Annotated in this window: 48 protein-coding genes; 32 read left to right on the top strand and 16 right to left on the bottom strand. The window is 42.6% G+C overall.

Annotated elements, in window-relative coordinates; translation table 11 throughout:
- The 7 genes from LEP1GSC194_RS20255 to LEP1GSC194_RS20225 all read left to right on the top strand — a co-directional run.
- On the top strand, nucleotides 1-503 hold a 503-nt coding region (locus LEP1GSC194_RS20255), incomplete at its 5' end, for an ISL3 family transposase (RefSeq protein WP_020774597.1).
- Entirely contained in the window at nucleotides 500-1312 is an 813-nt protein-coding gene (locus LEP1GSC194_RS20250; protein ID WP_051185235.1) for a DNA-methyltransferase, read from the top strand. The genes LEP1GSC194_RS20255 and LEP1GSC194_RS20250, both read left to right, overlap by 4 nt.
- Before the next feature lies 1 nt (nucleotide 1313).
- Nucleotides 1314-1550 (top strand): hypothetical protein, encoded by a 237-nt coding sequence (locus LEP1GSC194_RS20245; protein WP_020775334.1) that lies wholly within the window; start codon nucleotides 1314-1316, stop codon nucleotides 1548-1550.
- A gap of 58 nt (nucleotides 1551-1608) precedes the next feature.
- The gene (locus LEP1GSC194_RS20240) at nucleotides 1609-2013 is read left to right on the top strand and encodes a hypothetical protein (RefSeq protein ID WP_020775306.1); all 405 of its coding nucleotides are present in this window, start codon (nucleotides 1609-1611) and stop codon (nucleotides 2011-2013) included.
- The gene (locus LEP1GSC194_RS20235; protein ID WP_020775314.1) at nucleotides 2010-2690 is read left to right on the top strand and encodes a M23 family metallopeptidase; all 681 of its coding nucleotides are present in this window, start codon (nucleotides 2010-2012) and stop codon (nucleotides 2688-2690) included. The genes LEP1GSC194_RS20240 and LEP1GSC194_RS20235 overlap by 4 nt, the downstream gene beginning before the upstream one ends.
- A gap of 12 nt (nucleotides 2691-2702) precedes the next feature.
- Nucleotides 2703-3125, top strand: coding sequence for a hypothetical protein (locus tag LEP1GSC194_RS20230; protein ID WP_021064320.1), 423 nt, complete (start codon nucleotides 2703-2705; stop codon nucleotides 3123-3125).
- Complete coding sequence (locus LEP1GSC194_RS20225; protein WP_017810219.1) at nucleotides 3122-3559, top strand: hypothetical protein; 438 nt, start codon at nucleotides 3122-3124, stop codon at nucleotides 3557-3559. Before LEP1GSC194_RS20230 ends, LEP1GSC194_RS20225 begins: the two co-directional genes overlap by 4 nt.
- 254 nt (nucleotides 3560-3813) lie before the next feature.
- Here the strand turns inward: LEP1GSC194_RS20225 and LEP1GSC194_RS20220 are convergent, their stop codons facing one another.
- On the bottom strand, nucleotides 3814-5403 hold the full coding sequence (locus tag LEP1GSC194_RS20220) for a methyl-accepting chemotaxis protein (RefSeq protein WP_020775300.1): 1590 nt from the start codon (nucleotides 5401-5403) through the stop codon (nucleotides 3814-3816).
- A gap of 786 nt (nucleotides 5404-6189) precedes the next feature.
- Between LEP1GSC194_RS20220 and LEP1GSC194_RS20215 the strand changes: the two genes are divergently transcribed.
- Genes LEP1GSC194_RS20215 through LEP1GSC194_RS20190 form a run of 6 tightly spaced genes read left to right on the top strand, consistent with a single transcriptional unit; the run spans nucleotide 6190 to nucleotide 12256 of the window.
- Complete coding sequence (locus LEP1GSC194_RS20215) at nucleotides 6190-6927, top strand: phosphoadenylyl-sulfate reductase (protein WP_021064318.1); 738 nt, start codon at nucleotides 6190-6192, stop codon at nucleotides 6925-6927.
- 8 nt (nucleotides 6928-6935) lie between these two features.
- Nucleotides 6936-7841, top strand: a complete 906-nt coding sequence (cysD, locus tag LEP1GSC194_RS20210; protein WP_002746103.1) for a sulfate adenylyltransferase subunit CysD — start codon at nucleotides 6936-6938, stop codon at nucleotides 7839-7841.
- On the top strand, nucleotides 7841-9091 hold the full coding sequence (locus LEP1GSC194_RS20205; protein WP_017810276.1) for a sulfate adenylyltransferase subunit 1: 1251 nt from the start codon (nucleotides 7841-7843) through the stop codon (nucleotides 9089-9091). Before cysD ends, LEP1GSC194_RS20205 begins: the two co-directional genes overlap by 1 nt.
- Nucleotides 9092-9094: 3 nt before the next feature.
- Entirely contained in the window at nucleotides 9095-9928 is an 834-nt protein-coding gene (cobA, locus tag LEP1GSC194_RS20200) for a uroporphyrinogen-III C-methyltransferase (RefSeq protein ID WP_017810275.1), read from the top strand.
- Complete coding sequence (locus tag LEP1GSC194_RS20195; protein WP_020775321.1) at nucleotides 9925-10533, top strand: precorrin-2 dehydrogenase/sirohydrochlorin ferrochelatase family protein; 609 nt, start codon at nucleotides 9925-9927, stop codon at nucleotides 10531-10533. The genes cobA and LEP1GSC194_RS20195 overlap by 4 nt, the downstream gene beginning before the upstream one ends.
- A gap of 7 nt (nucleotides 10534-10540) precedes the next feature.
- The gene (locus tag LEP1GSC194_RS20190; protein ID WP_269083820.1) at nucleotides 10541-12256 is read left to right on the top strand and encodes an NADPH-dependent assimilatory sulfite reductase hemoprotein subunit; all 1716 of its coding nucleotides are present in this window, start codon (nucleotides 10541-10543) and stop codon (nucleotides 12254-12256) included.
- 84 nt (nucleotides 12257-12340) lie between these two features.
- On the opposite strand, the gene LEP1GSC194_RS20185 is transcribed toward LEP1GSC194_RS20190, so the two are convergent.
- Together LEP1GSC194_RS20185 and LEP1GSC194_RS20180 are read right to left on the bottom strand one after the other, a co-directional pair.
- Nucleotides 12341-13420 carry an NHL repeat-containing protein gene (locus tag LEP1GSC194_RS20185; protein ID WP_020775330.1) on the bottom strand — a complete coding sequence of 360 codons (1080 nt, stop codon included), beginning with the start codon at nucleotides 13418-13420 and terminating at the stop codon, nucleotides 12341-12343.
- Nucleotides 13413-14333, bottom strand: a complete 921-nt coding sequence (locus LEP1GSC194_RS20180) for a LysM peptidoglycan-binding domain-containing M23 family metallopeptidase (protein WP_020775313.1) — start codon at nucleotides 14331-14333, stop codon at nucleotides 13413-13415. The genes LEP1GSC194_RS20185 and LEP1GSC194_RS20180 overlap by 8 nt, the downstream gene beginning before the upstream one ends.
- 62 nt (nucleotides 14334-14395) lie before the next feature.
- Between LEP1GSC194_RS20180 and LEP1GSC194_RS20175 the strand changes: the two genes are divergently transcribed.
- The 6 genes from LEP1GSC194_RS20175 (at nucleotide 14396) to LEP1GSC194_RS20145 (ending at nucleotide 24030) form a co-directional block, all read left to right on the top strand.
- Nucleotides 14396-15310: a CPBP family intramembrane glutamic endopeptidase gene (locus tag LEP1GSC194_RS20175; RefSeq protein WP_036043911.1), complete on the top strand. Its 915-nt coding sequence runs from the start codon at nucleotides 14396-14398 to the stop codon at nucleotides 15308-15310.
- A complete protein-coding gene (locus LEP1GSC194_RS20170; protein WP_020775316.1) occupies nucleotides 15307-16083 on the top strand; it encodes a hypothetical protein in 777 nt (258 codons plus the stop codon). The genes LEP1GSC194_RS20175 and LEP1GSC194_RS20170 overlap by 4 nt, the downstream gene beginning before the upstream one ends.
- A gap of 144 nt (nucleotides 16084-16227) precedes the next feature.
- On the top strand, nucleotides 16228-18102 hold the full coding sequence (locus LEP1GSC194_RS20165; RefSeq protein ID WP_020775304.1) for a chloride channel protein: 1875 nt from the start codon (nucleotides 16228-16230) through the stop codon (nucleotides 18100-18102).
- Nucleotides 18103-18398: 296 nt separating this feature from the next.
- Nucleotides 18399-19910 (top strand): OmpP1/FadL family transporter, encoded by a 1512-nt coding sequence (locus tag LEP1GSC194_RS20160; RefSeq protein WP_020775338.1) that lies wholly within the window; start codon nucleotides 18399-18401, stop codon nucleotides 19908-19910.
- Nucleotides 19911-20198: 288 nt separating this feature from the next.
- A complete protein-coding gene (locus LEP1GSC194_RS20150; protein ID WP_020775327.1) occupies nucleotides 20199-22313 on the top strand; it encodes a DUF4139 domain-containing protein in 2115 nt (704 codons plus the stop codon).
- Between the two features lies 1 nt (nucleotide 22314).
- Complete coding sequence (locus LEP1GSC194_RS20145; protein WP_020775301.1) at nucleotides 22315-24030, top strand: mucoidy inhibitor MuiA family protein; 1716 nt, start codon at nucleotides 22315-22317, stop codon at nucleotides 24028-24030.
- A 3-nt stretch (nucleotides 24031-24033) separates the two neighbouring features.
- Here the strand turns inward: LEP1GSC194_RS20145 and LEP1GSC194_RS20140 are convergent, their stop codons facing one another.
- The 6 genes from LEP1GSC194_RS20140 to LEP1GSC194_RS20115 form a co-directional block, all read right to left on the bottom strand.
- Complete coding sequence (locus LEP1GSC194_RS20140) at nucleotides 24034-25125, bottom strand: vWA domain-containing protein (RefSeq protein WP_020775325.1); 1092 nt, start codon at nucleotides 25123-25125, stop codon at nucleotides 24034-24036.
- Nucleotides 25126-25176: 51 nt separating this feature from the next.
- On the bottom strand, nucleotides 25177-25761 hold the full coding sequence (gene cobC / locus LEP1GSC194_RS20135; protein ID WP_017808143.1) for an alpha-ribazole phosphatase: 585 nt from the start codon (nucleotides 25759-25761) through the stop codon (nucleotides 25177-25179).
- On the bottom strand, nucleotides 25746-26537 hold the full coding sequence (locus LEP1GSC194_RS20130) for an adenosylcobinamide-GDP ribazoletransferase (RefSeq protein WP_020775324.1): 792 nt from the start codon (nucleotides 26535-26537) through the stop codon (nucleotides 25746-25748). The genes cobC and LEP1GSC194_RS20130 overlap by 16 nt, the downstream gene beginning before the upstream one ends.
- 8 nt (nucleotides 26538-26545) lie before the next feature.
- Nucleotides 26546-27580: a nicotinate-nucleotide--dimethylbenzimidazole phosphoribosyltransferase gene (gene cobT, locus LEP1GSC194_RS20125; protein ID WP_020775303.1), complete on the bottom strand. Its 1035-nt coding sequence runs from the start codon at nucleotides 27578-27580 to the stop codon at nucleotides 26546-26548.
- 85 nt (nucleotides 27581-27665) lie between these two features.
- Nucleotides 27666-28508 (bottom strand): LIC_13355 family lipoprotein, encoded by an 843-nt coding sequence (locus LEP1GSC194_RS20120; protein ID WP_020775315.1) that lies wholly within the window; start codon nucleotides 28506-28508, stop codon nucleotides 27666-27668.
- A 58-nt stretch (nucleotides 28509-28566) separates the two neighbouring features.
- A complete protein-coding gene (locus LEP1GSC194_RS20115) occupies nucleotides 28567-29136 on the bottom strand; it encodes an LIC13354 family exoprotein (protein ID WP_017810318.1) in 570 nt (189 codons plus the stop codon).
- Between the two features lie 472 nt (nucleotides 29137-29608).
- Here LEP1GSC194_RS20115 and LEP1GSC194_RS20110 point away from each other — a divergent pair, with 472 nt between their 5' ends.
- On the top strand, nucleotides 29609-30955 hold the full coding sequence (locus LEP1GSC194_RS20110; RefSeq protein WP_017810319.1) for a flavin monoamine oxidase family protein: 1347 nt from the start codon (nucleotides 29609-29611) through the stop codon (nucleotides 30953-30955).
- A gap of 123 nt (nucleotides 30956-31078) precedes the next feature.
- Here LEP1GSC194_RS20110 and LEP1GSC194_RS20105 read toward each other — a convergent pair whose 3' ends face one another.
- Nucleotides 31079-33214, bottom strand: coding sequence for a toprim domain-containing protein (locus tag LEP1GSC194_RS20105; RefSeq protein ID WP_020775310.1), 2136 nt, complete (start codon nucleotides 33212-33214; stop codon nucleotides 31079-31081).
- Nucleotides 33211-34599: a DNA gyrase subunit A gene (locus LEP1GSC194_RS20100; protein ID WP_020775332.1), complete on the bottom strand. Its 1389-nt coding sequence runs from the start codon at nucleotides 34597-34599 to the stop codon at nucleotides 33211-33213. Before LEP1GSC194_RS20100 ends, LEP1GSC194_RS20105 begins: the two co-directional genes overlap by 4 nt.
- A 203-nt stretch (nucleotides 34600-34802) precedes the next feature.
- Here LEP1GSC194_RS20100 and LEP1GSC194_RS20090 point away from each other — a divergent pair, with 203 nt between their 5' ends.
- From LEP1GSC194_RS20090 to LEP1GSC194_RS20050, 9 genes are all read left to right on the top strand, one after another.
- On the top strand, nucleotides 34803-35735 hold the full coding sequence (locus LEP1GSC194_RS20090; RefSeq protein WP_036043905.1) for an LIC_13346 family putative lipoprotein: 933 nt from the start codon (nucleotides 34803-34805) through the stop codon (nucleotides 35733-35735).
- Nucleotides 35732-37297, top strand: a complete 1566-nt coding sequence (gltX, locus tag LEP1GSC194_RS20085) for a glutamate--tRNA ligase (RefSeq protein ID WP_020775319.1) — start codon at nucleotides 35732-35734, stop codon at nucleotides 37295-37297. Before LEP1GSC194_RS20090 ends, gltX begins: the two co-directional genes overlap by 4 nt.
- 71 nt (nucleotides 37298-37368) lie before the next feature.
- Nucleotides 37369-37956: an ATP-binding protein gene (locus LEP1GSC194_RS20080; protein ID WP_036043903.1), complete on the top strand. Its 588-nt coding sequence runs from the start codon at nucleotides 37369-37371 to the stop codon at nucleotides 37954-37956.
- Nucleotides 37957-37959: 3 nt separating this feature from the next.
- Complete coding sequence (locus tag LEP1GSC194_RS20075; RefSeq protein ID WP_017809223.1) at nucleotides 37960-38796, top strand: DUF455 family protein; 837 nt, start codon at nucleotides 37960-37962, stop codon at nucleotides 38794-38796.
- 56 nt (nucleotides 38797-38852) lie between these two features.
- Complete coding sequence (locus tag LEP1GSC194_RS20070; RefSeq protein ID WP_020775322.1) at nucleotides 38853-40103, top strand: LIC13341 family surface-exposed protein; 1251 nt, start codon at nucleotides 38853-38855, stop codon at nucleotides 40101-40103.
- Nucleotides 40100-40750 (top strand): FFLEELY motif protein, encoded by a 651-nt coding sequence (locus LEP1GSC194_RS20065; protein WP_020775305.1) that lies wholly within the window; start codon nucleotides 40100-40102, stop codon nucleotides 40748-40750. Before LEP1GSC194_RS20070 ends, LEP1GSC194_RS20065 begins: the two co-directional genes overlap by 4 nt.
- A complete protein-coding gene (locus tag LEP1GSC194_RS20060; protein WP_020775331.1) occupies nucleotides 40747-41475 on the top strand; it encodes an OmpA/MotB family protein in 729 nt (242 codons plus the stop codon). Before LEP1GSC194_RS20065 ends, LEP1GSC194_RS20060 begins: the two co-directional genes overlap by 4 nt.
- 11 nt (nucleotides 41476-41486) lie before the next feature.
- The gene (locus tag LEP1GSC194_RS20055) at nucleotides 41487-41921 is read left to right on the top strand and encodes an LA_2478/LA_2722/LA_4182 family protein (RefSeq protein WP_020775328.1); all 435 of its coding nucleotides are present in this window, start codon (nucleotides 41487-41489) and stop codon (nucleotides 41919-41921) included.
- A gap of 2 nt (nucleotides 41922-41923) precedes the next feature.
- Nucleotides 41924-42931 (top strand): M14 family zinc carboxypeptidase, encoded by a 1008-nt coding sequence (locus LEP1GSC194_RS20050; RefSeq protein ID WP_020775311.1) that lies wholly within the window; start codon nucleotides 41924-41926, stop codon nucleotides 42929-42931.
- 22 nt (nucleotides 42932-42953) lie between these two features.
- On the opposite strand, the gene LEP1GSC194_RS20045 is transcribed toward LEP1GSC194_RS20050, so the two are convergent.
- The 4 genes from LEP1GSC194_RS20045 to LEP1GSC194_RS20030 form a co-directional block, all read right to left on the bottom strand.
- Nucleotides 42954-44144, bottom strand: coding sequence for a pyridoxal phosphate-dependent aminotransferase (locus LEP1GSC194_RS20045; RefSeq protein WP_020775336.1), 1191 nt, complete (start codon nucleotides 44142-44144; stop codon nucleotides 42954-42956).
- Nucleotides 44141-44383: a DUF2905 domain-containing protein gene (locus tag LEP1GSC194_RS20040; protein WP_020775299.1), complete on the bottom strand. Its 243-nt coding sequence runs from the start codon at nucleotides 44381-44383 to the stop codon at nucleotides 44141-44143. The genes LEP1GSC194_RS20045 and LEP1GSC194_RS20040 overlap by 4 nt, the downstream gene beginning before the upstream one ends.
- A 374-nt stretch (nucleotides 44384-44757) precedes the next feature.
- Nucleotides 44758-46314 (bottom strand): FAD-dependent oxidoreductase, encoded by a 1557-nt coding sequence (locus LEP1GSC194_RS20035; protein WP_020775312.1) that lies wholly within the window; start codon nucleotides 46312-46314, stop codon nucleotides 44758-44760.
- Nucleotides 46311-46880 (bottom strand): hypothetical protein, encoded by a 570-nt coding sequence (locus LEP1GSC194_RS20030; protein WP_020775326.1) that lies wholly within the window; start codon nucleotides 46878-46880, stop codon nucleotides 46311-46313. Before LEP1GSC194_RS20030 ends, LEP1GSC194_RS20035 begins: the two co-directional genes overlap by 4 nt.
- Nucleotides 46881-46966: 86 nt before the next feature.
- Between LEP1GSC194_RS20030 and LEP1GSC194_RS20025 the strand changes: the two genes are divergently transcribed.
- The 3 genes from LEP1GSC194_RS20025 to LEP1GSC194_RS20015 all read left to right on the top strand — a co-directional run bounded on the left by LEP1GSC194_RS20025 (nucleotide 46967) and on the right by LEP1GSC194_RS20015 (nucleotide 49563).
- On the top strand, nucleotides 46967-47200 hold the full coding sequence (locus LEP1GSC194_RS20025) for a ferredoxin (RefSeq protein WP_017808849.1): 234 nt from the start codon (nucleotides 46967-46969) through the stop codon (nucleotides 47198-47200).
- 434 nt (nucleotides 47201-47634) lie between these two features.
- A complete protein-coding gene (locus LEP1GSC194_RS20020) occupies nucleotides 47635-49167 on the top strand; it encodes a sensor histidine kinase (protein WP_036043915.1) in 1533 nt (510 codons plus the stop codon).
- 6 nt (nucleotides 49168-49173) lie between these two features.
- On the top strand, nucleotides 49174-49563 hold the full coding sequence (locus tag LEP1GSC194_RS20015; protein WP_036043900.1) for a response regulator: 390 nt from the start codon (nucleotides 49174-49176) through the stop codon (nucleotides 49561-49563).
- A gap of 18 nt (nucleotides 49564-49581) precedes the next feature.
- Here the strand turns inward: LEP1GSC194_RS20015 and LEP1GSC194_RS20010 are convergent, their stop codons facing one another.
- On the bottom strand, nucleotides 49582-51048 hold the full coding sequence (locus tag LEP1GSC194_RS20010; RefSeq protein WP_020775317.1) for an NADP-dependent isocitrate dehydrogenase: 1467 nt from the start codon (nucleotides 51046-51048) through the stop codon (nucleotides 49582-49584).
- Between the last annotated feature and the right edge of the window lie 165 nt (nucleotides 51049-51213).

The raw sequence follows: 51213 nt of genomic DNA, 5'->3' as shown, positions 1-51213 counted from the left end.
ATATTTCAAAATATTTGAATGAAGCGGTGGCTAACATTTGGAAAGATGAGAATCGCAGGCTGCGTAGTGTAAACAATGAAACTCTCTCCGGGACGAAATTCCTATGGTTAACGAACCAAGAAAATTATTCTGATAAGCAAAAGGAAGCTTTCAATTCTCTTAAACTAAATCTGTATAAAGTCGGGAAAGGATGGCAGATAAAAGAAGCCTTTCGTTATTTTTGGTCTTACAGCTATAAAGGTAATGCGGAAAAGTTTTTCAAACGTTGGTATTTTTGGGCTACTCATTCTAAACTTAAACCTATTATTAAAGTCGCTAAGATGCTTTATAAAAACATTAAATATATCCTTACCTACTTCGCTCATCGAATCACAAACGCTGGTTCGGAAAGTATTAATTCAAGTATTCAGAAAATTAAATCGAATGCAAGAGGCTTCAGAAATTTCGATTTCTTCCGCGTCGCTATTCTCTTTCATTTAGGCGGTTTGGACGTTTACCCATGATTTTTCCTGAAGGGCCACTTTTGTTTAGCCTTATGGCAACACATCTTTATCACGGCGACTGTTTAGATAATCTTCCAAAGATCCCTGATGCTTCAGTGGATCTTATCTTTTGCGATCTTCCTTATGGAACGACGGACTGTTCCTGGGACGTAATTATCCCAATGGAAAAACTTTGGCCTGAATACGAACGAATCTCCAAAGAAAGAACTCCGATCATTCTTACAGGAAGTCATCCGTTCACAAATTATCTGATCAACAGCAACCCGAAGAATTTTCGGTATTATGAGTTGATTTGGTATAAGACAAAAGCGAGCGGCTTTTTGAATGCAAAAACGAGACCGAATAAGAGTCATGAAAACATACTCGTTTTCTATAAGAACCAACCTGTTTACAATCCGATCAAATATCAAATCGATGAGCGTTACAAAAGAAAAGGTAAAACGCTTGGTAACGGAAATCAATCGACTGTATTTACGATTCGGGGTGAGAAAAGTGAAAACTATCAATATTTGGATGATGGATTTAGATATCCGGATTCTGTATTGTGTTTTCCCTCCGAATCTGAAATCGGGATGCACCCGACACAAAAACCTTTACGGCTTCTCCGTTACCTCATAAAAACTTATTCGAATGTAGGAGATACGGTTTTGGATAACTGTATGGGACACGGAACAACGGGAATTGCCGCGATCGAACTCGCAAGAGATTTTATCGGAATGGAAATGGATAAGGAATATTTCGAGAAAGCGAAACGCAAAATCCAAATGGCTGAAACAAGAATACAGCTTGAGTTAAATTTCGAGAGTTGAAATGGATCATAAAATCGAATGCCCGCACTGTAAAAGAAAGTTTGATTCACCGGAAAGCGAAGCGATCCGGATGGCACGTTTCGAGGATCAATGGATGAACCATTGTGAAGATATGTTTAAAAAAGGATGGAGACCGGGAAAATTTAAAAACCTTCCCGAATTCTTACAAACGAAGCGCATCGGAATTTATTACGAAAATTTAGAGAAAAGAATCAAAGCAGGAAAAGAAACGACTTAGTAGACATCGATAATTTCTGAAATTGTCCTCAAAGATTAAATCCAGGATACCATCCTGAATGGATGAGTTTCTTAAATATCTTTCTCTCCTTTCTCCGTTGTCACTTCTCCTGTGGTTCATAATCAGAAAAGAAGTGAAGACTCAGATTTTGAAAGCGCGTGAAGAAGAACGAAAATACATGGAATCGAAAGTGAAGGAAGTAAAAGAAGAATCTAAAAATCTTTTATCTCAAGAACGCTCGAAAACAGATCGTCTTTCGGATCGAGTGATGGAATTAGAAAAATCGCATACACTTGAAACAGCGCTACTTCGACAGACGGCTTCAACTACAGACAAACGGTTAGATACGATTGAAGCTCGAATCGAAAAGCTGGATAGCAAGTTCGACGAGAAGTTTGACGAACAAAAGGAACTCCTCCACAAAATTCACGCAAAGTTTCAGAACGGAGGAGCTCCAAAATGATTTTACAAATTCTCAACTTTCTTATTCCACTCATGAGGAATTTCCTAAACCTAAAAGCGATTCAAACAAGCCAAAATTATTGGAACGAATCTTCGTCCGCAGTAGCCAACACGAAGAAAATTTCAAGAGAAGAAGCATTCGATTCGATTTCAAAAATTCCGGTTCAGAGCGATCCTGTTTTCTGTCTGCCGGTGTCGGATCCTCATATCACTTCACCTTATGGATGGCGTCACCTTAACATCGACGGAAAGAAATCCAAGCAGTATCACTTAGGAATCGATCTTGGAGGATATAACGATGTATTCGCCCCGGAAGATTGCGTGATCGAAACTGTTCTTGGGAGAGATCGAAAATATCCGGTGAAATTTCGGTGGGAAAAAAACACCTGGGTCAATTTAGTAAAATCGGGTGAGGTTCCAGCAGATCGCGCTTGGACTCCCTTCGTTCTTGCAATCGGCGTTCATTCAAAAAACCGATATAAATTCAAGCACACAGATCCCAGGGTCAAGAAAGGAGATAAAGTTAGCGCAGGCGATTTGATCGGAAAATCCGGAAACTATGGTTATAGCTTAGGCGCACATCTTCACTTCGAAGTTTGGCCATGGGATGATAAGACTCAGGATTGGAAAAAAGAAACCGATCCCGGAAAGTTTTTAAAAGACAAAGGGCTGTTATAAGGAGGTTTTCACATGATCGAATCTATAACCGTACTTCTTCCAACAGTGCTTCTCAACGGTCTCTACATGGGTCTCGTCCTGACAGTTTCACAAGTTCTGTTTCGAAATTTACCTCACCGAATCTTGTTAAAGAACAAAAGACTCGTTGTGTTTGTAGTCGCTACGATGATTGCCGTTCCCTATAACATTTTTTACTGGCTCACGATGCCGGAAGTTTTTACGTACTGCGTCTCATTCGATTCTGTTAAAGAAGAGATTTGCAAAATTCTTCCGGGATGGGCGATCGCCGCCTATCAGGCAATTCGCCTTTTCGTTTGCTATCTCGCAACGATTCTACTCTACAATAAAATCGTGAAAGGCGTTTTCGAAAGATCCGGACTTGGACATGCAAAACCTGAGAACGAAAGAGAAGAAAGAACGGAGGAATTCCAATGAACCGAATTCAATTTTTCGTTACGTTTCTACTCTATCTCTTTCCATTAAACTCTTGTATTACGATCGTAGCCCAGACTCCGGATTCCGTAGGAATGCCGCAGGTTCTTCGAGAGGAAGCAAAAGAACAATCCAAGAAAGGAGATAAAAGGGTCGGTAATCTCCTGAATGCCGCCGCAGATTCCATCGAAGCGGGTGATAAGAACGCACGAGCGGCAATCAAAGGAGAGAAGAAGACTCAGAAAGAAAACGCGTCTCTTCAACGTGAAGCCGGTTGGGGTGATGGACTTCAAAGCCTTGGCTGGTTCACTATAATTTTAATCGTTGGAACAGTGCTGATTCTCTTGTTGATTCTTATCCTAAAAGGCAAGATTCAAATTCCCTTCATTTCAAAATTCTTATCGATCAGAAGCGGTGGAAACGCTTCAACTTCGTAGAATTATCCGTATAAACGTCCTTGGAAACAAGGGCGTTTCCTAAATTTTGTTTGAACTTTTTCGTTTCTCTTAACTATGTATAATAATAATCTATTATTAGAAATCTCGCTAAACCCACGTATTTTCCGAAATAAACTTAAAAGAACTGAAATTCAGTAACGTTTTTAGCGCACATTCCCGACGGGGGTAACGCTCGCGGACAAATCTGATTCGGAAAAACTATATAATGATTTCAGAATGTTTTCTCGTTACAATCAATTCGCTTCCGTAGCGATCAGGGCATCCGATTGTGTCTCAAGTTCTCTTACGACCACGCTCAAATTCTCGCTCTTTGTTACTAAGGATTCCATAGAATTTTGGAGGAAGAAAATCGCCTCGACGATTCCTTGCAAACCCGTCTTTTGTTCGGAAGAGGCAAGTTCGATTTCCGAAGACAAAGAGCGTAAACGATCCAGAGTGGAAAAAAATTGAGAGTTGATCTTTTTCTGTTCGTCAAACAACTTCGAAAATTCATCGAATCGAACAAACAAATCTTGAAATAGGTTGTCTTGTTCTTTCACGTGTCCCGCCGTTGTCTCCGCCGATTTTTGACCCATCACTACATGATTGGAAGAATCTCGAATGATCTTGGAAATCAGATCCGCGTTTCCGGCGCTACTTTCGGCTAGTTTGGAAACTTCTTGCGCGACGACCGCAAATCCCCTTCCCGCTTCCCCGGCTCTCGCCGCCTCAATGGAGGCGTTCAAAGAGAGAAGATTGGTTCTATCCGCCACTTCGGACATGATACGGTTCACTTCTCCAACGCTTCTAAAAGAATCCCCCAAAGAAACGAGAGAACCGGAAAGTTCTTCCACAAATTCGGTCACCATGGTTCCGGACTTTCTCACTTTATCCATACTTTGATCCAAGGTATAATTGAACTGAGAGATCCTTTCGATAATGGATTTCAGATTGCTGCTGTGTAGGATCAAACTTTCAATATTACTAAACTGATTTTTGACGTTATGCGAAGAATTTTCCGTTTGTGACTGAAACTGCTCCACAGTCGAACTGATCTCTTCAAAAGAAGAGGCGTGCGTCGAAACTAAAACGGAAAAGTCATCCATAAAGCTCTTTAGATTTTTGGATGAATCTTTCAAATATCGAGCGGATTCTTTCATCTTACCGCTTCGTTGAGCGATCACTTTATGAGATTCTTCTAATTCTTCTTGTCTGTATTTTGAGTTCTCTCTCAGACGTATAAATAGTTTCACAAGAATTCTAACGATCAAAGCGCCCGCTAATATGAACAGGATTTTCGTGACTTGTTCGGAAACCGAAGCGTATCCCAATGAGTTGGCGAGTCTCTTATTTTCCGTTAAAATCAAACCGTGTCGTACTGCCGTATAAATCGCCAAAGACTGCGCGCTCCCGGACAATACTCCGACCCAAAGAACAAAATTAGGAACCAGTAAAAGTCCAGAAGATATGATATAAAGATAACTGATGCCGTACAATATGGGACTTTTTACAACTCCGGTAGTGAAATCGGGATGATCCATCGTGGCGCCGATCATGACCAAAAGCTGAACGGAAACGTCCATAAGGATAAACACCTTACTGAGAGTATGTGAAATACTGCCGGTTCTCCAAATCTTGTAAAAACTGTAGGAAAAATAAAACAACATGGCCGTTGTGCCGCTCAGATATAAGATATTCTGAATCGAATTGGTGCGTTTCCAGTTGATCATAATCGAGATGTAAAAAAGCACAATCAATCCGAATCGAATCCAATTGATATAGGAGGGACCGGAGGAGATGATCTCCTCGTCGGTCTTTCTTTTTGATTCTTTCTTCAAGGACATAGACTAATGAGGGCCGCTCACTTTGAAAAATCAATGGTTTTTCTAAAAACGGGAAATTACGGCGTACCCCGAAGATTAGTTTTATTTTATCAAAAAGGTTTAGTCGCTGAATTAGCGTCTTGGGCTTCGATAATTCGCAAATTTGAATTTTAAATCTCGTAAATAACGTGAGCACCAATGCGAAAGCGATTGAAAATGTTTTCATTTTTAAGATTCCATTATATTCGGCTTCTTAATTTTACGAATATTCTCGTTTTCGATTCAAGTTCGTAACCATTTGGATTTAAATCGGGCTTTGTTAAGGAAAAATTACACTTTGCTAAATTGTATGTTTTCAGATTGTTTATTCTCTCACATTCATTATTCTTTTCGGAGTTACATTGATTCCTTACAACCCGTTTCCCAGCCGGGAATTTTTGGGTGGGTAAACTAAAGCGAATTTGTGGAGCAGGATTTGTCTATCCGCTGGCATCTAAAACGTGGGAGTTCCCACTTTTTAGGGATCAGTGGGTAGAGTCAGGGGTCAGGGTTGAAATTTTTCCGTTTTATCCATAATGGCACGGAAGTGATCCGAGTTTTACCGATTCTCGGCTGAATTTCCAGTAAGACTGAGAAAATGCCGGTTATTAAGACCTGATATCAAATATAGTTTACAAAAAATCCAATATATAAAACTTTGGTAAGTAAATATTTCCATTTTTTCTTAAATCTGGACTATTTCTTGATCCATCATAAAATCAAGCTGGATGCGTAAGCTCCCAATTCAAGACTTAGATTATCACGAATATGTTACCACAAGAGTTGGAACAAAAACTTGCGTCTTTGAGTCTGGAAGACGCCTTAGAATGGATCAGCAACGAATACGGAGAAACTGCGGCTTTCTCCACAAGCTTGGGTCTGGAAGATCAAGTTATCACTCACGTAATATTCTCCCGAAATTTAAAGATTAGAATTTTCACGTTGGATACGGGCCGTCTTTTTAACGAGACATACGACCTTCATAAACTTACGAACGCGAGCTACGGGAAGAGGATTGAAACTTATTTCCCGGACACGAATGCCGTTCAAAATTTGATCAACACCAAAGGGCCCGACAGTTTCTACGACTCCGTTGAAAACAGAAAAGAATGTTGTTATATTCGAAAAGTGGAACCTCTAAATCGTGCGTTAGTCGGAACCGAACTTTGGATCACGGGAATTCGTTCCGAACAATCGGATTCCAGAAATTCTTTGACAAAGATCGAACTGGATTCCTCTCGTAATATTTTAAAATACCATCCTCTCTTGGATTGGACTTTGGAACGCACTCAAGACTTTATCGATACGTATCGGATTCCGGTTAACGTGTTACACAAAAAAGGATTTCCTTCCATCGGATGCGCTCCTTGCACAAGAGCGATTCAGCCGGGAGAAGACATTCGCTCCGGAAGATGGTGGTGGGAAGAATCGAATCAAGAATGCGGACTTCACGTTGTCGACGGCAAATTAGTCCGTCAAAAATCCGGTCCTAAAAGAGCGATATGAATTCAACTATGAATAGATCTAGACTTACACACCTCGAACAACTGGAAGCGGAGTCGATTTATATCCTTCGGGAAACCGCTTCTCAGTTTGAAAAACCGGCTCTTCTTTTTTCCGGTGGAAAGGATTCGATCACGCTCGTGCATCTCGCGTTGAAGGCGTTTCGTCCCGGAAAATTTCCCTTTCCTTTGGTTCATATCGACACCGGTCATAACTTTCAAGAAGCCTTGGACTTTAGAGATGAGCTCGCTTCCAAAATCGGAGAGAAGCTGATCGTTCGTTACGTTCAAGATTCCATCGACCAAGGAAAAGCCGTCGAAGAAAAAGGTAAGTTCCCGAGCAGAAACGGAATTCAAACCGTAACTTTATTGGATACGATCGCGGAATTCAAATTCGACGCTTGTATCGGCGGAGCTCGCAGGGACGAAGAAAAGGCACGCGCAAAAGAAAGGGTTTTTTCCGTTCGAGACGAGTTCGGCCAGTGGGACCCGAAACTACAAAGACCGGAACTCTGGAATATTTATAACGGAAAAATCAGTCCCGGCGAAAACGTTCGCGTTTTCCCGATTTCCAATTGGACCGAATTGGACGTTTGGGAATACATCCGTAAGGAAAATATCGCCCTTCCTTCATTATATTTTTCTCATAAACGTCAGGTGATTTATCGCGAGAATCTTCTTTTCCCCGTTTCAAAATTCATCACAATCGATGGAAACGATCGCGTGGAAGACAAGATCGTTCGTTTTCGCACCGTGGGTGATATGACTTGCACGGCGGCGGTCGATTCTCAAGCGGATAACATAGACGATATCATTCTCGAAATCCAGACGACTCGGACTACGGAAAGAGGTTCCAGACTCGACGACAAACGTTCCGAAGCGGCTATGGAAGACAGAAAAAGAGGAGGATATTTCTGATGGATCTATTGCGTTTTATTACTGCGGGAAGCGTGGACGACGGAAAGTCCACTTTGATCGGAAGACTTCTCTACGACAGCAAATCGATCTTCGAGGATCAACTCGAAGCCATCGAAAAAACGGCTCGTGGAAACAACGGTCAGATCAACTTAGCCCTTCTTACCGACGGACTTAAAGCGGAAAGAGAACAAGGGATCACGATCGACGTCGCTTATAAATATTTTTCCACTCCTAAGAGAAAATTCATCATCGCCGACGCCCCGGGTCACGTTCAATACACAAGAAACATGGTTACGGGCGCTTCCAATTCCAATCTCGCTATCATTTTGATCGACGCTCGTAAAGGTGTGATCGAACAAACCTATCGTCATTCTTATATCGCTTCCATGCTTCGGATTCCTCATCTTGTGGTTTGTATCAACAAGATGGACTTGGTCCAATTTTCGCGGGAGCGATACGAAGAAATCAAAGCGGAGTATTTGAACTTCGCATCCAGATTGGACATTAAGGATATTGAATTTATTCCGATCAGCGCTCTCAACGGGGACAACGTGGTCGATAAATCCGAAAATCTTTCCTGGTATGAAGGCCGCACTCTTCTTTCTCACCTCGAAGAAGTTTATATCGAAAGCGACGAGAACATAGAGGACGCTCGTTTCCCGGTTCAATATGTGATTCGTCCCCTTTCGGACGAACACCACGACTACAGGGGTTACGCGGGCCAGGTTCGCAGCGGTATTTTTAGAAAGGGCGATGCGATTACCGTTCTTCCGAGCGGCTTTACAAGTACGATCGAAGCGATCGATACTTTCGCGGGAGAAGTGGAAGAAGCGTTTCCTCCTATGTCCGTTGCGATCCGTTTGAAGGATGAAATCGACATTTCTCGCGGAGACATGATCGTTAAGTCCGATAATCTTCCCGTCGTTTCTCAGGATTTGGAAGCGAGCATTTGTTGGATGGATTCTAAAGTTCTTTTATCCGGAAATAAATATATTCTGCGTCAAACCACAAACTCCGTAAAAGCCGTCGTAAAAGAAGTCGAATTCAAGGTCGCACCCGATACTCACGAAAGGCAAGACGCTTCCAAAGGACTCACGTTAAACGAAATCGGAAAGATCAAAATCCGCACCGCAAAACCGGTGAGTTTCGACGAATATAGAATCAACCGTTCCACCGGAAGTTTTATCCTTGTGGACGAAGGAACCAATTCGACCGTCGGCGCGGGTATGATTACCGGAGTTGGAGTCTAAGCAGTGTTAAACGCCGATACGAACAAAGATCTTCGTCCCGGCAAAGTTTATCTTGTCGGCGCGGGTCCGGGAAATCCGGAAGATCTTACTTTACGCGCGTATCGGATTCTTACCAAAGCCGAAGTCGTTTTGTACGACGCTCTTTTGGATCCTTCCTTTCTGGAAATTTTTCCCAAAGACGCGATCGTAAATTACGTAGGCAAACGTTCCGGCGCGCATTCCGCGACTCAGGAAGAAATCAATCAACTCCTTCTTTCTTACGCGCTTCAAGGGAAGAACGTCGTTCGTCTCAAAGGAGGAGATCCTTTCGTCTTCGGAAGAGGCGGGGAAGAATTAATCACATTAATCAATCATAATATAGAATACGAAATCGTTCCCGGCGTGAGCTCCTTGAACGCGGGATCTTCCTTTGCCGGATTTCCTTTGACTCACAGAGGTTTGTCCCGTCAGGTTTTGATCATGGACGGACATACGGTTTTAAACGAAGAAACCGACTGGGAATGGTTCGCTAAATTCAAAGGAACCATCGCCCTTTTTATGGGAACTTCTTCCCTTCCTAAAATCGCAAACTTACTTTTACAACACGGAAGCGACGCCGATCTACCGGTAGCGCTCGTGGAAAACGCTTCTTTAGAAAATTTTAATATTCAAACTTGTACTTTAAAGGAAGCTGCGGACTCTTATTTGGAAAAAAAGACCAAGGGTCCGGGAATTATTTACATCGGAAAAGTCGTTCGATTTTCGGAAAATACGAAATCGAATTCGACCAACCTCCAAGTTTCGGAAGAACCCCGTTTAGGGAGGATTTCCTCCGAGATTCAAAGGGGGAAAAAATGAGCCGCAAATATCCCGCTTTTCTAAATTTAGAAAATAAGAATATTCTGTTGATTGGAGGAGGAAAGGTCGCTCTTGAAAAACTGCCTCATCTTCTCGAGTCGGGCGCAAAGATCACCCTAATCACTTTGGAGGCTTGCAGGGAAGTGGTCCAAATTTTAGAGAAACACCCCGAAATCAAAGTGGAATATAGATCCGTGGAATTTTCGGATCTGCAAGGTAGAGCCCTCGTTTTTTCCGCGACAAACGATTCCAATTTAAACGCCAGACTTACCGACTACGCTCATTCTTGGAAGATCTGGATCAACTGCGCGGACGATCCGTCCAACTGCGATTTTTATTCCGCTGCCGTTTTGGATAGAGGACCGGTTCGTGTCGCGATTTCCACGGAAGGAAATTTCGCGGGTATTTCCCGAGTCGTTAAGACGACCTTGGAAGAATTGATCCCGGACGAACACGAAGGTGAGTTCAAGGAACTTATGCAATTGAGAAAGGAATTGAAAACGATCCTGCCCGATACGGAACTTAGAAGGAAGGTTCTCAAGGATCTGTTACAAACCCTCAAAGAGGATTATTTCAAGGTCCCGGCGGATTCAAAAAGAATATAAGGAAATCATAAACTCTAAAAAGGAAAAGGTCCAAGCCATGTCAGAAACAAAAGAACTATCACACGTCGAAGAAACCAAATTGAAATCGAAAAATCTGAGAGGTAAAATCGCCGAAGGTTTAGACCAAAACATCGATACCTACGAAGAAGACGAGAAACAACTGCTTAAGTTTCACGGGCTGTATCAACAAAAGGACAGGGATCGTAAAAAAGACGAAAACGGAAACGACATAGAAGCCCCCACCAGTTTTATGATTCGAGGCAGAATTCCGGGGGGAAGACTTACTTCCGAACAATACTTGGTCTGGGACGCTTTAGGAGATAAATTCGGAGGCGGAGCGATTCGTTTAACAACGAGACAATCGGTCCAACTTCATACATTAAGAATCTTTCATCTTCGCGACGTAATGAAGGCGATTCACGAAGTAAATCTTTCCAGTATGGGAGCTTGCGGCGACGTTGTGCGTAACGTAACTCAGGCGGTAAATCCTCTCGGAAAAAAGGAACTTCGATTGCTCGACGGAGTTTCCCAGGTTTTATCCGATCATTTTAAATATAAGACGAACGCTTACGCCGAAGTATGGTTAGGCGATAAACAACTCAATAAGGAAGAAGAGGAACCGATCTACGGAAAAACCTATCTGCCTAGAAAGTTCAAGATCACCGTCACTCTTGCGGGAAATAATACCGTGGATATCTACGCCAACGACATGGGATTTGCTGCGACTCTCAGTGCGGACGGAAACAAAATCGACGGCTACTTTGTGTTTGCGGGCGGCGGTTTCGGAATGACTCACAACAAACCGGAAACTTTCGCACGCGCGGCAAGTCTTTTGGGATGGATTCCCGAAAACGCGTTGATCCCCGTTGCGGAAGCGATAGTAACGGCTCACAGAGATTTTGGAGATAGGACCAATCGTAAACACGCTCGTTTGAAATACGTTCTCGCTGATAAAGGAGTGGAGTGGTTTCGGTCGGAAGTCGAATCCCGTTCCAATGTAAGGTTCGATACGGATAAGGCGCTTCCAAGTTGGGCGACTCCTTCTTATTTGGGTTGGAACGAAAGGGAAGACGGAACTCTTTCCCTCGGGTTTCATACTCTTGCGGGAAGAATCAAGGATTTTCCGGGAAAACCTTTGAAGTCCGCTCTGAGAGAGATTATCGGCGTTTACAAATTACACGTTCAGATCACTGCGGATCAGGATTTGCTTCTCATAGGAATCCAAAAATCCGATCGCGAAAAGATCGAAAAAAGATTAGAGGAATTGAATGTACTTTGGAAAAGTCCTTCTCCTCTTTTTGATCGCGCGCTCGCTTGTCCGGCGCTTCCCACCTGCGCGCTGGCGTTGACCGAATCCGAGCGTACTTTCCCCGAAGTTCTGAACGGAATTCAAAAAGTTTTGGATAAACTCGGACTCAGCGATAGGGCTCCCGTGGTTCGTATGACCGGATGTCCGAACGGATGCGCAAGACCTTATTCCGCGGAAATAGGAATCGTAGGTCAACAAGCCGGAGGAAAATATGCCTTGTTTTTCGGAGCGGATTCCGAAGGAACCAAAGTGGGGGACTACGTCGCTAAAAAGGTCGCTCTCGCCGATATTCCGGCTCAATTGGAAAAGGCTTTTGTGGTTTGGAAGGAAGAAGGGGACTCCGACGAAAAATTCGGGGACTTTGTAAACAGATTTCCTCTCGAAAGATTCAGGGAAATTTTAGGATCGATGTAAGGATTCAAAATATCCTCAAAACTTTTCAGTACAACTGTTTCGAGTTTTAAAGAAACGGCAAGTGTTTTTAAAAAACTTAGAATATTAAAAAAATTGAATTTCTTCGACGATCGGTTTCATCTTTGCGATTTTTCCGATGGTCGAGGAAACTAAATAGATGTTTCCCCCGTGGTTCAAAACGGCCGTAATACCCGCGATCGAAGAACCCGAAAGATCCTGATAATTCGCAGTAATATCCCCGAAATCGTTTAGCGCAAACACCAAACCTCTGGGTGTACTTTTGGCAAAAAGAAAACTCGGTAAACCCGATAATAGATTTTTAATTTCGGGATATTCCTGAATTCGATCCAAAACTTCGTTTCTAAAATACGGAATCCCGATCCAAAAGGAACCGGAGTTTCCGGTAATCAAAGCCGGAAGTCCGGGTATGTTCGTAAGGAAGAATTTTTCGACGCCTTTTTTTAAACCGAATAACGGAACCGAAGAAATCCTGTGATGAAACGGTTCCGATACGAGCAAAAATTGTTCGTTGAAAGATAACGCGATTCCCGTGGGATAGAACAAGCCTTCATTCAAAATTTCTAATGAATTTGAATTCTTATCCGCCGTTAAAATCATCCCGTCCGGCTGCGAGGTTAATTCCTCTAAAAAGGAATCCTTGAAAGAATGCGATCTGCTGGAAACGGTGAAGTAGATTTTCCCGTTTTTGGTTATGTCGATTCCGTGCGGAAATCGTAGCGGAGAACCGTCCGGAAGTTTCGAGATTAAGATCCTCTGAGAACCGTCCTTGCGGATTTCTACGATTCCCACTTCTTCCACACAAACCAAAAGATTTCCGGAAGAATCGAAGACCATTCCCAATGGTCTTCCCGCGAGAGTCGCATACGTTTCCACTTTTTCGTTGGTGCGGATGCGTACGATTTTATGATCGGCGGTTCCGGTATAAACAAAACCGGAAGTATCGATTGCGATTCCGTAAGGCTGATTTAGACTTTCCTTATGAATCCATTCCGATTCCAAGAGATAATTATTTTTTCCAGGATCAAAGGGAGGATCGGGATAATACTCCACGGTATTTTTATGCGCTCGCAAAAATAAGAACGCTAAGAATAACGAAATGACGAGGATGAATACGAAAAGAAAAAGAAAAATCTTTTTAAACATGATCTCTAAAGACCGGTCTTTGCCTTTGATTGAATCTTCTGACTTCAAAGTGTAAATGATTTCCAGTAGCTCTTCCGGTTTGACCTACTTCTCCGATCTTTTGACCCTTGCGGACTTTTTCACCCGGACGTACAGAGATAGAACTCAGATGTCCGTATAAAGTTTCATAACCGAGTCTGTGATCTAAGACGATCAAATTTCCGTAACCTCCCTTTTGATCGGAAAAAGAAACTTCTCCGTCTGCGGAAGCATAAACGGGAGTTCCTTCCTCGGCGGCGATGTCCAATCCGCCGTGAAAGGTTTCCTTTCTCGTAAACGGATCTTTTCTTTTTCCGAAACGGGAAGAGATAATTCCTTCTTCGCCCAAGGGACGATAAAAAGCCACTCCATAAAAAAAAGATCTTTCTTCTTTCGGAAGTCCTTTGCCGGGGATGAACCAATACCCTTTGTTCTCGTCAAAAGAGATAAACTTCTCCGCAAGTTTGTATTTCTTGGAAAGTTTTTTCCGAACGGAAAAAGAATTCTCCCTTTCGTCCGAGTCGTAAACGCCGCGCATGTTCGGAATCAAAAGTTCCATTCCGGAATAAATATCATACGGAGAGGAAAGGCTGTTGACCGATGAAATGGTATCGATATCCATTCCGGTTCGAGCCATGATCTTGAAGAAGTTGTCTTCTTTCTTTACAACGTATCGATAAAATTCAAGCGAAGTAAGTTCCGATCTTTCCAGATTGGACACGGAAACCTTCAGGTTGTTTTTGACGTCTTCTCTCAGACGTTTTACGGATTGATTGTTGTAATCCAAGTTATTCAGAAGTTCCGTCTTTTGGCGGGAATCGATCGGCCTCTCAAAAAAAATAACCGATAAGAGCGCGGTAATGATTCCGATTGGATACTTGAGAGAGCGTTTCATGGTCTTATACGTGTAGAATCGGCTGATTCTAAAAAAACAATGACGCAAAAAAAGAGACAGAAATGCTTGTAACCGAGACTCCCGATCCAATGGAATCCTTAGAAAATACCGGTAATCCGCAAAAGAAATCACCTTTCGAGCCGGTCTTCGTCGCCTTTCAACAGCTTCTCGTTTTGATTCTTGGAACGTATGTCTTTCTTCCTTTGATTGCCACTTCGATCGTTCTCACGGTTTTGATTTCCGAAGAACTCCCGAGCGATTTTCCGTATTTGGACGGAGAAACAAGAGCGGAGATTTATAAACAGACTACGGAAAAATTTCAGAAAGAAATACAAACCGACACTAAGCAGATATCTCAGCGTTACATTGAAGTGATGGTAAAGGAAAAACCTTGGCTTTTGATCGTGGACCGATTGATCTGGGCCCTTTGTTTTATTCTTCCCGCTTATTTGATTTTGGTTCGATTTTTTAAGGCGGAATACGCCAATCTCAGCGATCCTTTCAACCTCAAGACCGTGTTTACGGGTGTGGGGCTCGGAGCGTTGGTATTTTTATTCGTGATCGTCTTCGGTTTTTTTCTGACTAAGATTTTCGGTAAACAAACTCCGAACGAATTTCAAGAAACCCTCTTTAAGGCAATGAAAGGGAACCGATCTTTGTTACTCTGGTCTCTTTATAGCGTCGGTCTGATTACGGGAATTGTGGAAGAGGTTTTTTTTCGCGGATTTTGTCTGAAACAATTCCAAGCAAAAGGATTGGAAATTCCCGGCCTTATTTTTACCTCCGTCGTTTTCGGTTTGGTTCATTACAGCGGACAGACTTCGATCAGCGTTCCTATTTTGCTTAGTTTTGTGGGAATGTTTTTCGGGCTTTTTTATCTGAGAACGGGAAACATCTGGTATTCCATTACGGCGCACATTAGTTACAACTCCATCATGTTGTTGATCGCTTTTATCAAAGGAGGAGAAATTCAGTGAGCCGATTTTACGGACTCGTTCGTATTTCGATCCCGTTTCTCCTAACGTTTCATTCCCTTTTTGCGTCCGAGGTGATCGAGTTCGAGGGAAATATCGAAGACAATAACATGAAAATCTCCGCGGCGTTGAACAAGTTCGCGGAAGGTTCCGTAAAGTTCAGCAAAAAGACAAAAGGATTCAAATATCATTATACGAATCCTTGGTATTCCAGATATTCGTTCGATATTTATTTGGGAGAATTCGCAAAACGAGAAAACGTCAGCATCCTAAGAATCGAAGCTCCGAAATACGGAATGGAAAAGGCGTTTCGAAATTATCTTAAGGAAGAATTGCAAAAGAAAGACGCGGCGGGAATCGGCTCGGCTTCGGGAACGACTCCCGATGAAAGGATCGAAAAGTTGGAGAAGAAGTCCCATCTCGTATCTCAGGGATTGAATTTGATTTCTCCCGCGTTGTCCGTGTTTTATAATTCCCGCAAGTCCCCGATTTATACTTCGACGGATACGTTGACGAGAGTCTCTTTTTATCTTCTTTCGGATCTGCTGATCGGCGGACTGGCCTACTACTTCGCGATGAACAACATTCATAAAAAAAGTATGATGGACAATCTTCTGGGTAAGGAAGGACCGAGCGGTAACGTTTTTGAATCCAAGTACGGCGGAGTTGTGATCGCCGCTCTTGTGGTTCCAAGATTGTATCGGATGACCGGTGCGGTGGAAGACACGACGACTCACAACCGTTTATTCGAATTATCTTATACTTTTAAATATTAGAGTTTTCTTAAGAATAAACTATAGCGTCTTAAAACGGCGTTTCGAGACAAAGCGAATTTTTGGGATTACTCCGGAAATAAAGAATTTCGATCTCGAAAATAAGATCGGTATTCTAAATTTCTTTAATGAACGATCGACGCGGCCATGAAAAAAGAAAAATTAAAACAACCGATTTTTCGAATCAGCGGAAGAAGATCCTTATACTTTTACTGCATTCTCACCGGGATCGTTTCCGGATTGGGAGCCTTTCTTTTTTCGAGAATTCTCGCAGTATGCGAATACTTATTTTTGGATCGGGCTGCGGGTCTTTCCCTTCCGCACGCTTCGGGAGAATTTCTCATCGACTCCGGCGATACCTTACACTGGGGAATTCCTTTTTCCGATGAATACAGACCTTGGCTTGTGTTTTTTCTTCCGATCATCGGAGGACTTCTTACCGGTTGGATCGTAAATCGTTTTTCACCCGAGTCCGGAGGAACGGGTTCGGACGCGATGATCGATTCTTTCCATAACCAGGAAGGAAGAATGAATCCGGTCGTTTCACTCGTGAAGTCCGTTGCGACGATCTTCACTCTTGCAAGCGGCGGGAGCGGGGGAAAGGAAGGTCCGATTTCTCAGATCGGAGCCGGTTTCGGATCCTTACTGGCCACTCTTTTGAAAGCCGGAGCCAGAGCGAGGCGAACGCTTTTGCTTGCGGGAACGGCGGGAGGTTTGGGCGCCATCTTTCACGCTCCGTTGGGAGGCGCGTTAACTTCGGTGGAAATGATTTATCGGGAAGATATCGAAAGTGATTCTTTGATTCCCTGTATTATCTCCTCGGTCGGCGCTTATCTGGTGTATTCCGCCTTGAACGGATTTAACACTGTGTATCGAGTTGCCGATACAGAGTTTTTAAGATATACCGATTTGATTTTTTATTTAGGTCTGGGAGTTCTTTGTTTTTTGTCCGGGGACGTATTCATTCGGATTTTTAGAAAGGTGCAAGGTTTTTCGGCCCGTCTTAGGATTTCTCCGATCTTAAAACCTGCGTTAGGCGGTCTTGTCGTGGGAGTTGTCGGACTTTTTTTACCGGAGACGATCGGAACGGGAGCGGGAATACTCCAAGTTGCGCTGGATGGAAAAGACCCCGTCGGAACACAGGGAATTTTTTCATCCATGTTTCAAAGTAGAGGACTTTGGCTGGCCGTATTGTTTTTTATTTTAGCGGGAATGAAAATCCTCACCACTTCGTTTACGATCGGTACGGGCGGTTCGGCGGGAATGTTCGGGCCTTCGCTTTTCATCGGCGGCATGTTAGGCGGAGGAGTGGGAACTCTTGCAAAGGTTTTTGTTTATCCCGATCTATCGGTTACGTCGTTTATCCTGGTGGGAATGGGCGCCTTTTACGCGGGTGTTGCGAGCGCTCCGATCGCGGGAATGATTATGATTTGCGAAATGATAGGAAGTTATATGTTGCTTCCTCCTTTGATGGTCGTTTCGATTTTAACGTTTGTGTTGAGTCATAAATTAAGTTTGTATCGCGCGCAAAAGGAAACGAGATTTCAATCTCCCGCACATTTTTGGGATATGAATCGGGACTTTTTGGAAGAGATTCAAGTCAAAACTTGGAAGAATCGATTGCGTACGATTGCCGTAACTCGGGATCACCTTTTACTTTCCGAACTTGAGGAAGAGGCGTTAAAAATTCAGGCAAGCGACTACGTGGTTCTCGATCGGGAAAACCGTTATCTTGGGATTTTATCTCTTAGAAAAGCAAGGCACACTCTCGAATCGAGAAACGTCATCGGCAACTTAATCACCGTCGGGGACGTTACGGATGTTTCCGCTCCGTTCGGAAAGCCGGAAGATTCGTTGGCTACTCTTTTGAAAATTTTGATCGATCAGGATTTGGATAAAATTGCGATCCTCGAAGAGAATCGGTTTATCGGATATCTTCGTTTTGCGGATCTTATGAAAATATACTTCGAAAATATATTTCCTAAAAATATAAAATCATCCGATTCCCTTCCGAAAAATTGACCATCACCTAAGGGCTGTAAGGTGAATTTCGGTTTATACTGGACTTTTGAGTCTCAGTTTAAAGCGTTTCCCAAAAACCCGGTATTACTCTCGAGCTCGTCCGGAACCCGAAAGGAAAAACGCGGGAGTTCCCGCATCTCTAAGATTCCGAGTTAAGTCTTTTACCAAAATGTCAAGCCGCAAGGTTCTGCCCCATCTTTATGAAGTAATCGGGACTTTTAGAAACCGCTCGATTCCGATAAATAACAGGAATTTTTTATATCTTATTTATGAGAACAAGGTAGGTAAAATTGAAGATGTTCAATTTGAAAAGAACATTCGGGATAGGACTACTTTTAGGGATCGGCTTCGGTAAAGAATTAAGAGCCGGAAGTTACGGAGACATTTACGGAGGACATCCGGCGGCGGCGGGAATGGGGAGCGCCGTCACCGCGGTCGTGAATGATTCTTCCGCCGTGTTTTATAATCCCGCCGGACTTGCAAGACTCTCCGAAGGGGATCTCATCCTTGCGTCGATCGAAAGGGAAACAAGGGCGAATAACGTAGAAAATTCCGAAAATAAAAACATCCCTCGGAAGACGTTACCGAGCGCCAGCACAAACGATTCGGTCAATCAACCGACTGTAGCAGTCGAACCTTGGCACAAACGTTTTTGGGCCGATACAAAAGAAGGTTTTACGAAGGATGTCTTTCGATACAAGGCGGCGGCTCGTCCCGAAAGGAGCGTTCACGAAGTCAGTTTTCAGTATCACCACGCGAATCCTAAGTCTCATACAACCGCTCCACAAAATCAGAATATTACAAAAATAAGAGATAGTTTTGTCGGCCTCGGCCTTACTCTCAATTTGAACGATATGTTCGATTTTGGAAGAGGTTTTCGTTTCGGAATCAACGCTCTCGTTCCGGGAAACGGAAACCTTCTGACTCTCAACGATCAGAATCCAACCGTACCACGTTATCTGCAACAGGGGATCGGCAACGAAAGACCTACGATTATGGGCGGCCTCGGTTTGGAAATCTGGAAAGATCGTCTTTTTGCGGGTGTCGGTTTTACTGCGATCGCAGGCGGTTCCGGAAGTATTTTGATGAAGGACGTTCCTATTTCTCCCGATCCGGTTACGGCAAACTCTCAAACGATTCTTACCGTAAAACCTTTGGTCAACCCCACCTATGGGTTTCAGTTCTCTTACGGGAAGTTCAGTTTGGGAGCCTCTTACAAAAGAGAGACCGTGGCCCAAATCGATCCGGTTCCTGCGAGAGCGCAAACCGTTCTTCTTGGAATTCAATTGGATTTCGATCTTGCGATCTTGGACGGTTTCAATCCGAGAGTATTTTCTTACGGGTTTGCCTTTAGACCGAACGATCGATTGCTTCTTAGTTTCGACGTGAACCGTGAAATTTGGAGTCGGTTTAAAATGTCCCGGATCAAGGAGAAATACTCCGAAGGTTTTTATCTTCACGATACGACCAACTTTCGGCTCGGCGCGGAATATTCCGTTTTCAAATCCTTAAAAACACGGATCGGGTTTGCAAACAAAAAGACTCCTCTGCCTGCGATGCCCGGAGCCAACAACTGGATGGATTCCGATCGAAACATTTTTAGTTTAGGTTTTTCTTATATATTAAGTCCTAACGTCTTTAAATTTGCAAACCGCCTCCGAAAGCCGATGATCTTCGACGTAGTAATCTCAAATCACCAGTTGAAAGCGGTGCAAGTCGACAAATACGCTCCGAGAGAAAGAAATCCGAATTATTCCTACGGAGGATACATTTGGACGATCGGAGTTTCGATGACTTTATTCTTCTGAAATCCGCCGGAACCGTTAGGGAAAACGGTTGACCCGACCTGGAAATCGTGTCTCTTTTTGTGGAAAAGAATTCCATAAATTAACGCGAGTTCCAATGCGAAAGCGATTGAAGCGGAATCAACAAATTGGAACGACGAAAAAATTTCGTTTTTAGTGCGATCTATCAATTTGTTGATTGGAGCTGAAAGCGCGGTCCGGCCTTCTCAAGGCCGGATTCGCCCAAACTTTCTCCACGAGTTCACGTTAAATTATTTTTAAGAAACCCGTTTTCCTGGAGATTTAAATCGTATGCGACAATCCATCTCGCCGTTGCGGTCTGAAAAAAAATTATTTCTAAATATGATTCTGATCTTTTTGATCTTAACGGCTCCGTCCGTAAAAAGTCAGGACGACGCGGAAGAAGGCGACGAGCGACTCGCCGGCGAACCTATCGCAGCTAACGTTGAAAGAACGGACCCTTCTCGAATTCAATCCGTGGTTCTTTATTCCAGCTTTGCGTATGTTACGAGAAATCTTCGAACCAAGGTTAAAGCCGGAAGTTCCGAAATTTATCTCGGAGAAATTCCGGATCGAGTTTCGGAGAGAACGATCTCGGTTCGTTTTCCGGATTCTTCCAAGAAGATTAAGATTCGGGGAATTAGAGGCAAGATTCGAGTCGAAAGAAAAGCGAGAACGAAGGAAATCGCTTCTCTTTTAAAAAGACAGGAAACGCTCAGCGATCAGATCAAACTCTTGAGTTTGGAAATTCAAGAATTGATCGAGGAAGAAAAGACTATCGTAAAAATTTCCCCTGTGATCAAAAAAGATCCCGCTCCTCAAGAAGAAATCGCCGATCCGGAGTTTTTATCCGGATTTCAAAAACAATATCAGGAACATCTCAATCAGTTGTCTTTGATACGTCAGAAAAAATTGGAAACCTTGGATCAAGTTCGCGAAGAAGGTTTGGTCGTGGACGCTCGTTTGGATCATCTCGGTCGATTGGAAGCAAAACAAAAAAAAGAAATTTATCTCGAGATAGAAACGTCGGAAGATACGGAAACGTCGATCGAATATAAATATTTGATTCCGGGCGCGAGTTGGTTTCCGAGATATTCCCTTCAACTTGCGGACGAATCGAGAAGCGGCGACTTGAGTTGGTTTGCACTCGTTCGAAACGATACGGGTGAAGATTGGGAAAAGGTGAAACTTTTTTTTACCGCTTCCAATCCCGATTTGGATATCGATCTTCCGATCGTAAGAGAATGGAGAATTCAAACTCAAACTTCGGTGGAAGATTCCAAACAAGCTTACAGTGAGAACGACGAAAGTTCAAATGAAATTCAAGACTTTGCTCCTTCTTCCGCAGGAGTCGCTCCCGAAGAGATGAAGGAAGAAGCCCCTCGCTCCAAAAAAAGCAAACGCGCTGTTTCGAAGTCCGCTGAAGGTTATGCTCAAAACAAAACTGCCGGTAAAAACGCTCCGGCTCCGATGGAACAATCCCGCCAGATCATTCAGGAGAATTATTCCAATCGCGCAAATTCTCTTAGAACTGAAGACAACCTCAATCAGCTTAAGACGGATTTAGCGAACCAGCGGGATAACTTCAACGGCGGTCAATACGATCAGGCGAACTACTACGGACAGGAGGCTCTCAAAAAATTCTCCAAACTTTCGGACTTCTCCCGTAAAGAATTGAATTCTATCGAAACGTATACGGAAGAACTTCTTCGCAAAGGAAGTCTGATTCTTTCTTCCCAAAAAGTGCCGGGCGGTTTGATTCCTCCTTCTCCTTTGGAAGGATTCGATTATCAATACGTCTCCGGAATTTCGGAGACGATCCCTTCCGATCGATCTTTCAATAAGGTTTTTTTAAAGAAGAAATCCCTCTCTTTGACTCCGGGTTATTTCTCTTCTCCCCTTTCCGGTTCGGGGGCGTATTTGACCGTGGAGGCTTCCAATTCGGAAGGGGAACCGTTGCTTGCGGGACCGATGGAAGTTTTTTCAGGGAACACTCTTTTGGGAAATACGGTTCTAAACACGAGCAAACCCGGAGAAACGATTCGAATGGAACTCGGTCAGGATCGGGATATTCTCGTAAGTCGAAGAGAAACTTCTTTTGAACAAAAGGAAGGAGTGATTTCTTCCCGCACAAAGACCAAGTACAAGGTAAGTATCGAAGTTAAAAACCGCAAAAAAAGAAACGCGGTCCTGACGTTGATCGATCGTGTTCCGTATACGGTGGACGACAGCGTGGAAATCAAGTTCGAATTCGGGAAGGATGTCCCTTTAAAAAACGAAGAAGGCATTTTGACTTATAGGGTGGAACTTCCTTCCGGCGGAAAAAAAATGATAGAATTTGAATATTCGGTAAGTCATCCGACCGAAAATAGGCTGATTAAAACCCCGGGTCCGGGAGGATACTGAGATGAATCATTTAAAATATCGAATATTCGAATTTTATAAACTTATGTTTCAAAAAACATTTCGGTTTGAACGAGAAATTTTCGGTTTTGTTTTGCGATCGTTTTTCATCTTTTGGTTATCGATTTTTACGATCTTTCCTTTGACTGCAAGGGAAGTGGAATTGAAGGTTCAGGACGTAACGTTATACGAGTCTTCGGCGGGAGTTTTAAGAAGCGGTAAGATCAACTTGGAACCGGGAATCAACGAACTGTTGATTCGGAACTTGCCCGTCGCACTTCAAGACGAGTCCTTGGTCGCATCGGTGGAAGCGTCCGGGGCTTCCGTAGTAGGTTCCAGTACTTGGATCGAAACGGGAGCTATCATACACAACGAAGAGGCTTTGGAGTTACAAAAGAAAATCCGCGTTTTGGAAAAGGAAATCGAAAGTTACGAGGGAAAGGATTCCAATCTGAGGAATTTGAAAAAAATTCTCGCGGATACGAGGTTGAAACTGACGGAAATGATTTCCAAAAATCTGTTCTACAAAAAGAACGAAGTCGATTCCAAAAAATGGTTTCAAACTCTTTCCGGAAATCGACAAGCCATTCAAGCCGTCTTGAGTTCCAATCAGGAAGTCGATCGCTCCGCCAGGGATCTTCGGAAAAAACTTTCCGAGTTAAGGGATAAATTGAACGTTATTCTTTCCTTATCCGAAAAATCTTCCAGAATGACTAAGGTTCTCGTGAGTTTTACCGGTGCCGAAAAAAAGGAGACGAAATTGAGTCTTACGTATCAATCGGGAATGGTTTCTTGGAAACCTTTCTACTCGGTTCGTATGGACGGAAGAGAAAAAATCGAACTCGAATATCTCGCCGAAATCAATCAGGAAAGCGGAGAGGATTGGAACAATATTAATCTTTTATTATCCACTTCCAGTCCCGACGTAAGCGGAAGAAGACCCCGTCTTTCCAGTCAAAGGTTATACGATCAAAAAAAACAGACGAACAAAGACGGGCTCGTTGCCGTTCAAAGTCAAAGTGTTGGGGGAGAATCGAATGTGGCGCCGGAAGCGGAATCTCCCGAAGCGGAAATCGATCCCACGACCGGAAGTAGCGAAGAATCGGGAAGCGGATTTTTATTCCGTTATTCCAAACCGGTCACACTTCTTTCCCGCAAAGAATCCAAAAAGTTATCCTTGGCTTCGTTCACGACGGACGCCGCATTTACGGCCTTGTATGTTCCTGCTTTGAAACGTTATCCGCTCATTAAAGGCAGTTTTAAAAATATTTCCGGCTTTCCCATTCTTCCCGGAGAAGCGGCGGTGTTTCGTCAAGCGGGTATGGTGGGAACGTCCAACTTCGGTTATATAAGTCCCGGAGAAAAAGCGGAGATTTCTTTCGGTTCCGAAAATGAGATTCGTGCGATTTACAGAAAAGAATCCAATCAAACCAAGGAAGGGATCCTATCCGGAACCAAGGTCATTGAAAAGTCGATTCGAGTGGAACTTGAAAACTTCGGAAAGGAATCCAGAACGATTTCGTTTCAAGAATCGATTCCGGTTTCCGGAGTGGAAAGCGTAAAAGTTTCCGTCGATTCCAACACGACTCCGGGATACTCGGAAGTAAGAAAAGATTCCGGTATTTTGGAATGGAAGTTGGATCTAAGACCGAATCAAAAACGGGAGATCAAACTCAAATATAAGATCAGCTTTCCCGCCGAATTCGACCTGAACCTGTGACGCCTAACGGAGCTCCTCCTCTTTTGAAATTCCAAGAGGGGACGGGACTCCGGTCATATCCCAGAGTTCCAAAACTCCCGCGATCGAAGTTTGTTTCGGAATTTCGATCGTGATCGTTCCCTTACCTTCGGAAACGTCAAAACAGGAACTTTTACTCAAGATCAAATTCTCGGGAGATGAGATTCTTTTCGGTCCTAAACTTCGATTGGAAGAATCTCCTTTTGGTTTGAGATTGAACACGACACAATTTTTAGGGTTCCCTTGTGTTTTAAAACCGAAGTCGATCGTATAAGAGTCCGTTCCTTTTGAATCGGATTCTTGGCTTTTATGGATTTTTTCAAACCATACCATCAAATCGCCGTTAGGTTCTTGAATGGGATTTTTTTCCGGTTCTTTGGAAACCGTAACGGCTCGGTTTTTAAGGGACTCAAGAGCCGTATAAAAGGAAGAATCGTCTTCGATTCCGAAATACTTTCCGTTTCCTTCTTCCGCGAGAATTTTCATCTGTCGTTCTTTGTCCGCCTTTAAACCCAACCCTAGGATATGAAATTGAAAGGGAATCCCTTTTTGTTTTAAGATTTGTAGTTCTTTTTTCGGATCCCCGTAACAACTTTCCACTCCGTCCGTGACTAAGACGATTTCGGTTTCTTTTTTCCTCTGCGAAATTAAAGTTCCCGCGATTCGAATCGATTCCGCAAGGGGAGTCGCACCCGAAGGTGTTAAACCGAATAAACGGTTTTTGAATGTGTCGTGGTTTCCCGTTTCCAAGGGTTGGTACAAACGGGAAGAGGAACAACCCGCTACCCGATTGCCGTACGCGATAAATCCTATGTCCGTTTCTACGGGAAGAGTGGAGATGTATCGGCTAACGTGTTTTTTAGCCAAATGAATTTTTTGATAGATTCCCAAATATTCGTTCATCGACCCGGAAGCGTCTATGATGAATAATTTGGAATGTTCTTGATTTTCAGAAACGATTTCGATTTCCGGCAACACAAAGAGTAGAACCGAGGCGATCAGATAAACGATCTTTTGGATGGACATCGAACGTTTCGATTTGTCGTCGATTTTTGCGAGATAAAAAAGATTTCGCATACTAAGAATTGTATCGGTCGTTCGCAAAAAATCTAAAGAGTGTGTCGCGGTTTAACGGTTCCAAAAGATCAATTTGGAAAAAAATTCCTGTCCGTTTTTTTCCACGAGAATCTTACTCAGAGAGCCGTAATTCAAATCGAAGGAAAAGCCGCGCTCCAAAGGAATTTTTAAAAGTTTACAAAGAGCGGCTCTAATAACCCCGGCGTGTGTTACGATTCCGATCTTTTCGTTTGGAAAGGAATTGAGAATTTTTTCCAGAAATTCTTCGACCCGTCTGTAGAGTTCCGAATAACTTTCTCCACCGGGGGTTCGAACGTTTACAAAGTCCTTTGTCCAAGATACGGATTCTTTTTCCGGAATTTCAGACCACGGTTTTCCTTCCCATAAGCCGAAATCCAATTCCATCAATAAGTTTGAATATTCCAATTCGATTGAATTCTCTTGTTTTAAAAATTCGGCCAGATTTCCGCAACGCGAACTCGGGCTGGAATAAAAACGATCCGGAAGTTGTTCGAACTTTTCCAGAACTGTTTGAAACTCGGATTGAAAACTCGGAACGAGAGGAACGTCCGTTTTTCCGTAACAAGTTCCGTGAGGAACGTCGGAAGTCGTATGTCGGATTAAATAAAGTTCCATGAAATCGTCATTCCCAAGTAGAAGAGAAGTTCGGTTCCTTGTTGTGTAAATCCGAGACAATCTCCCGTAAAACCTTCGATCCATTTTTTAAAATAGTTTCTAAAATAAAGAACGAATAAGAATGAAAGGAAAAATCCCAAAAGAAGATTAGGAATTTGATCTTGGAATTTGAATGCAAAATAAACAGAGGGCAAACATCCGAACAATGCGGAAAGGATGAAGTCGAAAGGAGGTAATTTTTTTACCATCGGTTTGGATTTGGACAAATCGTTGTCCCTCGCGTACGGAATCAACATCATCAATACCAAAGCGAACCATCGACTTGCCGCGTGTGCAAACCAGGATGTGAATAAAAAAATCCAAGGAGAAATCTGAAAGATTTTTAAGAGTAAAAGATATTTGAGACCCAAAGAAAGAATCAATCCTAAAGAACCGAAAGTTCCGATTCTACTATCCTTCATGATCTCGAGAATTTTTTCCTTATTCCAACCTCCTCCGAACGCGTCGCAAACGTCCGCGAGCCCGTCTTCATGAAAGCCGCCCGTGATCAAAACGCTCGCGATCATTCCGAGGATCACCGAAATTTCAACGGGTAAAATCCAAGAAAGAAAATAGGTTATCCAAGAGGCTCCAGCGGAAACGATCCAACCGATCAAAGGAAAATAACGTGAAGATCGAAAAAGGGAAGATTCCGAATAAACGTAAAACGGAGGAACGGGAAGTCTGGTATTGAACATCCAAGAAGCGCAGAAACGATTCCACTCTTCTCGGATCATTGAATGGATCAAAGCTTCCGATCCACTTGCGCGGATTCAAAGGAAGCCATATCTTTTAGGAAAGTCACGGCGGATAGCAGAATCGGAAATGCGATCGCACATCCGGTTCCCTCTCCAAGTCTGAGTCCCAAATCGAGAATGGGTCTTGCATTCCATTCTTCTAATAGAGACGCGTGGCCGGGTTCTACCGATTTATGACAGAAGACCGCGTTTTTTATGATGGACGGTTCCAATTTTTGCGCGATTAAAAATGCGGAAGTCGCGATAAAACCGTCTACTAAGACGATTCTTCCTTTTTTTGCGGAATCGATCATCGCTCCGACCATCATCGCAATCTCAAATCCTCCGAACGTTTGTAAAACGTCGAAAGGCGTTTGTAACGAGGATTGATGTTTACGAAAACATTCTTCCAGAATTATGATTTTTTTCTGAAACCCCTGATCGTTTAATCCCGTTCCTTTTCCGGCGACTTCTTTTACGTTTTTTTTCAGAATGCTTGCGGTGATAAGGCTTGCCGAAGAAGTATTTCCGATTCCCATCTCTCCGAATCCGATTACATTACAATTATCTGATACGGATTCCGTGGAAATTTGAGCTCCTCTTTCCATGGCTTGACTGCACTCTTCCTTTGTCATCGCCGGTTCCGTCAGAATATTTTTCGTTCCGAAACCGACCTTAGCGTCTATAAAATCCGGGTTGCCGGAAACGGAGTCCCCAGGAAACGAAAAATCCACGCCCGCATCAATCACCTTGAGCCGGATCGAATTTTGTTTGCAGAACACGTTGATCGCCGCGCCTCCATTCAAAAAGTTGAATACCATTTGATAGGTGACTTCTTTCGGAAAGGCGCTGACACCGGAATCGGCAAGGCCGTGGTCTCCGGCAAATACGAGTATATGCGGGCTTTTTAGTTCGGGAGAGTCGGTATTTTGGATCAAACCGACTTGAAGAGCAAGCGATTCCAGCGATCCCAAAGAGCCGGGAGGTTTTGTTTTGAAATCGATCTTGTTTTGTAATTTCGTAAGTAATTCATTCGGATTCAAACGGGAAACTCCTTCTATTTTTCTGCGGTGTTCGTGAAATTCGCTTTTAATTCAACTCTATTTTTTGCATTCCATTTTTGTAATATTATAAACTTAGTTGTTTTGCGATCACGCCGTCTATGTCCGGGTTTGCGTTGGAACCGGGAATCGGAAGAAAAGTGAGAATCACTTTAGCTGAAGTCAATTTTATATACAGAAACCCGTTATTTAGAATTTCGTTTTTTAAAGCCGCGTTGCAACCCGTTCCCGAATTTCCAAAATTCAAGTCTCCCAAATCGAATCCGTCTCCTCCTCCTATATTGAATAAGGATGCTGAACTCATCGAATTTGTGATTTGGTTATAGTCTACGTATTTCAATCCTGCGAAACGCGACCAATTTGCCGGATCGTTGGAAAACGTTCCGCCTCCCGCGTAAGATGGATTCCACCCGCACCAATTCGTTTGATCGTTGCCTACTTCCACGATAATCGGTTCTAAAAAAACCGAATTTGCGTTTCCACCTTGTAGAAACGGGTTCTCAAAAACGATAAAATCCGCACCGATAGTATTCTGTACCTTTTTACCGTTCCAACCTAAAATCAAAGATGCTCCTGCGCCATTGTTATCCAAAGTAAAGACGTCTAAGGAACCGTTAAAATTTCCGAGTCCTAAAACTCCGTCCACCACACAGTTTGAATCTTGAAACCCGATTCCAATATTTGCCGGGGCGCTTATGATTTCTTTTGCATTATAAACGCCAGCTTGATCGATTGCAAATCTATCTTTACAAGGCCTTAAATCGGAAGTTTGTTGCTGGGATTGAATTAGAAATAGTAACGCTGCGAGAGTATCGAAATTTTCTTTTTTATTTTCAATACATTCAAAAAATATAAAATGAATTATAATAAAAATGCATATTTGTTTTTTATTTAATATTCTGATTAACATAACTTTGTTCGAGGTAAAGCAAATCGATTTATTTTCGAATTTGCATTACCTTTTTTATTTACTTCGCTTCCATTCGGAACCAAATAAATCCAGTTCCAGGTGTGAATGTGTTATTGGTATAACAACCACTGTTCATATTCGTTTTATCGTTTCTTTGTATACTTTCTTTGATTTCTGCAAGAGAGTTTTTATTACCCGCAATGTCGTTACAGATATAAAATTTATTATCCGAGTAAAGCGTCCAATAGTAGGCGGAATATTTTCCCGCGCCTCCAAAAGGATGGGCGATAAACTTTACGTAAAGAACTTGTTTCGTATTGTCGTATTCCAATATGTCTGCTTCGTAGATTGAACCCGATCCTTCAACGGAAGTTTGTTTAAAATAAGCGTTGGTAACGATAAGGTCTCCGCTTTTTACCGTACCGGGTGTATTAAATGCGTCACCGGAATAAGAAGAAGTTCCGTTATAATAGGTCCAAGCTCCGGAGATTTGTAGATTTGTAGCATTAACGATCGCTAATAGGCCTGCGATTTCGTCGTTTTTTTCTTCTTTCGTTCCGGCACAATTGATCATTCCAAAAATCAGGAAGGTTGTCGCTAAAAGTTTCCAATACGTTGTACGTTTCATGTTGTTACCTCTAAAAATTTTTCTTTGTCGGGGCAGACAAAGATTCTAAATTTAGAATATACGAATTCGATTTAGAATCCGATCCAAACGAATGGATTGTAAAAGTTAAATTTTCCACTCGGGTCCCCCGACGTTTCGTCTTTCGGGACCCCATCGCGGACGCATGAAATATGCAGAGGCGAGTTTCGAACTGTCCCTACCTCGAGGACGTTGTTCGCGGGGAAGATCTGGCTGTTCGAATCTATGTTCAGAATCGAATTCACAGTTGCGGGTCAGCGTGGGAATTTCACCCAACTTCCTCCCTGAAAGCTTATGGACAAATGAAAATAGGAATCTTTTGCGGGCAAGAGTTTTTCTAAGAAATGATTGGGACGGATTTCAAGAAAGTCCGTTTAAAATCTTTCTTTAAAAAAGAGTTTTAACCGAAAATAAAGAAAGGAACGACTTTTACAAATTCAAATCGGATAATCAAATGAAACTAAGCAGATCGGAATTTATCAAACTTGGAATTTTGACCGCAGCGGGTATCTCCGGTCTTCCTGGAATAAAATTACGCGCTCAAGGGACTTCATCACCGCGCAAAACCGTAATCGTGTTGGGAGGCGGAATTTCCGGTTTGTACGCTTCTTATCTTTTGGGTAAAACGGGGATCAAGGTTCAACTCGTCGAAGCGACCGACCGATTGGGAGGAAGGATCCGAACGGTAGCCGATGCAAGCGGAAATTTTTTGGATCTGGGCGCCGAATGGATTCAAACCGAACATAGAACCGCAAAAAGTTTAATCCGAGAATTGGGTCTAAAAACGACCGACTTCGAGGTTCAGTCCGATTTGTTTTTCGGAACTTATCGTAAATTCGGAACCTGGGAGATATCTCCCAAGTCTCAGGAAATCTTAAATAAACTCGTTCAGATGAATTCGAAGATCAATTCTTCTCAACAACAGGAATTGGATAGAATCAGTTTTTATAACTTCTTAATCTATCAAGGAATGACACCGGAGGATTTAAACCTTCTGAATTTTAAATATTCCTTATATTATGGAGATTCACTCCGTTCCTTGTCCGCGCAAAAAGTTTTGTCCGATCTCGTTAACTTTCCTAAATACAATACTCGAGTGGAAGGCGGAATGGAAGCCCTACCGAAGGCGCTCGTTCAATCTTTGGAAAACACGGAGGTCGTTTTTTCCGATCCGGTCGTTTCCGTTTTTCAAGGAGAAGGTAAAGTAACCGTGACTACGGCCTCCGGAAAAAAGATAGAAGGGAACGCTTGTATTTCCACCCTGCCCGCAAATCAACTAACGTCGATTCGGTGGGATCCGGAATTGGACAAGGAAAAGAAATTATCCGCGCTACGAATCCGATATTCCAGAATATATAAGGCTTTTTTAATGCTTCGGGAAACACCTTGGACACGGGAAAATTTCTCGGCTTATTCGGATTCCGTCGCCGGTTTTATCTACGACGCCGGAACGAAAGCAAACTCGGAAGATAAAATTCTCGGAATGATTTCCACCGGAGATCGATACGACGTTTTAGCTTCTTCGACCGACTCGATGAAGGTGGAATACATCCGTCTTGCACTGGAATCTTTGGGACAAAATAAAGAGTTGCAGGTTCTTAGAATTCAAAGTAGTGAAATTTCTCAATCCAAGTATGTTCCTACCGGTATCGCGACTTTTCCGCCTGGAAGTTACGGATCGATCATCTCGTTGCTCAAACCGATGGATCGTATATTTTTTGCCGGTGAACATACGGCGGAAACCAACGGAACCGTGGAAGGAGCGTTAGCTTCCGCGATTCGCGCGGTCAATCAGATTTGAAGCGGATCGGCTGGGTAAAATGAATCGGTCGGAACTTCGACAAAAATAAAAAGGGCATAAGCCCTTTTTTACGAAATAGAATTAGAATATTCTTATTTTCTTATTGAAAGCGGCGATTAAAAATCAGTCTTCGATCACGCTCATCGCGTATTCGGAAATCGCGTCTCTTCTTTGTTCCGCAAAGTCCTTATGGAACCAGAGGTTCTGGATCTTAGAAGCGTCTTTTTTGTTTCCGATCGTAATCTTGGTCATACACTCGTCGACTGCAAACTTCATCGCTTCCTTACCGGTTTCTCCAAGTCCTTTGTTCCGTTTTTTGCGGGTGATTTCCCCGCCGCCCTTTTCCACACGTTTGATAAGATCTTCGTAATCCTTATCGTCGATGCAGAACATGGTTTCTTTTTTCTTATCGCCGAACTTCACGTCCACTTCGTAAAGGGGAGCGCTCGAGATATGAATAAAACCGAGTTCGAAAAGTTCGGGCCAATATTCGTAAAAGAAGGAAAGCATCAAGGAACGGATCGCGTACCCGTCAAAGTCCGCATCGGTGATGATGCTGATTTTTTCGTAGTTCAATTCTTCGATCGTCTTTACTTTTTGATCCAAAGGAAGTCCGACGATGGCTACGATGTTTTTTAATTCTTCGTTTGCGATCGCCTTTGCGATGCTCAAACCCTTGCAGTTCAAGGGTTTTCCTCTCAGAGGAAAGAGTCCGTGTAGTTTTGGATTTCTTGCGGGACGAAGACCGGCAATTGCCGAATCCCCTTCCGCAACGAACAACACTCTTCCGGGATCGCCCGGTTTTCCGGTCGGAGGCATGAGTTTCGGAATGTTCATACGGCTCGCTTTTTTAAGACCTTTTTGAGCGTCTTCAAAAGCTTTGAGCTGAGTCCGTTTTTCCATCTGAAGTTTGATTTCTTCCAGGAGCCCGGTTTTTTTGATAAACTTTTCGAGATGTTTATCGACCGCGTTACGGATTTCTTCGTTTAGATCGTTGATGAGATATGACTTATCCTGAGATTTAAAACGAGGATTCAAAAGTCTCGCGTTCACATACATGTGAAAACAGTTTCTCACGTCGTTTCGAGTCGAACTGGTTTTGAGTTTTTTTTCGAGTGCAACGATCTGACTTTTTTTACGGACCTCGTCGCAGATTCTGTTTTCCAGATATTCGATCGCGGACCCGCCTTGCGGAGCAAAGATGGAGTTCACCCAAGTTAGGTTTTTGTTCTGTCCGATTACGAGATACGTTTCCAAATGAAGTTGAGAAGCCGAGCCCGGAGCGGTATAATCCATCTTGTAATAAACGAGATCCGAATGTGAAAAAATCTCATCGAGACCTTTCTTGAATTTATATTTATCTTTTTTACCTTTGAAGACGAATTGAACTTCCAAGCCCGGATTGGTCATCGCGATGTCTTGCAGATATTGTTTCATCAGATCCACGTTGAACGTAATATCCAGATTATTGAAATACTTAGGATTGAGTTCGAACTCGACCGTGGTTCCGTGATCGTCTTTGGAAGCCTTTTCGATCAGCTCCAACATATTCGTTTTTTTTAATAGAGGAGTCAGCTTTTCGATCTGGTCCTTTGTGAGAAGATTACAATCGGTAAACTTTCCGTGTTCGTCGAAGTACAAAAACACTCGGTCCGTATCTTCTTTGGAAAGTTTGTAAGAACGGATTTGTTTTTTAACGTCGTCGTGAACGGTGAATAGTTTTTTAAAGGAATTTCCGTTGTTGACGGTTTTCACTTTGAAGTAGTTGGAAACCATTCTCACAAGAGAAATCCCGACTCCGTTTTGACCGGCGACGTGATCTTGTTTTACGTGATCGTCGAAATTTTCCCCATACATCAAATGGAGATAAACCCCTTCCGCGTTGGCCGCTGGAATTCCACGTCCGTTATCCGCGATCGTAACACATTTACGATCCGACGAAAGTTGAATGATCAATTTGGACATCTTATCCTTTTCAGGAATCGTTTTGTCCTTTTGATTTTTGCGGTATTCGTCCACCGCGTTCATACAAGCTTCGTCGAGACATTTTAGTTTTGCGGGAACGTCCTCGAGTTCCTCGTGAACGATTTCGTATTTCGATTCGTTGTTCTTACGGAAAAAATGTTGTTCGAATGTGGAAGCGGAGTTTTGTCCCAACCACATACCCGTTCTCATACGAACGTGTTCTACGTTGGATAACTTTTTAAAATTTCTTTCTTGGGATGATTTTTCTTTTACTTTTGTCTTATCGGCGCTCATACTTTATCCCATTTGTTTTGAAGTTCGTCCAACTCGGTAATCATATAGTCGGTCAGTTTTTTATCTTCTTTGACCAAACCTTGATAACGAGCCAGAGTCGTTTTTGCTTCTACGATCGCTTCTTCGCATTTTCTGACTTCGTCGATCGTCATTCTGTAAACCGGAATCGTGGACAACCATTCGAAGTATTTGAACTTGGAAGTTTTGAGTTTGTCTTCAAAGTCCTTTTTGGATTTGATCCCGATTACTTTTTCGTTCCATTTTTCTTTGATAAAACGAATCAATTCCGAGTTTCTTTCTATCTTTTCTTCTTCCAAACCGGCGAGACGTTTGAATCTTCGAATAAGATGTGTTTTGCGGAAGTCGCAGAATCGTTTGATGATTTCTTCCGGTTTAAAATTCTTCAATCTACCGTCGTAGGTAATGACGTTCATCGCAAGAGTTTGAACGTCTTCTTTGTTGAAAAGGGCCATGATTTCTTTTTGGCTCGGTTTTTCACCTTTCTTGTATTGAAGTTCGACTCTAAACGTCTGACTTGAATAATCCACGTAATCCTTTAACCAGGAATCCTTTCTTTCCAGAATATCATCCAACAAAGAAACCACTTTTTCGCGGTTCCAGTTCATCGGAGAATCGGTGAGATAAAGAATATCTCCTTCCCATTTAAAAGCGAAGGTGGTGGACATCGTAATGTTTCCCGCTTCCGTCTCCGCCATCTTGACTTCGCCTTTGAAATCCTTGTACCAAGGTTTCAGAGGAAGAGGTTTTTTGGTTTTGAGATAATTGATCTGAGACTTAACAATGTCCGCAAGTCTATGGCCCGGAATAAAACAACGAAATCCGGTCGCGATTCCTTGAATGTTATTGAGAAGAACGATCGGAACTTTTCCGACAAAGTGAATCGGTTCTTCTTCGGTCTCGTCGTAATTCTTAACGTAATCGATATCCGGTAAACTTTCAAAGAATCCCAAATCTTTTGCAAAGTCGGATAGTTTTACTTCTGTGTAACGAGGAGAGGCGATCGCGCTCGGATCCAAAACGTCACCGAAGGTTCCTTCTCCGGAAACGAGCGGTATGTTGTTGGCAAAGGTAAAATCCTGAGCCATTTGTGAAAGCGCGTCCTGAATGGATTTATCCCCGTGCGGATGATATCCCATCGCGAGCCCGGCAACTTTTACGGTTTTTGTATAACGGTTTCTTGCGTCCGAGTTCCACATGGCCCAGAGAATTCTCCTTTGAACGGGTTTCAGACCGTCGATTTCGTGCGGAATTGCCCGGGAATCGCATACATAACGCGAATATTTTCTCTGGTCGTCATTGACTTGATCTTCAAAAGGACGTTTTGGGAACGACTCTTTTGATTTTGGTGGATTGGAATTCTTCATACGGTTTTGGCCAACGAAATTCTACAAGACTATCCTGTCAATTGTAAAAAATTGACCGGATTTAATACAGTGTTTTCGAAGCGAATATTGGAACAATTCGCTTTCGTCACTTTTGCATATCAGACCCCCGGTTTTTGTAAAGAAAGTTTCATTTTTGGATTTTTCCCTTGCGGATTTTTCGAAAAATCAAGATCTACAATTCAATGAAAACTGTTTTCAGACGTTTACAATCGTTTTCGATCCATTTAGAGAATTTTAAAATTCCAATTTTCATTTTTGGAGTTTGTTTCTTTTTGTTTCGATGCTTAAGTATTCAAGAGGTTTTATGGAAGGGTTCAAAACCGCTTTCCGAAAATTACGCGTCTCAAATTTTCTTTATTTCTTCTCCCTTTGTTTCTCGGTATTACGAATCCTCCAGCTTTCAAGCTCGTTACGTCCTTTTGAAATCTCAATCCGGAAGGGACGAAATGATTCAAGGAAATCTAAAATACTTGGAATTGTCCGGAAAGAACGAGCAGCCGGAAAAAATTCTCTTCGAGGTTTCGGAATGGATCGGAACGATGACGCGAAACCCGAAGGATCATCGAAAGATCGAATTCATTCCCAAGTTCGTAACCAAACGACTTGAAACTTCTTCGATAAAATTCTTACCCGAAGTTCCCAATCTGGAACCGAAGAAAGAAGTTTTCGAGGATGTAAAAAAAGAATTCATCCTAAGCGATGAAGGCGGACTGAGAGAAACGGAAGAAACCCGAACGGTTCCCGGAATCGGAACACTCCAATGGAAACACGGTCCGAGAGGAATTTTAGTTAAGATTATGCAGACCGAATTCGTTTCCGCAAACGGAACCGTCACCTCGTCCAGAGATTACGATTACGACTCACTCGAATATCCGCGCGCGATCGGATTAACGGGAACTATTCCGGTTCTTCCGCTGCGAAAAACGGAAGTTTACACGGAATACTATTGTTTGGATTTCCCTTCCGAAATCGACCTAACGACTTTGAGGAAGAGTGAAGTTAAAAAATCCGTTTCATTTTACGATCTTATCGCAAATAAACCATTTACCACAACGGCTAATTTCAAAAATTATCCTATCATAAGAATTTCCAACGAGAAGAACCAATCCCCATGAATCAAATCAGAGAAGTTCGAACCAGATTTGCACCGTCTCCCAGCGGATTTTTACACGTAGGCGGGGCGAGGACCGCTCTTTTCAATTATTTATACGCAAAGTCTCAGGGCGGAAAGTTCATCTTAAGAATCGAAGACACGGATCAAAACAGATCCACCGAAGATTCCTTTAAAATCATATTAGAATCTTTGCAATGGTTGGGAGTCCATTGGGACGAGGGTCCCGAAGCCGGGGGAGAATTCGGTCCTTACATTCAGAGTCAACGTCTGAACATTTATAAGGAATACACCGAAAAACTTCTGAAGGAAAAAAAAGCCTACCGTTGTTTTTGTACTCAAGAAGAATTAGAGGCAAAGAAAAAACAATCCGAAGCGATGGGAGTTCCGTACGTTTACGACGGACTACACGCGAACATGTCCGACGAAGAAGTGGAGGAAAAAATCAAACAAGGCATTCCTTATTCGGTTCGATTCAAAACTCCTTCTAAAACTCTCATCGTCAACGATATCATTCAAGGAAAAGTAAAATTCGAAACCAAGTTGATTGGCGATTTTATCATCGTTAAGTCGGACGGTTTTCCTTCTTACAACTACGCGGTTGTCGTGGACGACGCACTGATGAAAATCACACACGTCATTCGAGGAGTGGGTCATCTTTCCAACACACCGAGACAGATCTTATTGTACGAGGCGCTCGGTTACGAGGTTCCCGAATTTGCACACGCGTCCGAGATTGTGGGAATGGACGGAAAAAAACTTTCTAAAAGAGCGGGAGCCACTTCCATTCTCGCGTTTAGAGACTTGGGATATCTTCCGGAAACGTTCCGCAATTATATGGCCTTGCTCGGATGGACTTCTGCCGACGGACGGGAATTCCTTCCCGGAGACGAACTCGAAAGAATTTTCGACGTACATCGTTGTTCCAAATCGCCTTCCACTTTTGACGTATTCAAAAAACCGAAAGGCGGAGACGAGGAGGTTGTGACTAACGTTTCGGATCTGACGCAAATCGCAGAGGCGATGAATCCGAAATCCAAACTCAATTGGTTGTCCAATCGAACCATCAGAGATTTGGATATATCGAAAGTATTAGAAAATCTGCTTCCTTTTCTCAAAGACAGAAACGATATTCCTGCCGACGTTAAAAATATCAGCAACCCTGTTCTGATTTCCATCGTCGAATCTGTAAGGGTTTATTTGGATAAGCTGACTCAGGCTCCGGATTATATCGCGGAATTTTTTGTTACGGACCTAAAAATTCAATCTCAGGAAGCGGCAGGATTTTTAAAGGACGGGGACGGTCCCAAAGTAGTAAAGGAATTTTACGGAATGCTGAAGAATTCCGATCCGAAGACCGATGAGGATTACAAGAACTTAATGTCCAAGGTCGGAGAAATTACCGGGCAGAAAGGAAAAACTCTCTATATGCCGATTCGTGCGGCGACTACCGGAAAGTCCGCCGGATTGGAGTTGCCGATTCTATTTCCGCTTTTGGGGAAGGAAAAGCTCCTTCAGAGAATTGAAAAAACCGCCGGAGAAGCGGTAATTTCGTTGCCGAGTTGAAAAATCCGACGTATTTTCGTTCAAATCGTCCGCTTTTAGTTTGTTAATTTGGGAGGCGCACGGGAACAGAGATGAGAGATTCCAACGAATCATTGCTAGTAAGGCATAACGAGGGATCTTACGTTATGTTTCTTCCCACCGATTTAACCAGTATCAAGGAACTTCGATGCGCTTTGAGGAGTTCGCTTTTAGAAAATTCTTTTTTAGAAAAAGACATCTTCAATATCGAACTGGCGGCTGACGAAGCGCTTACAAACTCGATTTCGGCTAATGTCAAAGTGGGTTCCGACGAGACGATCATCTGCCGTTGGATGATCAAAGACTGTAAGTTTACGATGTGGATTGTGGATTACGGTTCCGGACTCAAATCGAAAAAGTTGGAAGCACTCCCCGCCGATATTCGGGTAACCAACCTTGACGAATATTTGAACTGCGTCAAACGACACCAAGAAAAAAAATGCGAGATTCTTCCTTGGAAGGGAGTTCGGGTTCCACACCGAAACGTAGGGAGAGGACTTCAGATCATTCAGTCGTTGATGGATACTTTTAAAATCATGTATCATTGCGGAGAGGGCCGAATTTCTTCCGACCCCAACGAGAAAAACATTCAAGGATCCATTATCGAACTCGGTTTCGACTCTTCCAAACATCTCGTATAAAACATGACCTTAAACGAGTTCGCCAAAAAGGTGCTTTTCGGTCCCGGTCTCGAAGATAAATTATTTTCACCTTCCGTTCCACCGATCGATATTCGTTCTTTCGATTTTTTGAATATACCTTCCTTGCCGGTTCGCGAGAAAAAAATTCGGACCTCCGAACAAAAGAGTAAAATTCCGAGACTGGAACAATTGTTTAACGAAGAAAATCGTTTCATCACTCTGCATCATTTTGCCAATCACGAGTTGATGGCGATCGAACTTTTTGCCTGGGCCATTCTTAAATTTCAAGACGCGGCTTCTTCCGTTCGATTCGGGTTGTACAGAACTCTTTTGGAGGAGCAGACTCATTTGAGATTGTATCTTTCCGAAATGAAAAAAGGCGGAATGGAACTCGGAGATAGGCCTCTCAATTCCATCTTTTGGAAACAGGTTCCGAGGATGCAAACTCTCGAAAAATTTTACGCTATCATGGCGATCTCTTTCGAAGGAGCCAATCTTGATTTTTCAAAAATTTATACGATGGCCTTTGAACGTTTCGGCGATTTGGAAAAAGCCGGAATCATGAAGGCCGTCTACGAGGACGAGATCAAACACGTGCGTAGGGGCTATCATTATATCAAAAAAAGAATTCCGGATTCGGGGGACGAATGGGATTATTATCTTTCTTTGATCGAGTTTCCGTTCACTCCTAGGAGAGCCAAAGGATATCATTACTTTCCGGAAACGAGAATTCAGGCGGGATTTTCGGAGGAATTTGTAACGAAATTGGAAAGATACGAAGACGAGTACACCGGAAGAGTAAATTCTCGAATTTTAAAAGAGGTTTTGGATCTCAGTTAAGAGATTAGGAAAATCATAGACAGGCTTTTTTCGCTCCCGAATTCTGTAATCGAACCATGAACCCATTTTCATTTTTTTTTAGGAAAATTCTTACCGTTTCGTTTGCGGTTTCCGTCAAAACTCAAATTTTCAATTACAAGACTGTAATGTGTCGAAAATTCAAAGCCGTGTATTCCGCATGTCAAGTTCCGCTCTTTTTAGCGCACGCCCTGCTCGTTTTTTTATCTGTCGGTTGTTCATCGAAGATCCCTTCCGATTCTCGGATCGTCGAACTTTTGTTTTCATCAGCGGATAAAAAGAATCCGGACGTCTTATTGAAAAAAGTGGGGAACTTGGACGAGGATCCGGAACTCGAATCCTTCGCATTGGTTCGGAACGGAACGGAAGAAGTTCTTGGGGTTTTTAAAAAACAAGGGGGCGAATGGTCCTTACTCGGAAAATTCTCCTTTTCCCTACTGAACATCGGTCCGCTTCACTACGACGTTTCCAAATCTTCTTGGCTTCCCGGAGAATCCGATTCGGAAAAAAAGGAAGCCGGTTTCGTAGTTAAGAGAATTCTAATGGAGGAACTTCCCGGAGACGGATTCAATTCCCTTTTTTTGGAAGTGTTGAGCGAAGAACCCCCTCTGGGACTTTTTTCGGTGCCGTACGCGATTCGTAAGGGTCAAAAGATTTTCGACGGCCTTCTATCTTTAAAGGATCACGAATTTCTAATAAAGTCCAAACGGATCGATTTCGATTACAATAAAACCGAAAAAAACATTACGATTTTTCCGTCTAACCGTAGTTACGCGCAAAATTTTATCTTTAACGGTTGGGAGATGGTTCCCGATATACCGAGGGTTGCGGTCCCGTCGCTTCTTTCTTTGGAAGCACCCAAAGAATGGAAAAAGGGAGTTACGGGCGAAGCGGTCCTATGGTTTAAAAATCGAGGTTCCTATGCGGGTGTGACTTATCTTTCACTTTCGTTTCCCGACGGAGGAAAGGTAAACATTGATACGAGCAAAGAAGGACAGAGATTTTATTCCCCCGGTTCGAGTGTGTTTTCCTCCGCGGGCCAATATATCAATTCCACCGTTCCTCTTGTTGAAATTACGAAAGAGGGCTGGGGAAGAAATCATAAATACGGAATTCGATTTTCTTTAACTCCGGATAAGGACGGAATTCCGAACGTTTTATTCCGTTCTTCGACTCGTATGGGAAGAGAAGTCGTCAATCTCCCGAATCAATTCGGCTCGATTCAAAAACAAACAGATCAACAAGGTTTTGTTTCTTACAAATTGGAATTGGTTTCTAAACAAGAATGAGCGATCTCGCCGGTAAAAAACTAAAAGCGGCAAGGGTGGAAGTCGTTCGAGCGCAGGTCGAACGGTTTCGGGTTTTTTACGCGAACTATTTTCATCTGGAAGAAACGATTCCGATGGTCGAATACTTTTTCGAAAAAATCTATAACTTAGAAGGAAGAGAACTCTGGCTCCACCTTGCGATGGACACTTACCAAAAAGTAAAAGGTATGATGAAAGAGACTTCGCGGGAGAACATAGAATATCTCATCGAACTCAACAATCTTACGGAAGAGCTAGATACGATTTTCGCCAAACATCTGGTGGATTCCGGTTGGGACGGTAAACGACTAAGCAGAGAGGAATACGATCTTTACTACGGTCAAATGGGTTATTACAAAGAACGGATGAGGCAGTTGGAAATCGTTCTACAAAATCTAAAAGTTTTTTACGAATTGGCTCATAAACCGATTAGCGCATTCTTAATCAAACCCGCTCGATTTATGGCTTCTCTTCTCGGAGTGTCCGCTTTATTTAAAAGCGTCGAAGAAGGTTATAATGCAACTCTTTCCGTATCTTCGAGTATATTCAATTCTTTTTATGAAGAAGTGAAAAAGAAAGAAACGGAATACATTCATTCTTTACTCGGAGAAAATCGGAAAGAAGCGTGAGCAGACTTCGCAGACAACTTCTGGAAAGAGGACATCGTAAGGATGAATCTCACGAGAATCGAGAGCGTTGGCTTTTGACATACGCGGATATGATCACTCTGCTTCTGGGTTTGTTCATCATCATGTATTCGATTTCTCAAGTGGATCAGACAAAACTTAAACAAGTCGCCGACGTGATCCGAGGCGGTTTCGGTTTGGGAGAATCTTTCTTTCAAGGAAGTGCGATTACTCTAGAAGAGGATCCGCTACTGCAGCCCAGAACTCAACTTTACCGTTTTTGGGAACGCGTTAGTTATGCTTTAAAGAAACTGAAAGAAAAAGCCAAACTCAATATCGGAATTCAGGAAACCGAAGAAATCAAAATCGTACTTTTCGGCTCCTCTTTGGGAGAAGGTAGATTCCAACCGGACGAGGAAATGATTTTTGCCTTTCAGAAAATTTCGGAATTATCTTCGGCGATGGATGTGGATATTATTCTTAAAGTTCAAATCCCCTACGGAAACGAAGCCGCTCAAAAAGGTTTTAGAAACGTTTGGGAATACAATGCATATCGTGCCGAACTGATCGCCGATTCGTTGTCTAAAAATTACAAAATTCCCAAGGAAAAAATTTCCATCGAGGCTTCCAGTTCGTATAAACCAGTACAATCGTCCGCGGCGACACCCGAAGGAAAGGCGTCCGGCGAAAGGGTGGAAATTTTTATCCGTAAAAATACGGAACATTGATCGGAGAATTCATGAGACGAAATACGTTGAGAATTTCATTTTTCATTTTTGGAATATTCTTTTTTTTGAATTTATTTTTTTGTAAAAAGATTTCCGTATCACAAGGGATTCAAGACGATTTATGGAGGGAAGAATCTTCCGAGCTCGTTTCCGCGTATTGCCAAAAGCTCGCGACTTGTGGGGAAGGATCTTTCTCGCATTTGAAGGACTCTTCCAAAACTTTGGTTCGGGAAAGGTTGAATCCCGCTTATTGCGCCGAGAAGTTTCGTAGGTCGAACGCATACTTATTGGCAAACGAAAATCCGGAAACGATTAAAAAAGCGGTCAGGGGTTGTTTCCAAATTGTCGCTTCCGAAACTTGCGAAAAGATTCAAAAAGGCGTTTTAAAACTTTCCGAAGACTGTAGTCGACTTCAGGCGATCCAATCCAAACAAAATCGGAATTGAATATGTTACGCGGTCTGAAAAGGCTCAATCGATACGATAAGAGAATTTTGAAAATTTTAAAATTGGGAGGCAAACTTGCGTCCTTTGCTCAGATCGGATTTTCCAGAAAAACCTCGGAGGGATTTCGATTTCCGATTCACGCGTTGAAAATCGGAACGGAAAAGGGCCTCAAAGAACATCCCGTCGGAATCGTAGCCGGAGTTCACGGACTCGAGACGATCGGCATTTTGATTCTTCTAGATTTTTTGGAATATATTCTGCATCCAGAGTCGACCGGATATATTCCGGAATTAAAAAAAAGTAAATTAGGAATTATTGTATTACCGATTTTGAATCCTGGCGGCGTCGCTCTGAAACAAAGGTCCAATCCGGCGGGTGTGGATCTGATGAGGAACTCGGGAAGGGAAGCGGTAAAACCTCTTCCCTTTTTCGGCGGTCAAAAAATTTCCGGACGTCTACCTTACTTTCGGGGAAAAGGATTGGAACCGGAATCGAGGGCGTTGTTCCGTCTCGTTCAAGAGTCCTTTTTTGAAGTGAAAGACGTTATCATTCCCGTTGTAGATCTGCATTCCGGTTTCGGAACCGTCGATAACGTTTGGTGGCCTTATGCTTATACGAAGGCTCCTTGCCCGGATACGTCTTTGTATCAAAAAATCGAGGAACATCTAAAACATCATTGCGGTCATATTCACTTTCAATACGGGCCGCAAAGTGAAACCTACACCACACACGGAGATCTTTGGGACCGGTTATACGATCAGTATAGAGATTATCACGATAAACGTTTCTCGCATTGGACTTCAAAGTTGCTTCCTCTGACCTTGGAAGTGGGAACATGGTCCGACATTCAGGAAGATCCTTCGAAGTTGTTCCGTAAGCGGGGAATTTTCAATCCGGCTTCGTTTAACAAAATTGAAACCGTGACCAGATATAGAAGTTTTTTGAGAGATTTCGTTCGTCTTGGTCTAACCAAACCGAAAGACTGGGAACGCAATTCTGTGCATCCTTAGAAAACTTTGTGAAACGAAAATTTCAGAACGGTTGTCGGAGGATTTCTTCGATACCAAACTCGAAAGTTTCCGTTGGCGTTAAAAGACTCAGAACGATTCTTCCTATGTTTTTTTCGTCCGGAAAACCGAACATTTCTCCGGGATGAACATATATTTTTTTTTCCTTTAATAAACGAAGTGAGAATTCCTCTTCCGGAAAAAAAATCCCACTTTCTAAAACACAGTACCAACCTGCGTTGGGAAAGTCGCATCGAATCGTTTTAGAGACGTTTGTATCGCTCAGAGTTCGTTTTAAAAAAGAAAGATTTCTTTGAATCCGTTTGGTGATTTGGGATTGGATTAAATTCCTCCATTGTAAAAGATCGGAAAGGACGGTTTGAACGGGAGTGTTCACCGAAAGATAAGTATCGGATATGAGTTCCAGATATTCCTTCGCCTTTTGTTTCCAAAACTTCGGTCCGCTGAGTAAAATCCAAGAAAGTTTCATTCCCGGAAGGCCGAGCATTTTGGACAGTCCGTTTACGTTGATGACCGGTATCTCCGAATCGATCAAAGTCTTATGAGATTCTTCTCCGTATACGTAGTCGGAAAAAACTTCGTCTATGATCAACGGTAAATTATGATTTTTTAAAGTATTTTTTAAGGAATTAAAATCGGATTCGTTTAAGACGGAACCCGTGGGATTGTTCGGACTGACGACTAAAATCAATTTGCACTTCGATAAATCCTTCCGGTTCAGATCCGATTCTTTTAATTTCCAGCCGTTTTTCTTTTTCGTAAAATAAGAAACGGTTTGTAGTCCTTCCATCACGGAAAGAAATTCGAACAATGGATAACCTGGCGAGGGAATCAAGATCGAATCGCCCGGATCGCAAAACAATTTAAACAAATACGAATACGCTTCCGAAGAAGAGGAAGTTAAAAATAAATCGTCCGGATCGATCTCCAATCCTTTCGAGCCATAGTATTCTTGGATTTTTTTTCGAGCTTCGAAATTTCCGCGAGGATCGGGATGATAGGTAATCAGATCCGCGGTTCCAAAACCGTGTCGGATCGCTTCCGCCGGATATTGGAAACCCGCTTGAGTCGGGTTGGAAACCGTGAGGTCGAAATAACGGATTTGATTTTTCTTATATTCGGATAAGATTTCGGCGAATTCGTTTTCTCCTTCCTGAAACGAAAAGCGGGAACTGAAAGAAAACGTTTCTTTCACGGGGAACCGTTTTTAAACTTTTGAATCAAAAAAAGAATCAGGGAAATAAGGACGCTGACTAAGATGGAAGTAGCCAAGGGAAAGTAGAATCGAAAGTTTTCCCTTTCGATACGAATATCACCCGGAAGTTTTCCTAAATAATTATTCAAGAAAGGAATTTTATTTCCGTAAAGAATAAAAAGGCCGACTAACAAAAACAAAACGCCTAAAATCAAAAACGGTTTGGCAAAATTTTCCATGGACAATTTCGATTTTAACGATTTCCGCTCTTGAGTCAAGGAGCAATCGGGCTTATTAAACTCATTCGGATAAATTCAGTTTTACTGATATTTTCTTAACGTGAGTTCGGTATAACAAATGCGAAAGCGATTGAAGCGGAATCAACAAATTGGAATAACGAAAAAATTTCGTTTTTAGAGCGATCTATCAATTTGTTGATTAGAGCATTATGTTGCGACCGCAGGCAGCAACATTGAGTTTAAGCGCGGTCGCGAGCCAGTTCGCTATGAAATTCGCGAGCGATTCGCCCAAACACTCTTTCGATTTAATAAATAAAAATGTAAACTTGCAGAATTGAATGCGAATGGAAGAACAAAACATAAAAGTAATTTTTTCATTCCGAATCTTCGAGAATGAATTTTGCGGCTTGTTTACTGAATGCCATAATCGTATAACTCGGATCCACCGAAACTCCGGTTGGAAATACGCTGGAATCGGAAACGTATAAATTTTTTAATCCGTGAACTTTGTGTTTCCAATCCACGACCGACCTGGAAGGGTCTTGTCCCATTCTACATCCGCCCGCGGGATGAGGAGCGGCCATCATCATCGAAGCGGGACTGAGTTCGAGTCGATCTATCTTATCCGTTTCTTTTTCGGAAAGGATTTTTGTTCGTTTGAGATCGGGTAAAAGAATCCATTTGGCCCCAGCTCTAAAATTCAATCGAACCTGTTTACGGATACAATCCTTCAAAAACTCTTTCGTCAACTTTCCGAAGTTATACGTCACCGTACGTTTGCCCGAGGAACTTACCGAAATATTTCCGAGTTCCGAAGGAACGTCGTCGATCCATCCGATCGTTCCGCCGACGTGTGGAAGTTGTTTCATGATTTCCCTGTGTTCAACTCCGAAGCCGGGGATCAACGCGGCGAGACTTCCGGGTTGAAGTTGATTTGCCATGATTAAGAATCCGCCTTCGATATAACTTCCGTTTTCTTTAAAACGGGCCAAACGAAATTCCTCCACTCCGAACGCGGATGGAATGTTTCTCCATTGTATGATCGGTTCGTCATAGAACGCGTGTACGAACGGAGACGGATTGATCGCGAGATGTTCTCCGAGAGCGGGAAGTTTTTTCTTCCATCCGTTTCTCAGCAAGAAAGTGGAACTTCCGAAACCACCGGCCGCGATCGCAAAAACGGGCGCCTCGAATCTTAAGGTAATTCCGGATTCTTTTCCGGAAGGACGATCGATCATGACCCCCTCTAAAAATTCCACCTTGTCGCCTTTGAGTTCCAAACGAATCGCTTTGCAGTCCGCGTAGATGTCCGTTCCTAAAGCCATCGCTCTCGGAATATGAGTAACCAATTGACTTTGTTTGGCTCCGTACATACATCCTTGCATACAATGGCCGGATTTCTGACAGTTCTTTCTCGCTTGCGGAACCGGATTGCCTTCCCAGCCGAGAGACTTGCAGGCCGTTCTCACAAGCTGATTCATCTTATTATGATATTCTTCTTTAGCGGGATGAACGTTTAACGTTTCATCCAATTCTTTCCAATGAGGATTTAGATCTTCGGGAGAATGACCGTGAACTCCGTACTCTTCTTTCCAAAGATTGAGTCTGTCGTCCGGAGTTCTGTAACTATCGGCCCAATAATGAACCGAAGCGCCGCCTACGTTTTTTCCATAAACGAGATTGATCGTTCCTGTTGCATCCGTAGCCATGTTTCTTTCCGCTGAAACTTTTCCGGCCATGTTGAGTTCGTGATTGTCGAAAGTTCCGGTGTGATAGTAACCGCCTTCTTCGATCATTATTACCTTCTTGCCGTTTTTGGAAAGTTCGTGAGCAAGCGTCGCACCGCCGCACCCGGTTCCTACGATGACTACGTCTGCTTTAACGGTTCTGGAATTTCCTAGATTTTTCCATTCGTAAACGCGTCCGCTCATGATTCCCCCAGGATTTTTTTATAATAGATTCTTGATTCGCTTAATTTTTCGGGAGGATTTCCAAAAGGTCCGTCGTACGAAATCGCTTTGAAGGAAGATTCGTGTCCGTAGTAAACCAGAAAGATCGGTAATTTAAGATTTGCTAATGCAGCTCGGATCGTATCGGATTCGGTGGATTCCAACGAATGTAAAAAATTCTTTCGATCCTTTTCGTCGAGTTTGGAAAAACGACTCCAATAACCCGTAACCAAAGGAAGATATTCCAAAATTAGAATGAGGGATTTGAAATCATCGGAGATACTCGGGTCCACAAAGAAAAACTCTTCGTCCAATCTGCGTATCACTTCCGCTTTTTCAAGATCCGGAAAACCGGGTTCCTGGGGCAAAAGCGTTTGAGAGTAAGCCGATAAGAATTCAATTTCGGATGCGGAAAAGAATAAGGTCTTGGCAAAGGATCGGTTTTTAGAGCGACTCAAAAAGAATGCGCCTATGCCGATACTAAACAATCCTCCAAGGCCGAAGCCGAATAACTTTCGTCTCGATATTTTTTCCGTCCATAAGCTCATAACTTCGGTGAGTATGCTTGGATCGGAATGGATGTCAATTCTGAAAAGCGGTTGACGAAACAATCGTTCAATAAACTTTATAAAACATGGCTGACAAAAACGATAAGGTCAAACAGAACGCGCCTGGAAAATACTATATCGATAATAGCTGCGTTCCTTGTAACGATTGTATGGAAGAAGCTCCTATGCTTCTCAAATATACGGACGACGAATCCAAAGTTTACTTTCATAGACAACCTGCTACTCCGGAAGAAGAAATCGCGGCAAAAAAAGCCATGGAGATTTGTCCTATTGAAGCCCTCGGAGACGATGGAGAGTAAATTTAAAAACTTGTAGGATTTTATTTTCAAGTTCGGCAAGAATATTCATTCTTGATCTTTAAGAAAATCTTCGATTTCCCTCCTTTTTTTATCCAAAGAAACTTTTCGTTAAAGGCTTATAAACCAACGACTCTGCTGTTGATTCGTTCCCGCGTTCTTAGGAAATTCTCATTAAAAATTTGCGGTTCAAATGTAAGAGCCTGTTGAACGATCCGTGGAGAGCGAGACAAACATAAGCCGCGAAGCAAAAAACTCAATGTTTCTTTCTATGGATCGAAACATAATGTCGTTAGCCGGTTTAATCTTTCCGATAAAGTGTAATTAAATTTTGGGATGTGTTGTAAATAAAAACCTAAAAATCGACGTTTCAGTTTCGTAATAGATTGTCTTTTATAAAATAGGGCCTATTTTTAGGAAAACCAATGGTGAGCACTTTGAGTGAATTTGATTTCCAGTCGGCCGATTTTTATAAATTCCTAATAGAAAAAAGTCCCGAGTTGATTTGTTTTCACAATCCGGACGGGATTTTTCTTTATGTCAGCCCTTCCGTAACTTCCATGTTAGGTTATCAACCGGAAGAATTGATCGGTAAAAATCCGTACGATTATTTTAACCCACTCGATAAGAAAAGAATTTTTGCAAATTCCCATAAACCGATCTTGGAAGAGAGAAAAATCGAACACGTAGAATATCAATTTCTCAGAAAGGATGGGAAGTATGTTTGGCTGCAAACGATTACACAGTCGATTCGGGACGATAAAGGGATTGTAATCGCTCTTTTCAGCAGTTCTAGGGAATATGTAGAACTCAATGCGATTTTCAATGAGACGGAAAAAAAGCAGGCCCTGGATGAAATTCGACTTTCGGAAGAAAAGTTCTTCAACGCGTTTTATTATTCGGGTATCGGTATGGCCCTTGTTTCTTTGGAAGGGAAGTGGCTGGAAGTAAATTCAAGTCTTTTAGATATAATCGGCTACTCGAGGAACGAGATTTTAAAACTTACGTTTCAAGATATAACTCATCCGGACGACCTTACGGTCGATTTAAGTCTTTTACGGGAAACGTTGGAAGGTAAAAGAGATAGTTATAGAATGGAGAAAAGATATTTTCATAAAAACGGCAGTACGATATGGATTTTATTGATCGTGTCCCTTGTAAGAGATTCCCAAAAGAAACCTTTATTTTTCATCTCTCAGATTCAGGATATCACCGATCGTAAAAATATGCTTTCGACTTTAATCGAAAAGAATGAGACGTTGCAAGCTCTGAGCAATCACTTAACGGAAAGAAATTCTCAATTGGAAGAATTCAATCAGATCGTTTCTCATAATTTGCGCGCACCGATCGGAAATATTTTTACACTTACGACTATGTTGAGTGAAAAAGACGCTACGGACAAGGAACAACTTCTCGAATCCTTGGAAACGAGCGTAAAGGACTTGATGACCACGTTGAACGATATCGTGGAAGTGATCAAAATTCGCAAAAATAAGAACGTGGATAAACAGGCGGTTCTTTTTAAAGACGTTTTTAATAAGGTACAAAATCTTCTTTCAGCTCAGATTAAAGAGGTGAACGTTGAAATTCGAACGGAATTTGCCGAGGTGCCGGAAATTCTTTATCCAAAAATATACTTAGAAAGTATCTTATTAAATTTATTAAGCAATGCTTTAAAATACTCCGATCCGAACCGAAAATCGGAAATTTCTTTCGTCTCATTTGTCGAAGATAAAAAAGTCTTTTTAGTTGTACGCGATAACGGTTTGGGGATCGATCTTCGAAAATACGGTCACCAAATCTTTAAAATGAACAAAACGTTCCATAGAGAAAAAGAAGGACAAGGGATAGGATTGTTTATGACGAAAAATCAAATAGAGTCTCTGGGCGGCGAAATAACGGTTGAAAGTTCTCCCGGTAAAGGTACATCTTTCATCATCAATTTTAATAAGTATAATGACTTTGAATAACATAATATGAACTTCTGGTTAGTCGATGACGATTCCATCTATATCATGATTGCAAAGCGATTCTTGGAAAAGGACGGTAGAGTCACGAAACTACGGGATTTCCAGGATGGGGAATTGGCTCTTCGGCAGCTTCAAACCTTGAGTTCCGAGCGGGAAGAATTGCCCGATGCGATCTTGCTCGATATCAACATGCCTTTTATGGATGGCTGGCAATTTTTAGACGAGTTTAAAAAGATCCAAGACGCTCTCGCAAAGAAGATTACAATTTTTATGGTAAGTTCTTCCGTAGACGAAAGAGATATCGTAAAAGCGAATTCTTTTCCCGAAGTAAAAGGTTATCTTTCCAAACCCCTCACCCAGGAACATATTCAGAAACTTTATAGCGAACTAACGTAAGTTAGTCGGGGCGTTTATTCATTCTCCTTGTCCTAAGGAGAATGCTCTTTTTCCGTCAAAGTAATAGAGGTTTTCCGTTTTTACGGTATCAAAACCGGCTGAGTCCAGTTTTAAGAGAAGTTCCGCAATTTGCTTGTGAGAGATCGGATGATACGAAGGATCTTCCTGTTTAATCAGGGCGTTCTTGCCGACGAATCTACATCTCCAGTGGTCGATCAAAAACGTTTCCGGTTGTCCGTCCGGAAAAACTTTTACTCCTCGGTTCGTAATGATTTTTAACATCAGATCGTTCGAAATGGATTTGAGTTTGTTTCCGAGTTCATTCGGATCGTTTCCGATCCAATCCAGAAAAACGTCGACACCGACAAGCTCTTTCTTTTGGACAATTCTCTTATATTCAGGAATTATAATTTTCTTTGCCTTACCGAAAGAGACGGGTTTGAATTTTTCGGGAAGATGCCCCAGGTTTCCGATTACAGCCTCCGCAAATTCCTTGGTTCCGACCTTGATTCTGCTTACTCCGGGTTTAAAAATATCTCCGGTGTGGATTCCTTCTTCGACGGTTAAGAGCCAAGCGTTGTTGATTTTTGCCGCGATATCCGGTTGTCCGATATGAACGAGCATCATCACTGCGGCGTTGAGTAAACCGGATGGATTTGCGACGTTCTTTCCCGAGATGTCTGGAGCCGAACCGTGGATCGCTTCAAACATGGAAACGATTTCTCCGATATTGGAAGAACCGGCCATACCGACCGATCCGGCGATTTGTGCGACGATATCGGAAATGATATCTCCGTATAAGTTCAAGGTAACCACTACGTCGAAGTTTTGAGGTTTGTCCGCAAGATTTGCGGCTCCGATATCAATGATCTGTGAGTTCGATTCGAGGTCCGGATATTCTTTGGCGACTTCTTTGAAGATATCATGGAACAAACCGTCGGTCTGTTTCATGATATTGTCCTTAACCATCGCCGTTACTTTTTTTCTTCCGTAAGCTCTTGCATATTCGAAAGCGTAACGAATGATTTTTTCCGATCCTGGACGGGAAATCAGTTTGAGACATTGAACCGTATCGTTGGTTTGCCTGTGTTCGATTCCGGTGTAAAGGTCTTCCTCGTTTTCGCGGATGATGACGATGTCGAGAGAGGGATGTTTGGTTTCCACATACGGATAAAGAGAGAAGCAGGGTCTAACGTTGGCGAATAATCCGAGGGTCGTTCTGACCGTAACGTTTAAACTTTTATAACCTCCTCCTTGCGGAGTCGTGATGGGAGCTTTTAAAAATACTTTGGTTTGTCTGAGAATGTCCCAGGCCTCCGGTTTGATTCCGGAAGAATGTCCTTCTTTATAAACTTTTTCCCCGATTTCGATTTCGATCGGATCGACCTTGGCTCCGGCCGCATTCAAAATTTTGAGAGTCGCGTCCATGATCTCGGGACCGATTCCGTCTCCATATGCGATTGCGATTTTTGTTTTTTCGGACATTCTCGTCTCCTAATATTCTATCGGAACAAGAGCGGAGAAAGAGGTCAATTCTCTTATTGAGCGTCCTGAAACGCGATCCATAGATTAGTATGATTCTTGGACGTAAGACAGCTCGAAGTGTGATATTCTTGATTCGACGGAGTCAAGAAGGCCGATGGCAGATTG

Source organism: Leptospira alstonii serovar Sichuan str. 79601 (genome assembly GCF_000347175.1).
Taxonomy (GTDB): Bacteria; Spirochaetota; Leptospiria; order Leptospirales; family Leptospiraceae; genus Leptospira; species Leptospira alstonii.
Note: the sequence above shows the minus strand (reverse complement) of the source record. Positions and strands in the feature narration are given on the sequence as shown.

Coding starts and splice junctions, on each gene's coding strand:
- LEP1GSC194_RS20140 (WP_020775325.1), bottom strand. CDS start 25,125: ATGCGAAATCTTTTTTATCTCGCAAAAATCGACGACAAATCGAAACGT.
- LEP1GSC194_RS20130 (WP_020775324.1), bottom strand. CDS start 26,537: ATGATCCGAGAAGAGTGGAATCGTTTCTGCGCTTCTTGGATGTTCAAT.
- LEP1GSC194_RS20245 (WP_020775334.1), top strand. CDS start 1,314: ATGGATCATAAAATCGAATGCCCGCACTGTAAAAGAAAGTTTGATTCA.
- LEP1GSC194_RS20235 (WP_020775314.1), top strand. CDS start 2,010: ATGATTTTACAAATTCTCAACTTTCTTATTCCACTCATGAGGAATTTC.
- LEP1GSC194_RS20090 (WP_036043905.1), top strand. CDS start 34,803: ATGAAAACTGTTTTCAGACGTTTACAATCGTTTTCGATCCATTTAGAG.
- LEP1GSC194_RS20205 (WP_017810276.1), top strand. CDS start 7,841: ATGGATCTATTGCGTTTTATTACTGCGGGAAGCGTGGACGACGGAAAG.
- LEP1GSC194_RS20055 (WP_020775328.1), top strand. CDS start 41,487: ATGAGACGAAATACGTTGAGAATTTCATTTTTCATTTTTGGAATATTC.
- cysD (WP_002746103.1), top strand. CDS start 6,936: ATGAATAGATCTAGACTTACACACCTCGAACAACTGGAAGCGGAGTCG.
- LEP1GSC194_RS20040 (WP_020775299.1), bottom strand. CDS start 44,383: ATGGAAAATTTTGCCAAACCGTTTTTGATTTTAGGCGTTTTGTTTTTG.
- LEP1GSC194_RS20145 (WP_020775301.1), top strand. CDS start 22,315: ATGAATCATTTAAAATATCGAATATTCGAATTTTATAAACTTATGTTT.
- LEP1GSC194_RS20150 (WP_020775327.1), top strand. CDS start 20,199: ATGCGACAATCCATCTCGCCGTTGCGGTCTGAAAAAAAATTATTTCTA.
- LEP1GSC194_RS20100 (WP_020775332.1), bottom strand. CDS start 34,599: ATGAAGAATTCCAATCCACCAAAATCAAAAGAGTCGTTCCCAAAACGT.
- LEP1GSC194_RS20065 (WP_020775305.1), top strand. CDS start 40,100: ATGAGCGATCTCGCCGGTAAAAAACTAAAAGCGGCAAGGGTGGAAGTC.
- LEP1GSC194_RS20185 (WP_020775330.1), bottom strand. CDS start 13,420: ATGTTTAAAAAGATTTTTCTTTTTCTTTTCGTATTCATCCTCGTCATT.
- LEP1GSC194_RS20220 (WP_020775300.1), bottom strand. CDS start 5,403: ATGTCCTTGAAGAAAGAATCAAAAAGAAAGACCGACGAGGAGATCATC.
- cobC (WP_017808143.1), bottom strand. CDS start 25,761: ATGGAACTTTATTTAATCCGACATACGACTTCCGACGTTCCTCACGGA.
- LEP1GSC194_RS20050 (WP_020775311.1), top strand. CDS start 41,924: ATGTTACGCGGTCTGAAAAGGCTCAATCGATACGATAAGAGAATTTTG.
- LEP1GSC194_RS20165 (WP_020775304.1), top strand. CDS start 16,228: ATGAAAAAAGAAAAATTAAAACAACCGATTTTTCGAATCAGCGGAAGA.
- LEP1GSC194_RS20015 (WP_036043900.1), top strand. CDS start 49,174: ATGAACTTCTGGTTAGTCGATGACGATTCCATCTATATCATGATTGCA.
- LEP1GSC194_RS20230 (WP_021064320.1), top strand. CDS start 2,703: ATGATCGAATCTATAACCGTACTTCTTCCAACAGTGCTTCTCAACGGT.
- LEP1GSC194_RS20250 (WP_051185235.1), top strand. CDS start 500: ATGATTTTTCCTGAAGGGCCACTTTTGTTTAGCCTTATGGCAACACAT.
- LEP1GSC194_RS20075 (WP_017809223.1), top strand. CDS start 37,960: ATGACCTTAAACGAGTTCGCCAAAAAGGTGCTTTTCGGTCCCGGTCTC.
- LEP1GSC194_RS20240 (WP_020775306.1), top strand. CDS start 1,609: ATGGATGAGTTTCTTAAATATCTTTCTCTCCTTTCTCCGTTGTCACTT.
- LEP1GSC194_RS20030 (WP_020775326.1), bottom strand. CDS start 46,880: ATGAGCTTATGGACGGAAAAAATATCGAGACGAAAGTTATTCGGCTTC.
- LEP1GSC194_RS20175 (WP_036043911.1), top strand. CDS start 14,396: ATGCTTGTAACCGAGACTCCCGATCCAATGGAATCCTTAGAAAATACC.
- LEP1GSC194_RS20080 (WP_036043903.1), top strand. CDS start 37,369: ATGAGAGATTCCAACGAATCATTGCTAGTAAGGCATAACGAGGGATCT.
- LEP1GSC194_RS20195 (WP_020775321.1), top strand. CDS start 9,925: ATGAGCCGCAAATATCCCGCTTTTCTAAATTTAGAAAATAAGAATATT.
- LEP1GSC194_RS20070 (WP_020775322.1), top strand. CDS start 38,853: ATGAACCCATTTTCATTTTTTTTTAGGAAAATTCTTACCGTTTCGTTT.
- LEP1GSC194_RS20025 (WP_017808849.1), top strand. CDS start 46,967: ATGGCTGACAAAAACGATAAGGTCAAACAGAACGCGCCTGGAAAATAC.
- LEP1GSC194_RS20215 (WP_021064318.1), top strand. CDS start 6,190: ATGTTACCACAAGAGTTGGAACAAAAACTTGCGTCTTTGAGTCTGGAA.
- LEP1GSC194_RS20035 (WP_020775312.1), bottom strand. CDS start 46,314: ATGAGCGGACGCGTTTACGAATGGAAAAATCTAGGAAATTCCAGAACC.
- LEP1GSC194_RS20120 (WP_020775315.1), bottom strand. CDS start 28,508: ATGTTAATCAGAATATTAAATAAAAAACAAATATGCATTTTTATTATA.
- LEP1GSC194_RS20160 (WP_020775338.1), top strand. CDS start 18,399: ATGTTCAATTTGAAAAGAACATTCGGGATAGGACTACTTTTAGGGATC.
- LEP1GSC194_RS20180 (WP_020775313.1), bottom strand. CDS start 14,333: ATGAAACGCTCTCTCAAGTATCCAATCGGAATCATTACCGCGCTCTTA.
- LEP1GSC194_RS20010 (WP_020775317.1), bottom strand. CDS start 51,048: ATGTCCGAAAAAACAAAAATCGCAATCGCATATGGAGACGGAATCGGT.
- LEP1GSC194_RS20105 (WP_020775310.1), bottom strand. CDS start 33,214: ATGAGCGCCGATAAGACAAAAGTAAAAGAAAAATCATCCCAAGAAAGA.
- LEP1GSC194_RS20115 (WP_017810318.1), bottom strand. CDS start 29,136: ATGAAACGTACAACGTATTGGAAACTTTTAGCGACAACCTTCCTGATT.
- LEP1GSC194_RS20225 (WP_017810219.1), top strand. CDS start 3,122: ATGAACCGAATTCAATTTTTCGTTACGTTTCTACTCTATCTCTTTCCA.
- gltX (WP_020775319.1), top strand. CDS start 35,732: ATGAATCAAATCAGAGAAGTTCGAACCAGATTTGCACCGTCTCCCAGC.
- LEP1GSC194_RS20110 (WP_017810319.1), top strand. CDS start 29,609: ATGAAACTAAGCAGATCGGAATTTATCAAACTTGGAATTTTGACCGCA.